The following is a 56,488-nucleotide window of genomic DNA, read 5'->3' as shown; positions in this document are numbered from 1 at the left end:
CGAGGAGGCGTAGGTGCCGACCACCTCGAGCTCCCGGAACCAGGCCGCGCTCAGGTCCGCCGCCGCCGGCATCCCGGAGAGCACCACACGGCCGCCGGCGCGGGTCGCGTTGAGCGCGGTCTCCAGCGACTGCTTGCTGCCGACGGCGTCGACCGCGACGTCCACGCCGCCGAGCAGGTACGGCGCGGAGAACTCGGGCTTGAGCTGGAACGCACCGGTGGTGCGGCGCACCCGGCGCAGCACCTCGTCCGGCAGCACGACCTCGGTGGCGCCGAACTCCAGGGCCAGCTCCCGCTGGTGACCGTGCTTGGCCACGACGACGATCTCGCCGGCGGGGGTGAGCTGGCGGAGCGCCAGCGTGGCGAAGAGCCCGACCGAGCCGGCGCCGGACACCAGCACCCGGCCGTTGGGCTTGACCCCGGCCCGCAGCGCCGTGTGCACCGCACAGGACAGCGGCTCCAGCAGCAGCGCCTGATCGTCGGACCAGCCCTCGGGGACCACGTGCATCTGGCTGCGGTGCGCGGTCAGCTGCTGGCCCCAGCCGCCGCCGGTGTCCCTGCAGAAGCCGGTCTGCAGCCCCGGTGACAGGTGGCCCACGGTGATCCGGGAGCAGCGGTTGGTGTGGCCGGCCACGCAGCTCTCGCAGGGCTCGACGCCGCGAGCGGCGCAGGTCAGCACCGGGTCGAGCACGACGCGGGTGCCGGCCGCCAGGTCGTCGCAGTCCTCGAGCAGCTCGGCCACCACCTCGTGGCCGGGCACGAACGGCAGCGAGACCACCGCCGAGAAGTAGAGCGAGGTCTGCCCGGACAGCGCGCCGAGATCGGAGCCGCAGATGCCGGACAGCCGCGACTTGAGCCTGGCCCAGCCGGGCCGGTCGACCACCGGCGCATCGAGGGTGACCAGCCGCAGCGGCGCGGCGAAGCCCGACAGGATGCCGGGCATGCGGGCGCCGACCGCCTTCCCGGCCACGGTGCGCGGCAGGGAGCGGAACATCTCCAGCGCGAGCATCATCGGGGGCTCACCTCACACTCCCGGCCGGGTCGAGGGTGCGCACCGAGCCGCTCGGGCTGGCCCAGTCGACGACATCCCAGTGCGAGCGGCGGGCGTGCCGATAGAGCGGCACGTCCGGGCGTACGGCGACCGGGTTGCCGACCGCCTCGAGCAGCGGCAGGTCCGAGTGGCTGTCGGCGTAGCCGTAGGACGCCGTCATGTCGAGGCCGTTCTCGGTGGCGTAGGAACGCATCCACGCCGCCCGCGACTCCCCCACCAGCGGCGACGAGGCGAGGAACCCGGTGCAGACGCCGCGGTCGTCGACGGCCAGGTCGGCGGCCTCGATGTGGTCGAACAGTGGGATCAGCGGCCGGGTCAGGGGCCGGATCGCGCCGGTGATCAGGACCGTGTGGTGACCGGCGGAGCGGTGCTCGCGGATCCGGCGTACGGCGTCCGGCGAGAGCCGGGACAGCACGTGGCTGGTCAGGTGTTCGTCGACCACCGCGTCGAGGTCGGCGAGGCGGGCGCCTTCGTACTCGCGATAGATCCCGCGCAGGAACTCGCTGCGCGAGCGCCGCTCGGCCTGGACCAGGTTGGGCACCTTCGACGCGATCCGGCCCAGCTCGGCCAGCCGTCCGCCGCTGTCGAGCTCCCGCAGCCGGACCCACAGGTAGGTCTCGATGACGTTGGAGGAGAGCAGCGTCCCGTCCATGTCGAAGAACGCCGCCACGCCGTTGCCGGACGAGCCGACGCTGCGCAGGCCGCCGGCGGCGGGCTTCTTGCGCAGCGCCCGGAGCTCGTCGAGGCGGCGCACGGGGGCGGTGACCGCGGGGCAGTGGACCTCGGCGAGGTAGTGGTTCCAGTCGATCACCGAGGTGTCGAAGGCGAAGGTCTCACGGTCCTCCGGCGACAGGGACTCGAAGAGCGCCATCGTCTGCTTGTCGGAGAAGCGGAGCTCGGCGGTGGCGTACTCCATGTAGAGGTCGAGGTAGCGGCGCAGGAACTCCAGCCGCCGGCCCTGCTGGTGCAGCTTGCGGGCCAGGTCCCGGGTCCGGTCGCTGCGCGGCGCATGGCCCACGACGTAGTCGGCGACCTTCCACGCCTTCTCGCTGGTCGAAAGCAGCCGCTCCACGGAGCGCGCTCCGGGGAACCGCCAGTCCGGCAGCCGGGCCGCTCCGCGGTCCCCGGCGGTGAACGGGTGCTCGTCGAAGTAGCTGCGGACCGTGTCGTAGAGGAACCGGAAGGTCAGCGGGTTGCGGTCGCCGGAGGAGACGTGGAAGTACTGCACGTCGCCCGGCTCCGGCGGGTTGGCCAGCACGGCGACGATCGCGCTGACCACGTGGTCGACCGGGACGATGTCGATGGTGGTGTCCCCGGCGGCCGGGAACTCCGGCAGCTCACCGCGGCCGTAGGCCAGGATCAGCGGCTCGGCCATCTTGAAGCCCTCGATCCAGCCCGGGTGCGGACGCTCCAGGGCGGACTCGATGATGCTGGGCCGCACGATCGACGCGCGGTGCGGCTGCGCCGAATCCTGGGGGCGCGCCCAGCGCTCCACGACGCGCTCGCCCATCGCCTTGGTGAAGGTGTAGCAGTCGGTCCAGCCGAGGCTGCGGGCCCGCTCGGTGCCGATCCGGACCAGCTCGTCCTTCACCCACTGCTTGCGCGCGGCCTCGGTCGCGCGGGCGGCGGTGAGCAGCCCGGCCCGGCCGTGCTCCTTCTCCGCCTTCTTCCGCTCCTTGCCCAGGATGTCGACGTCGCGCGAGCGGGCCTCGACCAGACGCCGCTGCCCCAGCCCCCACGCGAGCTCGGCGTCGAGGTCCACCTCGTGGTCGACCGGGCCCTCGAAGATGTGGCCCCGGCGCCTACCGGCGACGTACGCAGTGGAGATGTGGACGTAGTGGACGTCCCGCCCCGTCTCCGCCGTGACCTGGTCGATCCGGTCCAGCAGGTCCCGGGCGCCCACGACGTTGGTGGTGAAGCCCTCGTCGACCGGCGGGTCGAAGGACACGTCGCCGGCGCAGTGCACGACCGCGTCGACGTCCGACGGCAGCGCGGGCACGGCGGCGAGGTCGCCCTCGAGCACGCCCACCCGGTCCGCCATCAACGCCTCGACGCCGCCCGCGGCCTCGACGACCTCGGTGAAGACCGGTTTCTCGAGCAGCTTCGCGATGCGGTCGGCGCCGGTGATCGAGCCCTTGGGCCGGACCAGCACGGTGGTGCGGACGCCCGGCACCTCGCTCAGCATCAGGTGCAGCAGCGCCTCGCCCACGAAGCCGGTCACGCCGGTGAGCAGGACGTGCTGACCTGCCAGCCGGTCTGCGACCGATCCCTCCGCCGTCACGGTTGCGATCGTGCCATGTGCCTCGCGCCGCGGACGAGAGGGGTCGACCGGCTCGCCGGCGACGCCGGGCTCCTCAGGCCCGTCGCTCCTCGGCCTTCTTCTTCAGGAAGATCAACGGCAGCACGAAGACGCCGAGCAGGGACACGATCCAGACGATCACGGTGGCGGCGATCCACGTCACCCCGCCCTTGATGTCGAGTCCGTCGGAGACGAGCGAGGTGATGATCAGCCCGACCAGCGTGGCCACCAGCGCGACGCCACCGCGCAGCGCAGGGACGTTGACCGCCCACATCGTGAAGACCGGCTGGGCGATCGCGTAGACGACGGTGAAGATCACCACGGCAACCACGAACGCCGTGCCCGAGATCGTCACGTCGTCGAGGATCCAGGAGGCCACGATCAGGCCGAGCGCGTTGGACACCAGCTGGACGACGAAGCCGATCAGCATCCGGACCATGTCGGCACGCTATCGGATCGGGAGGTGCTTGAGCGCCTCCCGCCGCGACAGGCCGGAGAGCCGGTGGCCCAGCCGGGCCACCTCGGCGCTCACCCAGTCGGGGTCGGTGCGGGCGTGCTGGCGCAGCGCCCAGCCGATCGCCTTGCGGAGCCAGAACGAGCTGTCGTCGACGTTCGCCTCGATGGCGTGGCGGAGCAGGTCGAGGTCGGTCCGGTCCTTGTGGTTGAGCTGGCAGATCACCGCCGTACGCCGCAGCCAGAGGTCCGGGTCGGTGGACCAGGCCCGGATCGTCGGCGTCGCCTCGGCGCGATGACCGGCCAGCACGCCTCCCACCAGGTGGGAGGCCACCTCGTCGACGACGTCCCACCAGGCGCCGGTGACCACGAGGTGCCGCCACACTCTCAAGGAGTCGACGTCGAGCCAGGAGCGGGCGCGCCGGTGCCGGGCCACGCTGATCGCGGCGTACCACTCCTCACGGTGCCCGGCCTCGTCCCAGAGCACCCGGACCGTGCTCTCCCACACCTCGCGCGAGGCGGGGCGCCACTCGCCCAGCAGCGGCCGAAGCTCGGCCCGCAGCCGCGGCGCGGGCAGCCCGAAGTAGGGCATCGCCGACTTCATGTACGCCTGCTGCTGGGCCGCGACGCTGGGGTCGCCGGCCGCCGCGAGCGCCCCGCGGATGCCGCTGATCAGCTCCCGGTCCGCCACGACCGTCACCCTAGGCAGGCCCTGCGGTGGCCCGGCAGGCCATCCCGCTGGCTGAGGTGCGAGGCGCCCCAGCGCCGAGCCGTCACGGTGGCTGAGGTGCGAGGCGCCCCAGCGCCGAGCCTCGAAGCCCGGTGACCCGGTGCGGGGACCTACGCGGGTGCCATCGCCGTGGCGGTCTCGACAGGCTCGACCGGCGACGGGCCAGCACGGTGGCTGAGGTGCGAGGCGCCCCAGCGCCGAGCCTCGAAGCCCGGTGACCCGGTGCTGGGACTTCCGTCGGTGCCCTCGCTGCGGAGGTCTCGACAGGCTCGACCAGCGACGATCCAGCCGGTGCCTTCCCTGCGGAGGTCTCGACAGGCTCGACCAGCGACGATCCAGCCGGTGCCTTCCCTGCGGGGATCTCGACAGGCTCGACCAGCGACGGTCGAGCGGGTGCCTTCCCCTGCGGAGGTCTCGACAGGCTCGACCGGCGACGGGCCAGCGGGTGCCATCGCCGCGGAGGTCTCGACAGGCTCGACCAGCGGCATGGCCACCACGGTGGCTGAGGTGCGAGGCGCCCCAGCGCCGAGCCTCGAAGCCCTGGTGAGCTGGGGCTGGGACGTGCGCCGGTGCCTTCCCTGCGGAGGTCTCGACAGGCTCGACCAGCGACGATCCAGCGGGTGCCTTCCCTGCGGAGGTCTCGACAGGCTCGACCAGCGACGATCGAGCCGGTGCCTTCCCTGCGGGGGTCGCGACAAGCTCCACCGGCGACGGACCAGCAGGTGTCAGGCCTTGACGACCCGCACCACGTGGTCGACGACCTCGGCCACCGGCACGTCCTCGCGGACACCGGAGGCCCGGTCGCGCACCTCGATCGTGCCCTCGGCCAGGTTGCGTCCGACGACCACGATGGTCGGCACGCCGATCATCTCGGCGTCCTTGAACTTCACCCCGGGGCTGACCTTGGGCCGGTCGTCGTAGATCACCTCGACACCCGCCGACGAGAGCTCGGTGGCGATCCGGTCGGCGGCGGCGAAGACCTCCTCGTCCTTGCCGGTGGCGACCAGGTGCACGTCGGCGGGGGCGACGTCGCGCGGCCAGCACAGACCGAGCTCGTCGAGGGTCCCCTCCGCGATCGCGGCCACGGCACGCGACGGGCCGATGCCGTAGGAGCCCATGGTCACCGTGACCAGCTTGCCGTTCTCGTCGAGGACCTGGAGACCGAGTGCGTCGGCGTACTTGCGGCCGAGCTGGAAGATGTGGCCCATCTCGATGCCGCGGGCCGACTCGAGCACGCCGTCGCGGCCCTCGACCGCGCACACCGGGCAGGGGTCGCCGTCTCGGACCTCGGCGACCTCGATCGTGCCGTCGGGGTTGAAGTCACGGCCGGCCACGAGGTCGAGCACGTGCGAGCCCGTCACGTCCGCACCGGTGACCCAGCGGGTGCCCTCGACCACGCGCGGGTCGACCAGGTAGCGCACGCCCGCGGGCTTCTTCTCACCGAGCGCGCCCGGGCCGATGTAGCCCTTGGCCAGAGTCGGCCGGGCCGCGAAGTCGGCCTCGCCGAAGGGCTCGAAGACCACCCCTTCGCCAAGCTGCGCCTCGAGCCGCTTGGCGTCGACCTCCCGGTCGCCGGGCAGCCCGACCGCCAGCGCCTCGACGGCGCCGTCCGGGTGGCGGACCGAGAACACGACGTTCTTGAGCGTGTCCGCGGCCCCCCAGGGCCGGTCGTCGCGCGGGAACTTCTCGTTCAGATGGTCGACCAGGGTCTCGATCGTCGGCGTGTCCGGAGTCTGCTCCGCGTGCGCGGCGGGCGCATCGTCGTAGGGCACCGGCGCGGGCCGGGGCACCTCGACCGCCTCGACGTTGGCGGCGTAGTCGCACACGGTGCAGCGCACGTAGGTGTCCTCGCCGACCGCGGCCTTCGCCAGGAACTCCTCGGACTTCGAGCCGCCCATGGCCCCGCTCATCGCCTTGACGATGACGTACTCGAACCCGAGCCGGTCGAAGATCCGGATGTAGGCGTCCCGGTGCCGCTGGTAGGAGGCGTCGAGGCCGGCGTCGTCGACGTCGAAGGAGTAGCTGTCCTTCATCACGAACTCGCGGCCGCGGAGCAGCCCGGCGCGGGGCCGCGCCTCGTCGCGGTACTTGGTCTGGATCTGGTAGATCGAGAGCGGCAGGTCCTTGTACGACGAGTAGAGGTCCTTCACCACCAGGGTGAACATCTCCTCGTGGGTGGGGCCGAGCAGGTAGTCGGCATCCTTGCGGTCCTTCAGCCGGAAGATGCCGTCGCCGTACTCGGTCCAGCGGCCGCTGGCCTCATAGGGCTCGCGGGGCAGCAGCGCCGGGAACAGCAGCTCCTGGGCGCCGATCGCGTCCATCTCCTCGCGCACGATGTTCTCGATCTTGCGCAGCACCCGCAGCCCCAGCGGCAGCCAGGTGTAGATGCCCGGCGCCGCCCGGCGGATGTAGCCGGCGCGGACCAGGAGCTTGTGGCTCGGGACCTCGGCGTCCGCAGGGTCGTCACGCAGGGTGCGCACGAACAGGCTGGACATCCGCAATATCACTGTGGGGTCCCCACGTGAATGCGAGCGCAGCGAGCAGTCTCGTGGGGTTTGATCATGCCGAGAAGGGTACGGGCGGGCAGACGACCAGCTCGACGTGGATCTCGCCTGCAACTTATCTGCCAGCATGTGCGTCTTCCACGGTGACCGCACTAGAACCCGAAAGGACGCACCCATGCGCGCCCTCCTGCGACCACTCGTCGCCGTTGCCGCCGGCACCCTCACCGCCACGCTCGTCGCCGCTCCTGCCACCGCGAAGCCCACCGTCGTCCTGACCCCGGGCAGCCTGTCCCGCGGGCCGGACATCGCGGGGCCCCACCTCGACGGCAAGACCGTCGTCGACGGCACGGTCCGCGTGCGGATCAAGGCGCCGCAGGTGCGGCTGCTCGGCAAGTCCGGGTCGTCCTACGTCGTCGGCACCGCCAGCAAGCAGGGCGGCCACGGCCGGATCTACCGGGTCGCCACCGACGGCACCAGGACGCTCCTGACCAAGGCGCACCCGTACGAGACACTCCTCTCCGGCGACGGCGCCACCATCGTCAGCACCCGGCTCGACCGGCGGGCCCACGCCACGATCTCCGTCGTCGACGTCACGACCGCGACCCCGGTGGCCACCAAGAGGTTCAAGGGCTACTTCGGCGCGCTGGACGCCCAGGCCGATCGGGTCCTCATCGGCAGCGACACCAAGACGCTGATCTGGACGACCAGCACCGGCTCGGTCGTCACCGTCGTCAACGACGCCGGCTACACCGGTGACCTGTCCGCGGACGTGGTCGCCACCTTCACCAAGGACCCCTATGACGGCGGCTGCACCGTCGTGCGCCGGATCAGCACGGGCGCGCGGCTGTGGCGCTCGTGCACCGAAGCGGTGACGGCGTTCAGCACCGACGGCAGCCGGATCGCGACGACCGCGATCCTCTCCGACGGCCCCGGCCCGGGCCGGGTCGACGCCCGCACGATCAGCGGCAAGCACCTGGGCCGCTACCAGGTGCGCTCCGGCTGGTTCGGCGAGATCCGGTTCGAGACCCCGACCGCGCTGCTCCTGGACGTCAACGGCGCCCGCAAGGCGTTCACCGCGCGCTGTACCGGCACTGCCTGCGAGCGCGCCAGCGACCTCCGGCCGGCCGAGACGCTCAGGAGCTCCTGACCCGGGTCAGAACCCGTTCTCCAGCCCGCGACGCAGGACCTCGAGATTCTCGGCCACGGCCGCTTTGAGCCTCGATCCGGCCAGACCGGCCGCCAGGCCGAGGACACCGTGGGGTGAGAGCCGGACGTGGTTGACCAGGGTGGTGCCGCCGGTCACGGCTTCGAGCTCGTAGCTCAGAGTGCCGCTGAACGGGCCGAAGTCACCGGTGATCGCGAGCCGGCGCACGGGATCCCACGCCGTCACCTCGAACGACTCCTCGCTCGTGGTCGGGATCGATCGCACCTGCCGAAACTCCGATCCGAGGCCGACCGGCCCCGGCGTGACCTGCCGGGTCGACGTGATCGCGTAGTTCCACCTCGGCAGCTGGGTGAAGTCGGAGAGGAACGCGAAGACGTCGGCCGGCGTACGGCGAACCGTGACCTGGTTGGAGAACTCGACGTCGCGGCTCATCGGGAACGCCGCTGGCCGGCCGCTGCCCAGAGCCGCGCGGCAGCGGTGGGGTCGTGGGCGGGCAGGACCACGAGCCCGGGCAGGTTGCGGGCCAGCTCGCGCACCGCCTCGCTGCTGGCCGCGAGCCCGGAGCGCTCCCCCACCCCGGGCAGGACGCCGCGCTCCAGCAGCTCCGCGCCGTAGGTCAGGTCTCCGACCATCAGCAGCGGCGGCCCCGACCGGCGGCGTACGAGGAGCGAGGTGGACCCGGCCGTGTGCCCGGGCGTGGGCAGCAGCACCAGGGAACCGTCCCCGAAGATGTCGAGCGACCTGGTGAACGGCGCGACGCTCGCGTCCGCGGTCTCGTCCAGGTCGAACAGCTCCCACGCGCGGCCGGGCACGTCGATGTGCCGGCGCAGGAAGCCACGCGCCTCCGGGGCTCGGCCGGACAGCTCGGCCCACTCGCGCCGGGCCACGAGCAGGCGGGCCTGGCTCAGCGAGGACAGCCCCCCGATGTGGTCTTGGTGCAGGTGCGACACGATCGCGGTGTCCACGTCCGCGCCGGAGTAGCCGAGGGTCTCGAGCTGGGCGTCCAACGACTCCTCGGCCCCGATCCGGAACCTGGCGAGGCGGTCGTAGATCACGCCGGTCGGCCCGCTGGGGAAGTAGGCCCCGTCGGTGACCGACGCGCGGTCCTGACCGGTGTCGAACACGACCAGCCCGCGTTCGTGCTCGATCACGTAGACGTTGATGGGCCGGGGCGCCATCCACCGGCGCGAGGTCAGCAGCCACCAGTAGAGCGGCTTCCTGGTGCCCAGCGCGTGCTCGGGATGGATCTCTACCTGGCCCGTGCTCACCACCGAGACGGCACGGACCGGGTCACCGGCCTCACCGGGGTGGACGGAGGTCGCTGCGAAGTTCGTCATGCGTCCAGCCTCGACTGGACGACCGGCCGCGTCAGTGACTCAGGTAGCCGGCGGGCGTAGCAGAAGTCACACGCAACGCCCTCACCCGGCGGAGGACCAGCACTGCTCCTGGAGCGCCGCCGGGTCGAGCACCCTGATCCGCTCCGACCCCGTCGCGACCAGCCCCTCGAGCCTGAGGTCGCGCAGCACCCTGGCGACGACCTCGCGGCTCGACCCGACCGCCTCCGACAGCTCCTGCTGGGTGACCCGGGCGACGAGCTCCGCCCCCGGACGCTGCTGCGCGGAGGCCAGGTCGAGCAGGTGGGTGGCCACCCGCTGCCGCACCGACCCGAAGGCGTTGACCGCGGTCTGCTGCAGGGTCTCGTAGAGACGCCGGTTCAGCTCCTCGGCCAGCGCCCACGACACGCGCGCATCCCGCTTGGCGGCTGCCGTCAGGATCCGCCGGTCGATGCGGAACAGGCTGACGTCGTCGAGTGTCTGGACGCTGACGTCGGCCGGCCCGCCCACGACGGCGGCGATGCCGAGCACGTCGCCGGGGCGGGCGTACCGCACCGTCACCTGTCGGCCCTCGGGTGAGGTCATGTAGACCCGGAGCAGCCCGCGCAGCACCAGCATGGCCCTGGGCGCGTCACCGTCGCGGTAGATCGTGGTCCCGAGCGGGTAGTCGGCCCGGTCCCCACCGGCCAGCAGCTCGTCGAGCAGCTCCCGCGGCAACCCACCCAGGAAGCTGCGGTCCAGGACCTGCGCTGCCTCCTGGTCGGCCACGTGCTCATGATCCCAGTCGAAGCGTGCTCCTGACTGGTCCAGACGAGGGGCTGGACCAGAGAAGTCTGGGGTAACGCTTCGACCACCACGTCGGTGAGGATGGCTGTCTGTCCTGGACGTGGGGGGAACGCCATGACGACCGACTCGCAGCACCCGCACCTTGCGCAGCAGCATCCCGCTGCCGCCTACTACGCCGCGCCCGGCGGGCCCGTGCCCGGGCAGGCCAAGGACCTGACCGCGCTCGGCGTGCTGGCGTTCGTGCCGGCCGCGGTGGCGACGCTCTGCACCTGCGTGGCGGCCGTCGTGCTCGGCCGGGCGGCCCGGCTCCGGGCTCGCGACGGGCTCGACGCCTTCGACTGGAGCCTGGCCGTCTACTACGTCGCCACCGGTCTGGCACTGCTCGCTCTCGTCTCCGGCTTCGTCACCGGCTCGCTGTGGCTGCACCGGGCCCGCAAGAACGCCGAGGCGCTCGAGCCCGGCAGCCGCCACGCGCGTCGCGGGGGCTGGGCGTGGGGCGGCTGGGTGACTCCTGTCGTCGCGCTATGGTTCCCGTTCCAGGTCGTGCGGGACGTCCGCCGCGCCCTGTCCCCGCTGCAGAGCGCGGCGCTGATCGGGTTCTGGTGGTCGCTGTTCCTGGCCACCGAGATCGGCCTGCGGGCCTCGCTCGACCTCCAGGGCGATGCGCTGGCCCGGTTCGACAACGCGGACTTCGCCCGGCAGATGTCGGTCATCACGGCGGCGGTGATGGTCGCCGCGCTGGCCGGCTGGGGCCAGGTGCTGCGGGTGATCACCCTCGAGCAGCATGCGCGGATGTACGCGGGCCGGGACCCTAGAACATGACGGTCGAGAACCGGGCCGTCTCCCGGAAGCCCACCTTGGCGTAGGCACGCCGCGCGGCGAGGTTCCACTCGTTGACGTAGAGCGACACCGTCGGCGCGATCTCGCGGCGCACCAACTCCACCACGGCGGCCATGCCGGACCCGGCCAACCCCTCGCCGCGACGTTCCGGCGGCACGAACACACCCTGGATCTGGGCGGCGTACGGCGAGGCGCACGCGACCTCGGCCTTGAACACGAGCTTGCCGGCCTCGAACCGCGCGAACGACCACCCCCGGCTGATCAGCTGCTGCACCCGTGCGCGATAGAGGTCCGCGCCACCGCCGAGCTCGGGCGAGACGCCGACCTCCTCGGTGTACATCGCCACGCACGCGGGGTAGAGCAGGTCGAGATCGGCGCGGGTGGTCCGGCGTACGTCGGGGTGCGGTTCGACCAGCGGGGCGTGGTCGATCTGCAGGTGCGGCTGGTGCCAGCGCAGCTCGCGCGGCCGGCCCCACTGGTCGGCGACGGTGTTCCAGAAGACCTCGACCGCCTCGTGCGGGCCGACGATGGTGGTGACGCTGCGGGTCCCGGTCAGCGCCCGCTCGGCGAAGGCCCGCGCGTCGTCCGGCCGGGCCTCGACCGGGACCAGGTTGGCTCCGACGTGGCAGGCCGCGACCAGCTCGCCACCGTCGAACCGGCCCCACATCTCGCCACCCAGCCAGCGCGGCTCGAGATTGGTGGTCCGGGCCCGGTGGTCGGCGAACACGTTGACCACCGGGTCACGTCCGGTGAGCGCGAGGAAGGCGTCCAGGTCGGGCGTCCCGAGAGGACGCACGCCGTGACGCGTCGTCAGCATGCGGTCAGGGTAGTGCGCCACTCCCGCATGCACAGCGCGCGAAGCTCGCCTGGGTCAGCTGAGGGTGACGGACAGCGGGCCGAAGCTCGCGGGGGTCAACGGACCGTGACGGTCGCCCCGGAGCCGTCCACGGACTCCATGCCCTCGGCGATCCGCATGGCCTCCTCGATGAGCGTCTCCACGATCTGCGACTCGGGCACGGTCTTGATGACCTCACCCTTGACGAAGATCTGGCCCTTGCCGTTGCCGGAGGCGACGCCGAGGTCGGCCTCGCGGGCCTCGCCCGGGCCGTTGACGACGCAGCCCATCACCGCAACGCGGAGCGGCACCTCGAGCCCCTCGAGCCCGGCGGTCACCCGGTCGGCCAGTGTGTAGACGTCGACCTGGGCCCGGCCACACGACGGGCAGGAGACGATCTCGAGGCGGCGGGGCCGCAGGTTGAGCGACTCGAGGATCTGGAGGCCGACCTTGACCTCCTCCACCGGCGGCGCAGAGAGCGAGACCCGGATCGTGTCGCCAATGCCCTGGGAGAGCAGCGCGCCGAAGGCCGTGGCGGACTTGATCGTGCCCTGGAACGCCGGGCCGGCCTCGGTGACCCCGAGGTGCAGCGGCCAGTCGCCGCGCTCGGCCAGCATCTCGTAGGCGCGGACCATCACGACCGGGTCGTTGTGCTTGACCGAGATCTTGAAGTCGTGGAAGTCATGCTCCTCGAACAGGCTCGCCTCCCAGACCGCCGACTCGACGAGTGCCTCGGGCGTGGCCTTTCCGTACTTCTCCAGCAGCCGCTTGTCGAGCGAGCCGGCGTTGACGCCGATCCGGATCGAGGTGCCGTGGTCCTTGGCGGCGGCGGCGATCTCCTTGACCTGGTCGTCGAACTTGCGGATGTTGCCCGGGTTGACGCGCACCGCGGCGCAGCCGGCCTCGATGGCCGCGAAGACGTACTTCGGCTGGAAGTGGATGTCGGCGATGACCGGGATCTGGGAGTGCCGGGCGATCTCCGGCAGCGCGTCGGCGTCGTCCTGCGACGGGCAGGCCACCCGGACGATGTCGCAGCCCGTGGCGGTCAGCTCGGCGATCTGCTGGAGCGTCGAGTTGACGTCGGCGGTGAGAGTGGTCGTCATCGACTGCACCGAGACCGGGAAGTCGCTGCCCACGCCCACCTTGCCCACCTTGATCTGGCGGGTCTTGCGGCGCGGCGCGAGCACCGGAGGGGGCGCCGCCGGCATCCCCAGGTTGATCTCGGTCATGACTGCCAGAGTACGGCGCGCGGCGGCGGCGGCCCCAATCCGGTGAGTGTGACCTCAGCCGGTGATGTGGATCGGCACCACCAGGTCGCCGACGATCAGCACCAGGCTCATCGCCAGCATCGCCGTGGCCATCACGTAGGCGATCGGCAGCAGCTTGGCGGCGTCCACGAACCCGGGGTCGGGCCTGCCGCGCAGCCGGGCCGCGATGCGTCGCATCTCCTCCCACAGCGCGCTGGCGATGTGGCCACCGTCGAGCGGCAGCAGCGGGATGAAGTTGAACGCGCCGATGAAGAAGTTGAAGCCGGCGATCAGCATCAGCAGGAAGGTGACCTTGGCGTCGGTGGGGAGCCACGACACGGAGACGGTCTCACCGGCGATCCGGCTGCCGCCGACGATCGACACCGGGCTCTCCGGGTCGCGGTCCTGCATGCCGAGGATCGCCTCGCCCACGCCCCAGACGCGCTGGGGCAGCCGGATCATCGCCTCGACGGTCTGCTCGGCGGTGTCGCCCATCTGCACGACGGTGTAGAGCGGGCCGCCGGTGACGTAGTGGCTGGAGGGCGTGATGCCCATGAAGCCCACGTCGACCATCTTGGTCGAGTCGGGGTCGTCGGTCGCGGGCCGCGAGTCGATGACCGTGTGGACGGTCGCGCTGTGGGCGACGCCGTCGCGCAGGAACTCGACGACGGCCTCGTTGTCGTCGTTGGCGCGGATCAGCGCCTGGAGCTGGGGGTAGCTGGTGATCGCGGTCCCGTTGAACGAGGTGATCTCGTCGCCCCGCTGGAGCCCGGCCAGCGCCGCCGGGGACGGGGTGTCGCCCGGCTGGCAGGTGGTGCGGTGCTCCGTGGCCGGGATGATGCAGTCCTGCACCGAGCTGACGACCGGACGCCCGGAGTCGACGGCCGGGTCGTTGACGTTGCCGTAGGTCGAGAAGACGACCCAGAACAGGAAGAACGCGATCGCGATGTTCATCGACGGGCCGCCGGCCATCACGATGACCTTCTTCCACCACGCCATCCGGTAGAAGAGCCGCGGCTCGTCCTCGGGCTTGATCAGCTCCCACTCCGCTGCCCGGGCGTCGGAGATCAGCTGGGTGAACAGGCCGGTGTTGGACTTGCGGATCTTGGTGACGCGGTTGCCGTCCTCGTCGACGGTCACCGTCCCGAGCTGCTCGGCATCCGGCGGCAGCATCCCGACGATCTTGACGTAGCCGCCGAGCGGGATCGCCTTGACGCCGTACTCGGTCTCGCCGAGCCGGCGGCTCCAGACCGTGGGACCGAAGCCGATGAAGTACTGCGTGACCTTCCCGCCGAAGGCCTTGGCCGGGATCATGTGGCCGAGCTCGTGCAGACCGATCGAGACAAGGATCGCCACGAAGAAGATCACGATCCCGAAAATGTAGAGAAGGCTGCTCACCCTCTGTTCCCCCCTCGCTCCCCCACGATCGCACCGCCCTGAACGGCCTGATGCCGGGCCCACGCGTCCGCGGCGAGGACGTCCTCGACCGCCAACGACGCCCCAGGGGTCAAAGGTACGTCGTCGCGCGAAAGCACGGCTGCAACCGTCGGCACGATCTGCGTGAACGACAGCCTGCCCTCTCGGAAGGCCTGAACACATACCTCATTTGCGGCGTTGTAGATCGCGGGCGCGGTGCCACCCATGGTCGCGGCCCGCTTGGCCAGTGACACCGCGGGAAACGCCTCGTCGTCGAGGGGGAAGAACTCCCACGTCTCTGGTCTGGTCCAGTCGACCGGCGGGGCCGTGTCGGGCACCCGGTCGGGCCAGTTCAGCCCCAGCGAGATCGGGATCAGCATGGTCGGCGGGCTGGCCTGCACGAGCGTCGCACCGTCGACGAACTCCACCATCGAGTGCACCACCGAGGTCGGGTGGACGACGACCTCGATCCGGTCGATCGGTACGCCGAAGAGCAGGTGCGCCTCGATCACCTCGAGCCCCTTGTTGACCAGCGTGGCCGAGTTGATGGTCACCACCGGCCCCATGTCCCAGGTCGGGTGGGCGAGCGCCTCCGCGACGGTGACGTCGTGCAGCTCGTCGACCGTCCGGCCCCGGAACGGCCCGCCGCTGGCGGTCAGCACCAGTCGGCGCACCTCGTCCGGCCTACCGCTGCGCAGGCACTGGGCCAGCGCACTGTGCTCGGAGTCGACCGGGACGATCTGGCCGGGTTTGGCGCGCTCCACGACCAGCGGCCCCCCGACGATGAGGCTCTCCTTGTTGGCGAGCGCCAGGGTGTTGCCGGCGTCGAGCGCGGCCAGCGTGGGCCGGAGCCCGACCGCACCGGTGATGGCGTTGAGGACGACGTCGCAGGGCCGGCCGGCGGCCTCGGTCGAGGCGTCCTCGCCGAGGCCTGCGTAGAAGTCAGGGCATGCCGGCGCGAACTCCGCCACCTGCCGGTCGAACAGCTCGGGGTTGCTCCCGCCCGCGGTGAGCCCGACGACGCGGAACCGGTCGGGGTTGGCGCGCACGATGTCCAGCGCCTGGGTGCCGACCGAACCGGTCGACCCCAGCACGGTCACGGTGCGGGGTGAGCTCACCGGTCCAGTGTCTCAAGGCCACCGCGGGCAGGTGAGTTGACGCCGCTGGGCGTCGCGCCGACACTCGTCGCAAAGGACACTTGACGAGGGGCCGGGGATGCGGGCTGTCAGCGACGGGCAGGTCAGGACCGTGACCGGCATCAGCTCGGCGATCGGCGGCGTGGCATGGGTCGTTGCGTGTTTCGTCCACAACTCGCTCCCCCAAGGCTGCATCGATGAGCAGTGCGCCGACCGGACCATGCGGGGCTCCTCACCCGTGGCCACCACGCTGTTCGTCATGGCCGGGCTGATGCTCGCGATCAGCGGGATCGGTCTGCTGCTCCTCACCCACCAGCGCAGACCGGTCGGGCGGCTGGGTGCACTGGCCGCGACCACGGCAGCGCTCGGGCTGCTGCTGCTCGGCGCCGCTGCGGTCATGTCCGCCGTCGACAACGACTGGAACGGGATGCCCGGACTGGTCATCCCCGGCATCTTCCTGCTGGCCGTCGGCCTGGTCCTCGTCGCCTGGGTGGTGCTCCGGGCACGCGTCGTGCCCACGTCGCTGGCCGCTCTCCTGGTGGTCACCGCGCTGCTGCTGCCGTTCGCGAACGAGCAGACCTCCAGGATCCTGCTCGCGGTCCCCTTCGGGATCACGTGGCTGGTCCTTGGCCTCGTGCTCTTGCGCGACCCGGGTCGCCGCCGCAGCCGCCCACCCTCGCTCGCGATCGGAGAGTGACGAGCCACCCAGGTCACCGTCCCGGTGCGCGCCGACGAGGTGGCCGAGGGCACGGAGCGGTTCGAGGCCCGGATCGCCGACGGCGTGGGCCTGCGCCCGCGACGTGGGAAGACGACCATCGTCATCGAGGACGACGACGGCTAGTTTGGCGCCATGAACGGTGGCCCCTCACTTCCCCAGCAGCGCAACCTCGTCACCGAGATCCCGGGGCCGGAGTCCCGGGCCCGGCTCGACCGCAAGAAGGCGCACGTCGCCGACGGCGTGGGCACCACGCTGCCGATCTTCGTCGTCGCTGCGGGCGGCGGCGTGATGGTCGACGCGGACGGCAACTCGCTGATCGACCTGGGCTCCGGCATCGCCGTCACCGGCGTCGGCAACGCCGCGCCCGGCGTCGTCTCCAGAGTGCAGGAGCAGGTGGCGGCGTTCACCCACACCTGCTTCATGGTCACGCCCTACGACGGCTACGTGGACGTCTGCGAGCAAGTCGCCGAGCTGACGCCTGGTGACCACGCCAAGAAGTCGGCGCTGTTCAACTCCGGTGCCGAGGCGGTCGAGAACGCAGTGAAGATCGCACGCGTGGCGACAGGACGCGACGCGGTGGCCGTCTTCGACCACGCCTACCACGGACGCACCAACCTCACGATGGCGATGACGGCGAAGAACATGCCCTACAAGAACGGCTTCGGCCCGTTCGCCGGCGAGGTCTACCGGGTGCCGATGTCCTACCCGTTCCGCGACGGGCTGTCGGGCGAGAACGCCGCGGACCGCGCCATCGACGTGATGGAGAAGCAGATCGGCGCCGACAACCTGGCCTGCGTCGCGATCGAGCCGATCCAGGGCGAGGGCGGCTTCGTCGTGCCCGCACCCGGCTTCCTGCCCGCGCTGTCCGCGTGGGCCCAGGACAAAGGCGTGCTGTTCTTCGCCGACGAGATCCAGACCGGCTTCTGCCGCACCGGCGACTGGTTCGCCTGCGACGACGAGGGAGTCGTGCCGGACCTCATGTCGCTGGCCAAGGGCATCGCCGGCGGCCTGCCGCTGGCCGGGGTGACCGGCCGCGCCGAGGTCATGGACGCGGTGCACGTGGGCGGGCTCGGCGGCACCTACGGCGGCAACCCGGTGGCCTGTGCGGCCGGTCTCGGTGCGATCGAGGAGATGCGCACCCACGACCTGGCGACCCGAGCGCGCGAGCTCGGCGACAAGATCTCCGAGCGGCTGCACAAGCTCCAGGCCGACCACCCGGTGATCGGCGACGTCCGTGGCCGCGGTGCCATGCAGGCGATCGAGCTGACCACCCCCGGCACGGTCACGCCCGACGCGGCGCGGACCGGGGCGGTGTCGGCGTACTGCCACCAGCACGGCGTCGTCACCCTGACCTGCGGCACCTGGGGCAACGTGATCCGCTTCCTGCCGCCGCTAGCGATCTCCGACGAGCTGCTCGACGAGGCGTTCGACGTGCTCGCGGAGGCGTTCGCCGCCACCGCCTGAGCGAGGAGCTCGCCATGCCGCACCAACGTGCATCTCGTCGTGTGCTCGGCGTGGCGCTCGGGCTCGCACTCGTGGTGGCCACGGTGCTGTCACCAGGCTCGGCGTCAGCGGCGTCGGCCGGGGCAGCGGCGCAACCACAGGCGGCCGGCCTCCGCATCTCGGTGATGAGCCTCAACATCTTCTACGGCGGCGACGACCTCGACCTGGCCTCCGGCGACTGGTGCCCGGTGGCAGACGACTGTCCTGCCACGCTGCACAAGATCGTCCGCCTGATCAGGGCCAGCGGTGCCGACGTCGTCGGCGTGCAGGAGGCGGAGCGGAACACCGCGCGGCTGGCCAGGCTCCTCGGCTGGCACGCCGACCCCCGCGCCCACGTGGTCTCGCGGTTCCCGATCCTCCGGCCCGTCGGTGGTCAGGGCCTCTACACGTTCGTGGAGCCGGTGCCCGGCCGGATCGTGGCCGTGGCGAACACCCACCTGCCCTCGACGCCGTACGGCCCCTACAAGGTGCAGCGTGGCGCCTCGAGGGCCAAGGTGCTGGCTCTGGAGGAGCGGCTGCGGGTCGCAGCGCTGACCCAGGTGCTGCGCGTGCTGCCGAAGCTGGCCGCGCGCGGGATCCCGGTCTTCCTGACCGGCGACTTCAACAGCCCGTCGCACCTCGACTGGACGCCCGCGGTCGCCGCGGCTCGTCCGGACGTGCCGTACGCCGTGCGCTGGCCGGCCAGCGCGGCTCTGGCGGCCGCCGGCTTCGCGGACTCCTACCGCGTCGTCCACCCGGACCCACTGGCCGACCCGGGGTTCACCTGGACCCCGGGTAGCCCGGAGGGCCGCAGCCACGACGTCTTCGACCGGATCGACTGGGTGCTCGCCGCCGGTCCCGCCACCGCGGTGTCGAGCCTGCTCGTCGGCGAGAAGGGCAACCCCCAGGTGGACGTGGCGCTGCCGGGGAGGTACCCGAGCGACCACCGCGGCGTGGTCTCCACCTTCGAGATCACGCCGGCCGAAGCACCGCCGGCCGTCTCCCCCGCGGGCCGTCGCGTCGTGACCGGCGACGGGAGCCGGCTCCGGGTGCGGTTCCACGGCACGGGCGCCGCCGGCGAGGTGGTCGGGGTCGTCGCCCGGTCGCGGGGCGACCAGCTGCTGGTCGCACGGTCGACGGGCGGGCGTAGGTCCGGTGGGGTGTCGCTGTCCACCTCGCGGCTGGCCGCGGGCCGCTACGACGTCGTGTTGCGCGACACCCTCACGGGGCAGACCTTCGCCACCTCGCCCATCTGGGTCTACGGCAGCGACAGCCGGTCCCGGATGAAGACCGACGCCCGCTCCTACCGCGCCGGCCAGCCGATCCGGGTGTCCTGGGACCGGGCGCCGGGCGAGCACCTCGACTGGATCGGGCTCTACCGCTGCCGGCGTACCTGCGACGACCCCGGTGGCTACCTGGCCTACCGCTACACGCACACCCGGGTCGAGGGGGCGCTGACCCTCAGCGAGACCGCCGACCCCGGCGAGCAGGCGCCGGAGTGGCCGCTGCCCCCGGGGCAGTACGTCGCCCGGCTGCTGGTCGATGACAGCTACCGCGTGGTCGGGGAGACTCCCCGGTTCCGGGTGCTACCGGCCGGCTGACCGCCGCGTCGTCCGGTCGGCGAGACTGGCCCGCATGGCTGCCGACCGCGAGACCGTCGTGGTGGGTGGTGGCGCGATGGGCTCGGCCACCGCGTGGCACCTTGCGCGCCGTGGCCGCCAGGTCACGCTGGTCGAGCGGTTCGGCGCGCGGCACCGGATGGGGGCCTCGCACGGCAGGTCGCGCAACTTCAACATCACCTACGCCGACGCGACGTACCAGACGATGCTGCGGGAGGCGGCCGAGCTCTGGGCCGAGCTCGAGGACGAGAGTGGCGTCTCTGTCCTCGACGTCGTCGGCATCGTGAACCACGGAGCCGGGGTCGCCCCCGACCTCGCCGACCAGCTCGGCGCGCTCGGGGTCCGGGCCGCACTGCTGACCCCCGCCGAGGCGCAGGAGCGGTGGGCGGGGATCCGCTTCGACACCCGCGTGGTGCACTGCCCCGACGGGGGCCGGCTCGACGCGGAGGAGGCGGTCGCGACCCTGCAGTCCGAGGCGGCCCGCCACGGTGGCGAGGTCGTCCTCGACACCCGGGTCGAGTCGATCGAGGTCCGTCCGGACGGCCGTGTCGAGGTGGTGACCGGCCCCGAGACGTTCGTCGCGGACACCGTGGTCGTCACCGCCGGTGCGTGGACCGAGAAACTGCTCGGCGCCCGCGTCGCGCTCCCGCGGCTCGTTGTCACCCAGGAGCAGCCGGCCCACTTCGCCGTCTCGGACCCCGCCGCCGACTGGCCGAGCTACAACCACCTGCCCGAGCCACGGGACCCTCGCTACGGCTACTGGTACTCCCAGACCTACGGCACGCTCACCCCGGGCGAGGGCGTGAAGGCCGGATGGCACGCCGTCGGCCCGGTCACCGACCCGGACGCCCGCACCTTCGAGCCCGAGCCGGTGCAGCTCGCCGCGCTGCAGCGGTACGCCCGCGAGTGGCTCCCGGGCGTCGACGCAGACGCGATGACCCCGATCAGCTGCACCTACACCTCGACCTCCGACACTGACTTCGTCCTCGACCGGGTCGGTCCGATCGTGGTCGGGGCCGGCTTCTCGGGTCACGGGTTCAAGTTCGTCCCGACGGTGGGCCGCATCCTCGCCGACCTCGTCGCGGGCTCGGCACCGGCTCATGCGAGGTTCTCCGCCGCGCGGTCATGAGCCCTGCTGGCCGGCGACCCCTGCCGGCGAGGCCAGCGCGACCAGTGCGGGTGCGTCGAAGCTGACTCGGCCCTCGGCGTCACAGAACTCGTGGAGCCGCACCCGCGCGGCGACGCGAAGCTCCTCGAACTGCTGGTCGCCGATGAGTTCCCGGAGCGTCCAGGCCCGCACGTCCGTGGCCACCCAGTCGTCGATCGACGCGAACCGCGCCCGGCCCTCGAGCCGCCGGACCTCGACCTGGTCGAACGCCGCGCACATCTCGGTTCGGAGCTCGGACTCGGTTCCGATGCTGAAGGGCGCGGCCAGCGCTTCGGCCGGCTCCCGGCCGAGGAGGTCGGCGAGCAGCTCCGACAGGGCCGCGTAACCAGGGGTCTCGGACAACGCGGCCCAGGTCGCCACGCACACCCGGCCACCGGGGCGGGTCACGCGGGCCATCTCGCGCAGCGCGGTCTTCCGGTCGGCGAAGAACATCAACCCGAACTGGCAGAGCACCTTGTCGAAGCTCGCGTCGCTCATCGGCAGCGACTCCGCAGGGGCAGGCACCCACGTGACGTGGGGTTCTTCCCCGGCGGCGACCGCCAGCATCGCTTCGTTGAGGTCGAGGCCGGTCACGCTCCCGGTCGGCCCCACCCGGGCAGTCGCCGCGCGGGCCAGGACGCCGGTGCCACAGGCCACGTCGAGCACCCGGTCTCCGACACCGACACCCGCGAGCTCGAGGAGCTGTCCGGGCCACTGGTCGAAGAGTGCCGGTACGAAGAACCGCTCGTACAGCGCGGCCGCCTCGGCCGATATCTGACCCTTCGCTGCGTCGTTCACGAGGTCGTTCATGACGTCACTCTCGGCCCTTCCGCAGGTGCGCTGAAGTCCTGAATTCGAACTCGACGGACAGGTCGAGCCGCGGCATGGTGAGGGGGTGCGCACCTACGGTCAGTACTGTCCGATCGCGCGGGCGTCGGAGCTCCTGGCGGAGCGCTGGACACCACTGGTCATCCGGAACCTCATGTTCGGCGCGGACACGTTCTCCTCGATCGCGCGCGGCGTTCCCCAGATGTCCCGGTCGATGCTGGTGACGAGGCTCGACGAGCTGGCGCGGGCGGGGGTTGTCCGCGCCACCCTCAAGGACCACGGTCGCGGGCACCGCTACGCCCTCACCCCGGCGGGCCGGGATCTGGGCGCTGTCCTCTCCGCGTTCGCCGATTGGGGTGAGCGCTGGGTCGAGGTCTCCCCCGAGCACACCGACCCGGGGTTCGCCCTCTGGGCCTGGTGCCAGGTCCAGCTCGACCGCACCACGCTGCCGCCGGGCCGGGTGGTGGTCGCGTTCGTCTTCCCGGACCAGCCGCGTGGGAACCAGCGCTACTGGCTCCTGGTCGAGGACGGAGAGGCCGAGGTGTGCTACTCCGATCCGGGCGACGAGCCCGCGGTCACGGTCCGGGCGGAGTCGGCTGCCTTCGTGGAGTGGCACCGAGGCAGGCTCGCGTGGAGCCGAGCGCTGAGGACCGGGCGGGTCGAGGTGCTGGGCGACCGGGTCGTCGCCAGGCAGCTGCCGACGTGGAACCTTCGAGAACCTCGCCTCGAGATCCCGGCCTGATGCCCTTGGGCAGCCACCCCGGCGTCGCCGCCAACAGGTTCAGTCCACAGCTTTCCAGCACCTCTGGCATTCGAACACGTGTTCGAATAGACTCGGCCCACGATGACGTCCACGGCCGACCCGGTGACCAGCGCCGACCTGCTCGACGAGGTCCGCGCCACACACGCTGCGCGCGAGGCGGCCGACGCGCTCGTCCTGCAGCTCGCCGTGGAGTGGGCCGATGCGCACCCGGACCTCGAACACCCGGTCGACGATGATCCCGAGTCCGACTGGTGCGGGCTTCCTGGGATGCGGTGGGACGCCGGCGCGTCGTTCGCGGCGGCCAACCACCTCAGCACCACCGCCGGTGTCGCACTCATCCGCGATGCCCTGACGTTGCAGCACCGGCTCCCAACGGGTCTGGGCCCGGGTCGTCGCCGGTGAGGTCCCCGCCTGGCGCGCCCGCCGGATCGCCCAGGCCGTGGTCCACCAACCCCAGGATGTGGCCGCCTACCTCGACGAGGAGATCGCCCGCCGGGCCGAGACGGTCGGCCTGGTCACGCTCGACCGGATCCTCGACGAGGCCAAGCTCCGCCTCCATGCAGAGGAGCGCGAGCTCGAGCAGCTCGAGGCCCTCGACGCCCGCCACGTGCTGCTCGACGAGCGCTCGATGAACCACACCGGGATCGCCGACCTGGTCATCCGCGGCGACTGGGCCGACCTCAAGGCGTTCGAGGAGAAGGTCGCCGAGGTCGCGGCTGCCCTGGCCGACAACGGCTGCCCGGACTCCGTCGACGCGCGACGGTCGATGGCGGTCGGCGTCCTCGCAGACCCCGAGCGCGCTCTGGCCCTGGTCGCGGGTCGCCCCGCACCGAGTCCGAAGCGTCGCGTCGTACTCACCTACCATCTGACCGACGCCGCCCTCGTGGGCCTGGACCCCGTCGGCTTCGACGTCGACGGCCGGCCGCTGCTCGACCAGCTGGTCCGGCAGGGGTGTGCCCGCGACGACGTCAGCCTGGTCGTGCAGCCACTCCGCACCCTCGGCGCGTGCCGGGGCGGCGCCGAGCCGCACGAGGGCCACGCCGTCGAGGACTACCGCCCAAACGCGGCCGACCTGCTGGAGGTCGAGCTCCGCGACCGCACCTGTGTCCACCCCTACTGCACGCGTCCCGCTCGCCACTGCGACTGCGACCACGTCGTGCCCTTCGAACCCGACAGTCCCGAGCGCGGCCCGACCTGCCCGTGCAACCTCGCCCCGTTGTGCCGACATCACCATCGGCTCAAGACCCTGAGCGGCTGGCGCTACACCATCATCGAGCCGGGCATCTACCTCTGGTGCGACCCTCACGGCCAGCGGTTCCTGCGCACCCCCGACGGCACCCACGACGTCACCGACCGGTTGGCCTAGCACTGCAGCCTGCCCCGTGGCGCTCGAGGCCTCCATGGGCAACGCCATGAGGGGTCCACCTGACGAGACGCGTCGTGACCGAGCGCCTCGCCGGCTGCCCAGTCAACCGATGGACTGCCCCACGATCAGGGCCAGGACAAGGGTCGACACCCCGATGGTCACCGCTCGCAGAACCGTGCGGGCCGGCTGGGTGTAGCCGATCCGGGCGCCGACGTAGGACGTGATGACGAGTGCCACGGTGACCGCCACCAGGGTCGTGAGCACCCGCGTCTGCGAGGGGACCACCAGGCTGATCAGGATGGGCAGGGCCGCTCCGGCGGCGTACGCCAACCCGACGCCGATGGCCACCTGCACCGGCGGAAGCAGGTCCATTGTGGGGTCGCGAGCGACCGGCCCGGGCCGCCGTCGGCCGGTTGACCACTCGGCTCAGGTCAGCCGGACGCGTGGGTCCAGGTAGGCGTAGCAGAGGTCGACGAGGATGTTCGCGACCACGACGGCGGTCGAGGCGACCAGCACGATGCCGATGATCACCGGCAGGTCCTGCTGGGTGATCGCGGTGACCGCGGTCTTGCCGAGCCCCGGCAGGCTGAAGATCTGCTCGGTGATCACCACCCCGCCGACGAGCTGTCCGAGGTCGATGCCGAACTGCGTGACCACCGGGGTGAGCGCGCTGCGCAGGGCGTGGCGGTAGACGACCCGCCGCTCGCCGAGCCCCTTCGCCTCCGCGGTACGGATGTAGTCCTCGCCGAGCACGTCGAGCATGGACGCGCGCGAGAGCCGGGTGTACGTCGCCGCCGAGACCAGGGCGATCGTCAGCCACGGCAGGATCAGGTGCTGCACCCAAGGACCGACGCCCGCCGAGAGCGGCACGTAGCCGCCGGCCGGGAACCACGCGTGTCCGCTGAGGGTGAGCCGGTAGTAGAGGAAGTACAGCGCGCCGAGGCCGAGCACGAACGACGGCATCGAGTAGAAGATCAGGGAAGTGATCGTCAGCGAGCGGTCGCGGAGGCTGCGGGGGTGGGTAGCGGAGACGACGCCGTTGTAGACACCGAGCAGGAGCCAGATGATCGCGGCGCCGACCGCGAGTGAGAACGTGATCGGGAACGCCTCGCGGATGATCGTGGTCACCGGCTGCTGGTGGTAGTAGTCGTAGCCGAGGTTGCCGTGCAGTGCGTTGGTGAGGAAGTCGACGTACTGCCGCCACAGCGGCCGGTCCAGCCCCAGCCGGTGGTTGATCAGCGCGATCGTCTGCGGCGTCGCCTGTCGGCCGGCGAGGGTGCGGGCCACGTTGCTCGGAGCGACGAAGAACAGGACGAACACGGCCACGGTGATCAGCCACAGCACGAAGATCCCGCTGGCGATGCGCAGCGCGAGGAAGCGGATCACGGCCGGGCTCCCTGTCGGGTCCGGACCAGTCGGTCGATGCGCGGGTCGACGGCATCGCGGACGCCGTCACCGAGCAGGTTGAAGGCGATCGTCGTGATGAGGAGCGCGAGGCTGGGGAACAGCACGAACCACCAGGCGACGGTGTAGTAGTTCTGCGCCTCGCTGATCATCCCTCCCCAGTCGGCGGCCGGAGCGGGGAGGCCGAGCCCAAGGAAGGACAGCGTCGCCTGGACGACGATGACGACCGGGATGAGCAGCGTGGTGTAGACGATCACCGGTGCGAGCACGTTGGGCAGCACGTCGACGACCATGATCCGCAGGTCGCTCGCGCCGAGCGAGCGGGCGGCCTCGACGAACTCCCGCTCCTTGAGGAACAGCACCTGGCCGCGCACGATGCGGGCCATCGAGGCCCAGCTGAACATGCCGATCACCAGGACCGTGATGACCAGGCTGGGGCCGGCGACCGAGACCAGCGCGATCGCCACCAGCAGGAACGGGATCGAGAGCACGACGTCGACGAGCCGGGCGATGACCAGGTCGACGGCACCGCCGAGGAACCCCGCCAGCAGGCCCAGGGCCACGCCGACCACGACCGTGAGCATCGTCGCGAGGACGCCGACCCCGAGCGAGATCCGGGCGCCGTACGCGATCCGCACCAGGATGTCGCGACCGAGGTCGTCGGTGCCGAGCAGGAACGTCGAGCTCGGCGCCTTCGGCAGGCCGTCGGGGGTCAGCCCCTCCTGGTGGTACTGCATGTTCGGCGGGTGCCCGGTGACGTGAGCGACGAGCGGGGCGCACACCGCGAACAGCACCATCAGCACGATCACGACGAACGAGGAGATCGCCACCTTGTCCGAGCGCAGCCGTCGCCACGCGAGCGACCACGGCCCACGACCCACGACGTCACGAGGCCGCGGCTCGGCATGGGTCCGCGGGCTCTCCGTCAGCTCGATGCTCATGTCGTGCTCATGGCCCGTCGTTCTCGCTCACCGGGTGCAGGCACGCCGTGAGGTGGCCGGGCCCGTCGTCGAAGGCAGCCACGAGCGGAGGCGTGGTGACCTCGCAGTCCGTCTGCCGCCGGGGGCAGCGCGGGTGGAACGGACAGCCCGAGGGCGGGTTGACCGGCGAGGGCAGGTCGCCGGTGAGCACCACGGGGTCGCGGCTGTCGGCAGCGTCGGGGTCGGCGGGCGGTACGGCGGAGAGCAGGGCTCGGGTGTAGGGGTGGCGGCCGGCGGCGAACAGCTCCTCGACCGTGCCGGTCTCGACGATCCGCCCGAGGTACATGACCGCGATCCGGGTGCTGACGTGACGGACGACCGAGAGGTCGTGGCTGATGAAGAGGTAGGTCAGCCGGAACTCGCGCTGCAGGTCGAGGAGCAGGTTGATGACCTGGGCCTGGATCGACACGTCGAGGGCGGAGACCGGCTCGTCGCAGATGATGAGCTTCGGCCGCAGCGCGAGTGCGCGGGCGACCCCGATGCGCTGCCGCTGGCCGCCGCTGAAGTCGGCGGGGAACCTGTTGAAGTGCTCGGGGTTGAGCCCGACGACCTCCATCAGCTCCTGGACCTGCGCCCGCCGTGCCGCGCGGCCGGCCGCGTGGTGGATGGCCAGGCCGTCGCCGATGATCGAGCCGACGCGCCGGCGGGGGTTCAGCGAGCCGTAGGGGTCCTGGAAGATCACCTGCATGTCGCGCCGGAGCGGACGGAGCTGCCGCCCGGACAGGGTGCTGATGTCGTGGCCGTCGAACCTCACGGTCCCGCCCGTCAGGGGCTGCAGGCGTGCCACGCACCGCGCGAGCGTCGACTTGCCGCAGCCGGTTTCGCCGACGAGGCCCAGCGTCTCCCCCGGCTCGATCGAGAGCGAGACGTCGTCGACCGCGCGTACGGTCTGCGGGCTGCCCGTCCACCCGACCCGGCGTGCGTCGTAGGTCTTCGTCAGGTGCTCGGCCGCCAGCAGGGGCTCGCTCACGACGCCCTCGGCGCCTTCAGCTCATCGCGCAGCCGGCGCCGCTGCACGGTGTCGTGCGGTAGCCAGCAGGCGGAGAGGTGGCTCGGGTCGCTGTCCACCGGCTCCAGCTCGGGGACGTCGGTCCGGCAGGCGTCGAACGCGTAGCGGCACCGCGGGTGGAACGGGCAGCCGGCCGGGGGGTTGATCAGGCTCGGCGGCGTGCCGTTGATCGGCGTGAGGCGCCGCCCGCTCTGGGTGGGCAGCGAGTCGAAGAGCCCCTCGGTGTACGGGTGGTGCGGGCGGTAGAACACCTCGCGCCGGGCCGCCCGCTCCATCAGCCGGCCGGCGTACATCACCGCCACCCGGTCGGCCATCTCCGCGACGACGCCGAGGTCGTGGGTGATGAGGACGATGGCGGTGCCGAACTCGCGTTGGAGCCGCTTCATCACCTGCAGCACCTGGGCCTGCACGGTGACGTCGAGGGCGGTCGTCGGCTCGTCGGCGATCAGCAGGGTGGGGTTCAGTGCCATCGCCATCGCGATCATCACCCGTTGCCGCATGCCGCCGGAGAACTGGTGCGGGTAGTCGTCGACCCGCTCGGCGGGGCGGGGTATCCCGACCAGACCCAGCATCTCGACCGCCCGGCGGCGTGCTTGCGCCCGGGAGAGGGCCTGGTGGGCCCGGATCATCTCCTCGATCTGCCAGCCGACCCGGTAGGCCGGATGGAGGCTGGTCAGGGGGTCCTGGAAGATCATCCCGATCCCCGGCCCGCGCACCCGGCGCAGCTCCTCCCGGGTCGCCCGCAACAGGTCGCTGCCGTCGAAGACGGCCCGGCCGTGCACCTCGGCGCCGCGGGTGAGCCCGGTGATCGTCTGGGTGGCGACGCTCTTGCCGCTGCCGGACTCACCCACCAGCCCGAGGGTCTCGCCCCGGTCCACGTCGAAGGAGACCCCGCGCACCGCCTGGACGACGCCGTCGTCGGTCCGGAAGGAGACCCGGAGGTCCTCCACCGCGAGGAGTGCCATGGCCGCCCACTCAGCCGCCGTTGGTGCCGGGCGAGAGCCAGACGTTGGCCGGGTCGAAGTTCTGGATGGCCGGCACGTAGATCGCGTTGTGCACCTGGCTGGCGTGGTAGCTCGCCTGCTGCGGGTTGGTGATGGGGAAGATCGCCGCATCCTGCATGACCTGGCGGTCGGCCTGGCCCCACAGCGCGCCGGACTGGGTCGGGTCGGTGGCCGTCGACGCCTGCTGGATCAGGGCGTTGGTCTTCGCGCTGTCGTAGAACCCGTAGTTGCTGCCCGTCGGCGGGTAGGACGGCGGCCCGGAGAACAGCGGTGCGAAGAACGACAGCGCCGCGTCGCCGTACCAGTCCGCTCCCCAGCCGGCCAGCGAGAGGTCCCAGACCCCCGTGCGAGCGGCACTGGGCACCTGCAGGTACTTGGTGTAGAAGTCCGCGTCGGGCGAGGGCACACCCACCACGTGCACGCCGATCTTCGCCAGCTGCTGCTGAACGGTCTGGAAGACCTTGCTGCTCCCCTCGCTCGCGTTGCGGTAGAGGAACTTCAGGGTCAGCCCGTTGGGATAGCCGGCGTCGGCGAGCATCTGCTTCGCCTTGGCCTGGTCGGTCTGGTAGAGGTCGAAGTTGGTCGAGCCCTTGATGTCCGAGGGGAGGATGTGGGTCAGCGGCGGGTTCACCGTGGGGCCTCCGAGGACCTGGGTCATCTCGTCGCGGTTCAGCGCGTACTCGAGCGCCTGCCGGACCTCCACCTTCCCCAGCGCGCCGTTGTTGTTGGGCGAGACGGTGTTGAACACGATGTAGGGGTTGCTCGAGGCGGTCTCCCCGAGGTTGAAGTTCGGGTCCTTCCGGGCGATCAGCCCGGGCAGCTGGCTGGGCGGTGGCGCCTGGTCGAACTCCATGTCCGCGCTCGCGGTCCCGGTCTCCAGCTGCTGCTGGATCGAGTCCTGGCTGACGGTCTCGTCGACCACGACCTTGTCGACGTACGCCTTGCGGATCGGGTCGGTGGACGGGTTCCACGCGTTGTTGCGGGTGAAGACGATCTCCTTGGTCGGCTTCCACGACTCGACCTGGTAGGGGCCGTCGGAGATCTCGTGCTGACCGAGCGCCTGGCTGGCGGGCAGGTACTTGAGCACCTCCTCGGGGGCCGGGGAGAACGCCGGCAGGGTCAGCATGTCGACGAAGTACGTCGCGGGGTGGGTCAGGTGGAAGACCACCGTGGTGTCGTTCTTCGCCACGACGCCGGGCAGCGAGGTCTTGTTGATGTAGTCGGCGATCGCGCTCGGGGTCTGCGCAACCTTCGCGAACCCGTCGCAGAAGCTCTGGTAGCCCTGGATGAGGGTGGCGAAGTCCGGCGTGCCGCCGAACGGCTGCACCGGGTTGCAGGTGCGCTTGACGCCGCGCACTACGTCGGCGGCGGTCACCTGCCGCGCCGGTGTGGTGTTCCACATCGCGCCCTTGCGGATCGTGATGGTGTAGGTCATGCCGTCGGCGCTGACTCCGCCGTTCGAGGTCGTGGGCAGCCCGGTGGCGAGGTCCGGGACCGCGGTCGTGGTCTGGCCATCCACTGCGGGGAAGGTGAACAGCTGCCGGCTCCACAGCCGCAGCGCGAGGTAGCCGACGCTGTAGTAGGAGATGTTCGGGTCCATGTAGTCGACGTCGCCGGCGCCGAGCATGTTCAGCGTCCCGCCGCGGACGGGGGTCTCGCCGCTGGAGCCAGAGGTCCCGCTGTTGTTCGAGCTGCCACAGGCAGCGATCGCCATCATCAGTGCACACACGCCGACGAGCGACGCTCGACGGCCTCCGAATGTCCTCACGTCCGGCTCCCTCCACCGCGGTCCGGTCGACCGCGGCGCAGGCGAACCTAGGCACGGCGTGCAGCCCACCTCAACGGCTCGGGGCCAGTCGCCCGGCGACTGTCACACGACTGCAAGACGGGCCCGCCTGAACATGACGGAGAGGTGACGGATCGTCATGTGGGAGTGGGTCCGGACCGAGCAATACTGGACGTCGTGAGCAGGTCGGTGCTCCTGGTCGAGGACGACCCGCGAGTCCGCCGGGCGCTGCAGCTGGCGCTGCGCGACGAGGGGTACGTCGTCTCGCTCGCGGCCTCGGGGAACGAGGGGCTGGCGGCGCTCGGATCGGCGAGACCGGACGTGGTGCTGCTGGACCTGATGCTCCCCGACCTCGACGGCTTCGACGTCTGCCGCAGGATCCGGCACGTGAGCGAGGTCCCGGTGATCATGGTGACGGCGCGCACCGACACCCACGACGTCGTCGGCGGGCTCGAGGCCGGGGCCGACGACTACGTCACCAAGCCGCTGGTCGCCAAGGAGCTCTCGGCGCGCATCCGCGCGCTCCTGCGGCGCATCGACCCGGCCCGCACCCCCCGCCGCCTGCAGGCCGGCGACCTCGACATCCGGGTCGACGAGGGCGTCGTCCTGCGCGACGGTGTACCCGTGCACCTGACCCGCACGGAGTTCCGGTTGCTCGCCGAGCTCGCGCTCGCGCCGGGCGTCCGGTCCCGTGAGGAGCTGCTGGAGCGGGTGTGGGGCTACGGCTACTTCGGCGACGCGCGGCTGGTGGACGTGCACATCCGGCGGCTGCGCACGAAGGTCGAGCGCGACCCGGCCAACCCCACGCTGGTGGTGACCGCACGCGGGCTCGGCTACCGGCTTGCCCGATGACGCGCCGGCGCCGCCGGTCGTGGCGCCCGCAGCTGAGGCTGCGCAACCGGCTGGCGCTCGGCTTCGGCCTGATGGCGCTGCTGCTGTCCACGGTCATCGCGCTGTCGGTGTGGTCCCTCGCCGACCACTACATCCACCGCGACCACGTGCTCACCGCCCGCGCCGAGGCCGCCGACAACGCGGAGCTGATCGCGACCGAGATCGGCACCGGCGTCCATCCGAGCGACGCGCTGCTGGACCGGCTGCGCTACGCGCCGGGCACCGCGGCCGTGCTCCTCGACCGAGGACGCTGGTACCGCAACCACGAGGCCAGGGCCCTGCCCCTGCCACCCGATCTCGAGCAGGACGCCGGAGCCCACCCGCACAGCGCGCGCACCGTGACCGTGGCGGGCAGGCCGTACCTCGAGGTCGTCTCGGCTGCCCACTATCCCGGCCGGGTCTATGTCGAGCTGGAGCCACTCGAGGACCTGCAGAGCACCCTGACGCGGACCTGGCGGCTGCTGGTCGGGGCCACCATGGCGGCCACGGTGCTCGGCGCGGCGTTCGGGCTGTTCGCAAGCCGGCGGGTGCTGCGGCCACTGACCGACGTCACCGAGGCCGCGTCGGCCATCGCGCACGGGGACCTCACGGCTCGCCTCGACATGCGCGGTGACCCCGATCTCGACGACCTCGCCCGGTCCTTCAACCGGACGGCGAGCGAGCTCGAGGGGCGCGTGGTCGCCGACGCCAGGTTCGCCGGAGACGTGAGCCACGAGCTGCGGACCCCGCTCACGACCATGCTCAACTCGCTCGCCCTGCTCGAGAACCGCCGTGCGACGTTGCCGAGCGACGTGCGTGAGCCGCTCGACCTGCTCAGCGAGGACCTGCACCGGTTCCGGTCGCTGGTCACCGACCTGCTGGAGATCTCCCGCTTCGACGACGGGGCCGCCATGCTCGAGTCCGAACCGGTGCTCGTCGGCGAGCTCGTCGCCCGGGCCGCCGACTCCGCCGCCGGTCGTGGCGTCACCGCCGTTCTCCCGAGCGCCGAGGGGCTCGTTGCGCAGGTGGACAAGCGTCGTCTCCGTCTCGTCGTCACCAACCTCGTGCGCAACGCCGAGACGCACGGCCTCGGCTGCCGAGCGGTGACGGTCGGCGCCGAAGGGAGCACGGTGCGGATCGCGGTCGACGACGCGGGGCCGGGGGTGCCGCCGGACCGGCGGGAGCGGGTCTTCGACCGCTTCGCGCGCGACACCAGCGAGCGCAGCGGCACTGGGCTCGGGCTCGCCATCGCCTCACGCAACGTCCGGCTGCACGGCGGCACGATCACCGTCGGGGACTCACCGGACGGCGGTGCCAGGTTCGTCGTCGAGCTGCCCGTCGACGTCCGGCGTGCGGCGCAGCGACCGGTGCCGGCCTGAACGAGTTGCCGTGGGGGCTCTCACCGCGCCCCGGTCATCGCCTCCGTCGCGTTGCCCGAGAGCCGCTGGGCCAGGTAGATCGGGATCGCCGAGAACAGCACCAGCGCCGCCGCCACACAGTTGACGATCGGCGCCTGGTTGGGGCGGAAGAGGTTCTGGAAGATCCAGATCGGCAGCGTCTTGTCGGTCGCCGAGGCGGTGAACGTGGTCACCACGATCTCGTCGAAGGACAGCCCGAACGACAGCAGGGCGCCGGCGAGCAGGGCCGACCTGAGCATCGGCAGGGTGATCAGCCGGAAGGTGGTGAACGGCCCCGCGCCGAGGTCCATCGAGGCCTGCTCGAAGTTGCCGCCCAGCCGCGAGAACCGCGCCTGGACGTTGTTGAAGACCGTGACGATGCAGAACGTCGCGTGCGCGATCACGATCGTCCAGAGCGACAGCTCGATGCCGAGGATCGTGCGGAAGCCGTTCTGGAACGCGAGGCCGGTGACGATGCCGGGCAGTGCGATCGGCAGGATGATCAGCAACGAGACGACGTGGCGGCCGAAGAAGCGAGTACGCCGCAGCGCCATGCCAGCCAGGGTGCCGAGGACGAGCGCGACGACGGTGGCGGCCAGGGCGACGCGCACCGAGGTCCACAGGGCGTCGCGGGCGCCCTGAGAGTGCCAGGCCAGCTGCCACCAGTGCATGGTGTAGCCGGCCGGCGGCCACGCGTAGGTGCGGCTGGTGTTGAACGAGTTGAGCAGCACCAGCAGCAGCGGCACGTAGATGAAGACCAGCACGATCGCGGACGTCACCCACAACGCGGCCCGCAGGCCGGTCGGCAGCTTCATCGGCAGCACCCCGTCACAGCTGCTCCAGTGCGCCGGTGCGCCGAGCCGCGGCCAGGTAGATCAGCATGACCACGATCGGGATGGTGGCCACCGCGCACGCGAACGGCAGGTTGTTGGCCGCCCCCTGGTTGTCATAGACGACGTTGCCCAGCAGCTGGGTGGTGCCGCCGACGATCTTGACCGCGATGTAGTCGCCCATTGTCAGCGAGAAGGTGAAGATCGAGCCGGCCACGAACGCCGGGAACACCATGGGCAGCACGACCCGGCGCAGCGTGGTCCAGGAGCCCGCCCCCAGGTCGGCCGACGCCTCGAACAGCGAGTCCGGCACCCGCTCGAGGCCGGCGTACAGCGGCAGGATCATGTACGGCAGCCAGAGGTAGGCCAGCGTCATCGCGGTGGCGGGCAGTCCGTAGCCCGGCGTGCCGAGCCCGAACGGCGCCGCGATCGACTCCACGAGGCCGTTGGAGGAGAGCATGCCGCGCCAGGCGTAGGCCTTGACGAGGTAGGAAGCCCACAGCGGCATCAGGACTGCGATGACGAGCACGCGCTGCCAGCGCGGGGTGGCGACCTTCGCCATGAACAGCGCGATCGGGAACGCCAGCAGGGCGTCGACGACGGTGACCAGAGCGGCCAGGCCGATCGTGCGGAAGGTGATGGTCCGGTAGACCGGGATCGTGAACAGGTCGTGGAAGTTCTCCGTCGTCCAGACCCGCTCGATGTTGCCGGTGAAGTCGTTCTGGGTCCACAGCGAGGTGATGAGCAGCGCCGCCAGGGCCGCCAGGTAGGCCACCCCGAGCCACAGCATCGGTGGCGTCAGGAGGAGGCCCACCCGGAGACCCGGACGGCGCGTGAACACGGACAGGTGTCTGGTCCCTTCTAGTCCTTGATCGCTAGTCCTTGATCGCTAGCCCTTGATCTCGGTCCACGCCTGGGTCCAGTCGCCGTAGTCGGCGCACTTCACGTCGGTGCGGCCGTCCAGGCACTGCTCGATCGGCGTGGTCCAGTAGTGGATCTGCGCGGCGTAGGCCGCGTCGGTGGCGTGGTAGGTGTCGCAGAACGTCTTGTCCGACGTCAGGTCGCACGCCTTGGGGTTGGCCGGCGCCTCACCGAAGTACTCCGCCACCGCGGCCTGCGCCTCGGGGCTGGCGATGTAGTCCATCCACGCGTAGCCGCAGTTGGGGTTCTTCGCCTTGGAGCTGATCATCCAGGTGTCGGACCAGCCGGTGGAGCCCTCGTCGGGCAGGAAGGCCTCGACGTGCGCCCCGTCGCTCTGCGCCAGCGACGCGATGACCTGCCAGGTCGTGCCGATCACCGAGTCGCCCTTCTCGAAGGCCTCGGTCTCCTTGAGGTAGTCCGACCAGTACTCCGACACGTTCTCCTTCTGCTTCTTCAGCACGTCCACGGCGGCGGCCAGCTGGTCGTCGTCGAGCGCGTAGGGGTCCTTGATGCCGAGGTCGGGCTGGGTGTTCATCAGGTAGAGCGCCGCGTCCGCGATGTAGATCGGCGAGTCGTAGGCCGTCACCTTGCCCTTGTACGTCGACGCGTCGTCGAACACCGCTGACCACGAGGTCGGCGCCGGGCTCACGACGTCGGTGTTGTACATCAGCAGGTTGGCGCCCCAGCCGTGCGGGATGCCGTACATCTGCCCGTCCACCGAGTTGAAGGCCTGGTCCTTGAGGAACGAGGACTCGTCGGCGTAGTTCTTCACCAGGTCGGTGTTGACCGGGGCCACGTCGCCGGCGGCGATGAGCCGGAGCGTCGCGTCACCGGAGGCCGAGACCACGTCGTACTCGCCGGTCTTCATCAGCTGGACGGCCTCGTCAGAGGTGCCGAAGTACTTCACGTTCGCCTGGCAGCCGCTCTGCTGCTCGAACGGCGTGACCCAGTCGACCGACGCGTCCGTCGAGCCGTCCTCGGCGTACCCCGGCCAGGCCAGGATGTTGACCTGGCCCTCCATCTCGCCCAGCGTCTGCTGCATCGGGATGTCCGGCGGGGTGAAGCCCTCCGAGCCCGGGGCAGCATCGCTCCCGTTGTCGCCACCGTCCGAGTCGGTGCCACAGGCGGCCACTCCCAGCAGCAGTACGGCGCTGGCCAGGCCCAGGAGGCCTGTGCTGGTCCGTCTCTTCATGATTCCTCCTCATCAGGTGGTGGCCCGGCCTTGTCAGGAGCGGCCAGTGCCACCAGGTGGTCGCGTCGCCACGACAGCGCGACACGTTGCTGGCGCCGCTCGAGGGCGGCGTCGATGGAGACATCGGAGTTCTGGTGCGAGACGGTCAGCGTCGCGCCGGCGTCGAGGTCGACGATCGAGTGCGTGCTGGCGCCGAGGTAGACGACCTCCCGGACCACGCCGGGCGCCACACAGGTCGACCCGTCCGCGGGCGGGGCGGCCGACTCCGCATGCATGTGCAGCTTCTCGGGCCGGACCACGAAGGTGCCCTCCTGCCCGAGGAGCCGGCGGGCGACCTCCCCGTCGATCAGGTTCGAGGTGCCGACGAAGCCGGCGACGAACGTTGAGGCCGGCTTCTCGTAGAGCTCGACCGGCGTCGCCAGCTGCTGGATGCGGCCCTCGTTGAAGACCGCGATGCGGTCGCTCATCGTGAGCGCTTCCTCCTGGTCGTGGGTGACGAAGACGAAGGTGATGCCGACCTCGCGCTGGATCTCCTTCAGCTCGACCTGCATCTCGCGGCGCAGCTTGAGGTCCAGCGCGCCGAGCGGCTCGTCGAGGAGCAGCACCTTCGGGCGGTTGACCAGCGCCCTGGCCAGGGCCACGCGTTGCCGCTGCCCGCCGGAGAGCTGGTGCGGCCGCCGGCCGGCGTACCCCTCCAGCCGGACGGTCGCCAGCGCCTGCTCGGCCCGCTGCCGCCGCTCCGACCTCGCCACCTTCTTGACCCGCAGGCCGTACTCGACGTTCTCCTGCACGCTCATGTGCGGGAAGATCGCGTAGTCCTGGAAGACCGTGTTGACGTCCCGGTCGTAGGGCGCCTTGGTCGTCACGTCCTCGCCGCCGAGCCGGATGGTGCCCTCGGTGGGTGGCTCGAAGCCGGCGATCAGGCGCAGCACCGTGGTCTTGCCCGAACCCGACGGACCGAGCATCGAGAAGAACTCGCCGTCCTCGATGTCGAGGTCGAGCCCGTCGACAGCGCGCACCTGGTCGTAGTGCTTGCTCAGCCCCCGCACCGAGATCGCAGGCGTTCCGCCATCCGCCATGCAGGGAAAACTAGTGAACCGGGCACCACCAGTTCCAGCATCGGATCGCCACAACCACAACGATTTCGCAACACCGGGAGGGTCGAAGGTGCGGGATCCGTGCCCATAGTGGCCGCCGGCGGCGGCCCCTACGGGGCCAGCTCCTTGGTCCCCCAGGGGCTGCCGTACTCCGTCAGCAGCTCCAGGAACGGCACCGCGTCGAAGGCCTCCGGGCCGAGCACGCCGGCGCCCGACCACGTGCCGTTCGCCAGCAGCTCGAGCGCGACCACCGGGTTGATCGCGGTCTGCCAGACCACGCACTGATGGCCGTACTCGCGCATGGTCCACTCGTTGTCGACGACGTGGTAGAGGTAGGTCGACCGCGGGCCGGTCGGGGTCCCGTCGGCGTCCTTCCCCGTGCCGGTCACCCACAGGCCGGCGCAGGTCCTGCCCTTCATCCGCGGACCGACCGTGGCCGGGTCGGGCAGCACGGCGGCGACCACGTCCCTCGGCGCCACCTCACAGAACCCTTCGCTGGCCTTGACCCGCACCTTCTCGGTCGAGTCGAGGCCGAGGGTGTGCAGCACCTTGAGGATGTTGATCATCTCGTCGCCGAGGCCGTACTTGAACGTCGCGCGCCGGCACTCCACCCAGCGCGGCATGAGGAGGACCTCCTCGTGCTCGACGTTGACGCACTCGACGGGGCCGATCCCCTCGGGGAAGTCGAAGACCTCGGGCTCGCTGAACGGCGCGGTGGTGTGCCAGGCACCGTCCTCCCAGACGACCGGTGGGTTGAGGCACTCCTCGATCGTGGTCCACATCGAGAACGACGGCGCGAAGATCTCGTTGCCGTCGTCGTCGGTCACGACCAGGTTGGCGCCGTCGCGGGTGCCGAGCTCGTCGATCTCGGAGAACAGGTGGTCGGCGGCGTACCGCGCGAAGACGTCGGACAGCCCGGGCTCGACGCCGATGCCGACCAGCGCCAGGCGACCCGCCTGCTCCCACTCGCCGGCGACCGCGAACTGGTCGTCGCCGAGCTTGACGCCGGTCTTCTCGTACGGCGCCTCAGGGTGCGGCTTCGAGAGCGACATCGCCATGTCGAGGTAGTCCGCTCCGGCCGCGAACGCGCCGTTGAAGATCGGCATGTTGAAGACGGGGTCGACGGCGTTCATCACGTGGGTGATGCCGTGCTCGCGGCACAGCGCGGTGACCGCGTCCGCGGACGAGGCGTCGACCTGCGCCGCGAGGTACCGGCTGTCCGCGGCCGCGCCCTTCTCGGCCCGCGCGAGGTCGTAGTCGGCGACCACGATCGTCTCGAAGAAGTCGCGCCGGGCCGCGATGGCCGTGAACGCCCCGCCGACGCCGCCGGCGCCGACCAGCAGGATCCTCATTCAGCTTCCTTCCTTCTGCACCGACGCTGGGACTCCCGCACCCGCCCATCGAGCTTGTCGAGATGACCGCAGGGTCGGCTCCCAGGCCACGCGGCGGGGGTCTCGACAGGCTCGACCGGCGGTACTCAGGTTCGCGCCCGAGCAGTCACTCCCCGATGTAGGACATCACGTGCTTGATGCGCGTGTAGTCCTCGAGGCCGTACATCGAGAGGTCCTTGCCGTAGCCCGAGTGCTTGAAGCCGCCGTGCGGCATCTCGGAGACGAACGGGATGTGGGTGTTGATCCACACGACGCCGAAGTCGAGCTTGCGGCTCATCCGCAGCGCCCGGGCATGGTCCTTGGTCCAGACGCTGGAGGCCAGGCCGTACTCGACGCCGTTCGCCCAGCGGAGGGCCTCGCCCTCGTCGGTGAACCTCTGCACGGTCATCACCGGCCCGAAGATCTCGGTCTGGATCTGCTCGTCGTCCTGCTGAAGGCCGGAGAGGACGGTCGGCTCGTAGAAGTAGCCGACCGAGCCGTGCCGGGTGCCGCCGGTCTCCACGGTGGCGTGGTCGGGCAGCCGGTCGACCATGCCGGAGACCCGGTCGTACTGGCTCTGGTTGTTGAGCGGTCCGTAGTAGGTGTCCTCGCTGTCCGGCGCACCCGTCGGCATGCCCTTCGCGGCCTCGGTGAGCGCGGCTACGAACTCGTCGTGTACGCCCGGCCCGGCGAGCACCCGCGTGGCCGCGGTGCAGTCCTGGCCGGCGTTGAAGAGCCCGGCACCGGCGATCCCCTCGGCCGCCTTCTCGATGTCGGCGTCGTCGAAGACGATCACCGGCGCCTTGCCGCCGAGCTCGAGGTGGACCCGTTTGAGGTCGTGGGAGGCCGACTCGGCGACCTCCATGCCGGCCCGGACCGATCCGGTGATCGCGACCATCTGCGGGGTCTTGTGGGAGACCAGCGCGCGGCCGGTGTCGCGGTCACCGGTGACGACGTTGAGCACGCCCGGCGGCAGGAACTCCTGGCAGATCTCGGCCAGCAGGGTCGAGCTCGCGGGTGTGGTGTCGCTGGGCTTGAGGACGATCGCGTTGCCGCCGGCCAGCGCCGGGGCGATCTTCCAGATCATCATCATCAGCGGGTAGTTCCAGGGCGTCACCTGGCCGACGACGCCGACCGGCTCGCGCCGGATCCACGAGGTGTGGTCGGCCATGTACTCACCGGCGGAGCGGCCCTCGAGCACCCGCGCGGCGCCGGCGAAGAAGCGGAAGTGGTCGGAGGCGTAGGGCATCTCCTCCGACATGGTCAGGTGCAGCGGCTTGCCGGTGTCCTTGCACTCGACCTCGTTGATCTCGTCCTTGCGGGCGTCGATCGCCTCGGCGATCCTCAGCATCGCGGTGGCGCGGTCCTGCGGTGTGGAGTCGCGCCACGACTCGAACGCCGCGGCCGCGGCGGCGTACGCGCGGTCGACGTCCTCGGCGCCCGACATCGGCGCGGTGGCATACACCTCCCCCGTGGTCGGGTCGATCACGTCGTAGGTCTCCCCCGATGCGGAGTCCACGAGCTTGCCGTTGATGACGTTCTGGAAGCGCTGGTCGGCCATGGACGCAAGGCTAGGGAGCCGACGACGGAATCGGTAGGGGCGGGTTCCATCCAGTGCGGAATCAGTCGTGGACGGCCCCCGCTGCCCCGGCCCCGCCCTCGGCGGCGGTGCTCTGGCAACCACTGTCCACGGGGACAGGCGTTGCCAGTCCACCGCCACCCGGGCGGGCGGCCGGGCTCACCCGTGGACGACGGCCCCGTCGATCCAGGTGGACACGACCCGCGCAGCTCCGATCTCCTCGGCCGGGCCCGCGAACGGGTCCCGGTCGAGCACCACCAGGTCGGCGACCGCGCCCTCCCGGAGGACGCCGGCCCCGTCATGGAGGTCGCGCTGGTTGGCCCAGGCGCTGCCGGAGGTGTACGCCGCGAACGCGGTCTCGAGGTCGAGGGCCTGCTCGGGCAGGAACGGCTCGGTGCCCGCGCGGCCGGTGTCGCCGTACGCCGTCCGGGTGACCGCGGTGTGGATCGCGGCCAGCGGGTCGGGCGTGGAGACCGGCCAGTCGCTCCCCGCCACCAGCCGGCCGCCGGCGCGGTGGATGGCACCGAAGGGGTACTGCCAGCCGGTCCGCTCCTCGCCGAGGAACGGGATGGTCAGCTCGACCATCTGCTCGTCGTAGCACGCCCAGAGCGCCTGCATGTTCGCCGCGACGCCGAGCTCCGCGAACCGCGGGACGTCGTCGGGGTGGACCAGCTGCAGGTGGGCGATCTGGTGGCGCCGTCCGGGGTCCGTGCCCACCATCGCGTCGAGGGTCTCACGCACCGCGCGGTCGCCGATGTTGTGCACGTGCACCTGGAAGCCGGCCGCGTCGAGCGCCCGGACCGCGTCCTTGAGCGCATCCGCGTCGACGAACGAGTGGCCGCGGTTGTCGGTGGCGTGACCGCAGCGGTCGAGATAGGGCTCGAGCAGGGCGGCGGTGCCGTTCTCGGCCACTCCGTCCTGCATCACCTTGACCGTGGTGGCGTGGAACCGCCCGCGGGTCAGCGCGGCGCGGCGGCCGACCAGGTCGTCGACCTGCTCGACGCCCTGGCGGCGGTCCCACCAGAGCGCTCCGACGACGTGGGACCGGAGCTCGCCGGACTCGGCCGCGGCCACGTAGGTCGAGGCCGGGTCGTCCATCCCGGAGTAGGAGCCGACGATCGCGTCCTGCCAGCTGGTGACCCCGAGCGAGTGCAGGTAGGCCTGCCCCGCCAGCAGCGCGGCGCGGTAGTCGGCGCCGGTGGTCCGGGGCAGGTGCCGGCTCACGAGCGCGGTGGCGCCCTCGTGCAGCGTGCCGGTGGGGTTCCCGTCCGCGTCTCGCTCGATCCGGCCGTCGGGCGGGTCGGGGGTGTCCCGCGTGACCCCGGCGATCTCGAGCGCCCGGGAGCTGACCCAGGCGCCGTGGTGGTCGCGGTTGGGCAGGAACACCGGGCGGTCCGGCACCACGGAGTCGAGGTCGGCGGCCAGCGGCGTGCCGCCGGGGAACGCCGGCATCGACCAGCCGCCGCCCAGGACCCACTCGACGTCGGGACGGCTGTCGGCGTACGCCCGGATCGCGGCGAGGTACTCCTCCCTGGTGTCCAGCTCGGCCAGGTCGCAGCGCAGCCGCTCCAACCCGCCCTGGATCGGGTGCACGTGGGCGTCGGTGAACCCGGGCGACACGAAGGCCGCGTCGACGACCTCGTCGCCGCTCAGGTCGCTGCCGACCGCGACCACCCGGCCACGGTCGACGAGCACGTCGGCGCGGCCGAGGTAGCGGTACCCGTCGAAGACGGTGCCGCCGCGGAAGAGGACGCTCACCTGCCCTCCAGCAGCGGACCCGCCGGGTCGTGGGTGATGCCGACCTTCGTCGCGGCCAGCCCGGAGAGCGCCTCGAGGCAGACCCGGTTGGCCAGGAACGCGGTGATCTCCGCGTGGTCGTAGGGCGGCGAGACCTCGACCACGTCGACGCCGGCGACGGGCAGCTCGCGGCAGATCCGGCGCACCGCGTCGAGCAGCTCGCGCGCGGACAGGCCACCGGGCTCCGGGGTGCCGGTGCCGGGCGCATGGCCAGGGTCGCAGACATCGATGTCGACGGAGAGGAACACCGCGTCGCAGTCGTCGAGCGCGATCTCGAACGCCTCGTCGAGGCAGGCGGTCAGGCCGCGCTTGACGATCTCGGTCATCTCGAAGGAGCGCATGTCCTGCTCGGCCATCCAGCCGAGCGTCTCGGGCTCGGGCCAGTAGCCGCGCAGCCCGATCTGCAGGAACCGGTCGCCCCGCAGCGCCCCGGACTCGATCAGCCGGCGCATCGGCTGGCCGTGGCCCCACAGCGAGCCGAAGGTGATGTCGCCGGTGTCGGCGTGCGCGTCGAAGTGGATCATCGACACCCGGCCGAAGCCGAGGTGCCGGGCCACGCCGGTCGCGTCCGGGTAGGCGATCGAGTGGTCGCCACCCAGCACCAGTGGGATCGTGCCCTGGCTGGCCACCGCGTAGACGGCGTCCTCGAGCGCCTTCAGCGACCGCTCGATCTCGCCCGGCGGCATCTCGACGTCGCCGGCGTCGACCACCCTGAGGTCCTGCAGCGCGTCGACCCGGAGCGCGAGGTGCGGCCGCGACCCGTCGTGCGGGAGGTAGTCGGTCTGCCGGATCGCCTGCGGGCCGAACCGGGTGCCGGGCCGGTGCGAGGTGCCGCCGTCGAACGGCGCCCCGACGACCACGACGTCGGCCGCCGCGAGCGCGTCGGTGTCGGCCAGGTCGACCGCGTCGACGCCGAGGAAGGTGAAGTCGGGGCCGAACTGCTGGCCGTAGCGGGTCATGGGAGTAGGTGTACCAGTCCCGGGAGCGACGCCAGCCGCCTGCGCTGGACGCCACCCACCGCTCGTCGAGCCTGTCGAGCCGCGCTGGACGCCGCCCACCGCTCGTCGAGCCTGTCGAGACGCCCGCAGCCCGCGCTCGGAGCCGCACACCGCTCGTCGAGCCTGTCGAGACGCCCGCAGCCCGCGCTCGGAGCCGCCCACCGCTCGTCGAACCTGTCGAGACGCCCGCAGCCCGCGCTCGGACCGCACACCGCTCATCGAGCCTGTCGAGACGCCCGCAGCCCGCGCTCGGACCGCACCACCGACAGGCTCGATCAACCAGACGCCAGCCGGTGCCGACGTCGACCGGCGACCTCGACAGGTTGGACAAGTGCCGGCCTCGACGCGGGACAGCCCCTCGATTTCGTGGCGGTTGTCCATATCGGCGACGGAATCAGTCGTTTCGAAGTGGAGTTTCGTCGCACGCCGGAGCATCATGGGCACATGGCCATGGACCCCGCCCAGCTGCAGCGCGCAGCCAAGGACCACCTCTGGATGCACTTCACCCGGCACTCGTCCTACGCCGACGCGGACGTCCCCGTGATCGTGCGCGGCGAGGGCCCCTACATCTATGACTCCAACGGCAAGCGGTACCTCGACGCGCTGGCCGGGTTGTTCGTGAGCCAGCTCGGCCACGGCCGCACGGAGCTGGCCGAAGCCGCCGCCAAGCAGGCGCAGGAGCTGGCCTTCATGCCGCTCTGGTCCTACGCCCACCCGCCGGCCATCGAGCTGGCCGAGCGCGTCGCCGGCTACGCCCCCGGCAACCTCAACCGGGTCTTCTTCACCAGCGGCGGCGGTGAGGCGGTCGAGACCGCTTGGAAGCTCGCCAAGAACTACTTCAAGCTCATCGGCAAGCCGATGAAGCACAAGGTGCTCTCCCGCACGATCGCCTACCACGGCACCACCCAGGGCGCCCTGTCGATCACCGGGCTGCCGCTGCTCAAGCAGCAGTTCGAGCCGTTGGTGCCCTCGACGTTCCGGGTGCCCAACACCAACTACTACCGCGCCGAGGAGCACGGTGCGCCCAAGGGGCTGAGCCTGGAGGAGTTCGGCCGCTGGGCCGCCGACCAGGTCGCGGTCCAGATCGAGAACGAAGGCCCCGACACCGTGGCCGCGGTCTTCATGGAGCCGGTGCAGAACGCCGGCGGCTGCTTCCCGCCGCCTCCCGGCTACTTCCAGCGGGTCCGCGAGATCTGCGACGAGTACGACGTGCTGATGGTCTCCGACGAGGTGATCTGCGCCTTCGGCCGGCTCGGCCACATGTTCGGCGCCGAGCGCTACGGCTACGAACCCGACATGATCACCTGCGCCAAGGGCATCACCTCCGGCTACGCGCCGCTCGGCGCGATGATCGCCAGCGACAAGCTGATGGAGCCGTTCCTGCACCAGACGCAGTGGAAGTCCTCCGCGCACATCGAGCCGGGCACGCGCGCCGAGCACGGCGCTGGCGCGATGTTCGCGCACGGCTACACCTTCGGCGGCCACCCGGTCTCGACCGCGGTCGCGCTGGCCAACCTCGACATCTTCGAGAACGAGAAGGTGCTCGACAACGTCCGGGGCAACCAGGACGCGTTCCGGGCCACCCTCGAGCGGCTCACCGACCTGCCGATCGTCGGCGACGTTCGCGGCGACGGGTACTTCTACGGCATCGAGCTGGTCAAGGACAAGGCGACCAAGGAGACCTTCACCGACGAGGAGTGCGAGCGACTGCTCTACGGCTTCGTCTCCAAGCAGCTCTACGCCGAGGGCCTCTACTGCCGCGCCGACGACCGGGGCGACCCGGTCGTCCAGATCTCGCCGCCCCTGATCTGCACCCAGGAGCACTTCGACGAGATCGAGCACATCCTGCGGATCGTGCTCGACAAGGCCGGCACGCTGCTCTGACCGAGCGTCGGGAGGCCCTACGGTGTCCCGCGTGAGCAGCCCCGTCGTCCTGCGCTGGACCCCCGAGTTCCACGAGCTGGTGGACGCCTTCGAGGCGCGTCGCTACGCCCTGGGGTTCCGGCGCCGCGCGTGGCTGGTGGCGTGGCTGTGTCTGGTCGTGGCCGTCGTGCTGATGCTCTACACGCTGCTGATCCCGGCGATGGTGCTGGTCCTCGGCGGCCTGGTCGTCGCCATGCCGGCCACCGGGCGGGTGCTGGCCCGGCGCACCCTGCTCGGGCGGTGGCGGGCCGACCCCTCCCTCGCCGCGCCCGCCGAGGCCTCCGTCTCCGGCACCGGGCTCACCCGCCGCACGCAGGACGACGAGACCAGCTGGGAGTGGTCGGCGTTCCCGGTGTGGATCGAGACCCCGGAGCTGTTCGTGCTGAGCCAGAGCGCGCAGCGCTACGGCGCGTTCATCACCCTGCCCAAGCGCGGGGCCGAGGACAGCGAGGACCTGGCGGCGGTGCGCGACCTGATGCTCGCGGGCATGGGCGTCGGGCTGCGGTGGCCCCGCAGCGACCGCTGGGACGAGTGAGCAGCAGACTCCTAGAGCACCTTGGTGCCGTACATCTCCCCCAGCGGGTCGGCCAGCAGCTCCAGCCGGGCACCGTCAGGGTCGCGGAAGTAGATCGACTTCTCGCTCTCGACGAGGTACTCCACACCCGCGTCGTCCAGCTTCGCGCGCAGGTGGTCCCACTTCTCCTTGGTCACCGAGATGGCCAAGTGGTGCAGGCCGCCGAGGACCTCGGCGTAGGGGCCGAGGTCCAGCCCGGGCAGGTCGAAGAACGCGAGCAGGTTGCCTTCCCCGATGTCGAAGAAGAAGTGGTTGGACCCCTTGTAGTCGCGGTTCTCGAAGATCTCGGTCAGCGGGAACTCCAGGAGGCCCTGATAGAACTCGACCGTCCGGCGCACGTCGGAGCAGATGAGCGCGAAGTGGTGCAGTCCGCGCGCGCTGCTCTCCGGCCGGTCCGGGGCCTCCTGCAGGAAGTCCTCCTTGATCCGCTCCCGCTCGGCGTTGATTGCCTCGAGGTCGATCGACGTCATGGATGCCCTCTCGTCAGATCCGGAAGAAACCGTCGAGGAAAGCGTGCCCCAGGTCGCGGTCGCCGTGCACGGTGCCCGCGTTCGTCCGTCCGTACGCCGTCAGCACGAAGCTCGCCGGGTCGAACTCGATCACCGTTGGTACGTCCGCGATGCTGCCGAGCTCACCGGCGCTGGTCACCAGGCCATCCGGCCCGACGGTGATGTGGGTGTCGCCGGCGTTCTCGCCGGAGGTGATCCGCACTCCGAGCTCCATCGGCCTGGTGTCCGGCGCGACCTTGGCCGTGGCCGTCCAGAGCACGAAGCACAGCGGTACGAGCAGGTCTGCCGAGCGGCCCTCCAGCGCGTGCGGCTTGCCGCTCCCCTCGCGGATGTCCCAGCTGTGCACGGCGTAGTCGACGAGCTGGAAGACCGGGTAGAAGAACGCCGGGAGCGGGCCCATGTACTTGTGCGGCACCGGGAGGCTCCAGTCCTCCTCGGTCAATGCGTCCTCGATGCCCAGCATCTTGTCGAGGGCCACGTGCAGCCGCTCGAGCGCCGCCTCGCGGTCCAGCGAGCGGAACGCCTGCGCACCCCGGTCGACGTGGACGGCCATGTCGACCAGTGGCACCAGCGGCGGCGGGTCGCCGTCACCCCGGGCAGCGTCGAAGCCGACGAAGTAGGTCTCGGTGGTGTCGATGAGGTGTCCGACGACGTCGCGCACCTGCCAGTGGCCGGCGCCGGTCGGCGCCATCCACACCTCGGGGTCGGCGGTCAGCTCGACCATCCCCGCCGACTCCCGGCGGACCGCCTCCAGCAGGTTGTCCTTGCTCTCGTAGCTCATGAAGTTCCAGGCAGCACCCATGTCACCCCTCCTGTCGACAGGTAGTTGCCGCGACAACCACATTCCTCCGCGTCCGGGAGGGTGTCAACGCCCTTCCTAGACTCACCGGCGTGACCGACGACGTGCGCTGGCTGACCGCCGACGAGCAGCGGGCCTGGCGGGCCTGGCTGGACGCGCACGCCTGGCTCTCGGCCCGGCTCAACCGCGAGCTGCAGACCGGATCGGGGCTGTCCCTCTCCGACTACGACGTGCTGGTGCACCTCACCGACGTCCCCGAGGGCCGGCTGCGCGCCTTCGAGCTGGGCCAGGGGCTGCAGTGGGAGAAGAGCCGGGTCTCCCGGCAGGTCTCGCGGATGGCCGAGCGTGGCCTCGTCGCCCGGGAGGCCGCGCCCGAGGACGGCCGCGGCGCCTACGTCGTCCTCACCGAGTCCGGCCGCCGGGCCATCGAGGAGGCGGCCCCGGCGCACGTCGAGCTGGTGCGCCGGCTGCTGTTCGACGGGCTCACCCCCGCGCAGGTGCAGACGCTCGAGGAGGTCGCCGGCTCCGTCGTCCGCCGGCTCGGCAAGTCCTGACCGCTTGCGATGGCCGGCGGTGCTCTCCGGCCCGACGTCCCGCGCCGGCGGTCAGGACCCGGTGCGCGCATAGACGTGCACGCCGTCCGGCAGGACGTAGACGAGCATCGGCGTCGACGAGCCGGGCGCCACGACGAGGTGCGCCGGTGAGCCCGGGTCGGCCTCGCTGAACGGGTTCGGCAGCCGGTCGACCGCGGAGGCGACACCGGCCAGGGTCACCGAGACACCTCCGACCAGCTGCACGGACTCGTGGTCGTCCCCGTAGCCGAGCAGGAACAGGTGGAGGACGTCGTCGGCGCCCACCCGCGCCTCGAGCCCGACGTGCGCGACCGCGCCCGAGGTGGTCCGGGTCGGGAGGACGGTCGAGCCGACACGGATGGAGCCATGGTCGAAGTCGTCCTCGAGCGTGAAGTGGCTCCCGGACGGGGTCCGGTACGCCGCGACCGCCTTCATCGCACCGCTCCGGGGGTTGACCGACACCAGCCGGTGCTTCCCGACGTAGCCGTAGAGCCGCTTGCCGTCGTCATAGGTGAGCGAGGCGGGGCGACGACCCGCGACGCGGATCTCGTCGAGCCGGTCGTCGCGCAGCCGGAGCAAGGAGGTGCCCGACGGCGTCAGCCGCTGTGCCACCAGCCACCCGTTGGCGAGCACGTGTGGGAGCTGCCACTGGAAGTACCGTCCGCCGACGAGGAGCCGCTGCGGGATCCGGACCTGACCCAGGTAGCGGCCCGTGCGCGAGTAGTGCGCCAGCCGCTGCTTGGCGGCGTCGAGGAACCACCAGGAGCCGTCGGGTCCCGGCGCGCCGTACTCCGGGCCGATCCGGAGGGTCCCCGAGTCCCCGCCACGCGAGGTGCCGAGCAGCCGCTTCTTGCGTCCGTACCCGACATGGAACACCTCGTGCCAGGTCGCGGGCAGCGACGACGAAGCCGCCGGCACCACGAGCGTCTGCACAGCCGCCGGTGCGGGGGCCGGAGCGAGCCCGGCCAGCCCGGCCACGAGGACCCCGACCAGCCCGGCGCGCATCAGGCGAGCGCCCGGGCCCGTCGCCTGGAGTTCAGCTCGCCGCCGACCACGATCACCACCGCGATCACGAACATCACCGTGCCGACCACGTTGACCTGCATCGGCACGCCGCGCTGGGCAACGCCCCAGACGTACATGGGGAACGTCGTCGTCTGGCCGGCGTTGAGGTTGGTGACGATGAAGTCGTCGAACGACAGCGAGAACGACAGCAGCGCGGCGCCGAGGATGCCCGGGAAGACCAGCGGGAAGGTGACCCGCCAGAACGTCTGCTGCGGTGTGGCGTAGAGGTCCATCGCGGCCTGCTCGAGGTTGTCGTCCATGCCGGCCAGCCGGGACCGGACGGTGACGATCACGAACGACAGGCAGAACATGATGTGCGCGATCAGGATGGTCCCGAAGCCGAGCTGGCCGCCGAAGCCGGCGCCCACGAACAGTGCCAGCAGAGAGGCGCCCATGACGATCTCGGGGGCCGCCATCGGCAGGAAGATGACCACGTTCATCGACGACCGGCCACGGAAGTCGTGGCGGACCAGGGCGAAGGCGGCCAGGGTCCCGAGCACGGTGGCGCCGAGCGTCGCGAGCAGCCCGATCCCGATGCTGAGCCTCACCGCCGAGCACATGTCGGGGTCCTCGCACGGGTTGAGCCAGTTGTGCAGCGTGAACCCGTCGAACTGGTAGATGAGCCGGCTGTTCGGGTCGTTGAAGCTCATCAGGATCACCACGAAGATCGGGATGAACGTGTAGACGAGCACCAGGATCCCGAGGATCAGGATCAGGTTCTTGCGGACCCAGGTCACAAGAGCTCCTCCGTCCCGGCCCGGCGCACGTAGAAGAGCACCATCGCGACGATGAGGAGCATCAGGATCATCGAGAGCGCCCCGGCGATCGGGTAGTTGTTGGCGTCGGTGAACAGGCTCTGGATGACCGACCCGACCATCCGCTGGTTCGGGCTGCCGAGGAGCTGGGCGTTGATGTAGTCACCGGCCGCCGGGATGAAGGTCAGCAGGGTCCCCGAGACCACGCCCGGCAGCGAGAGTGGCCAGGTGACCTTGCGGAAGCCCGTGATCGGGTTGGCGTAGAGGTCGCTCGCGGCCTCGATGAGCCGGTGGTCGATCTTGTCGATGCTGGCGAACAGCGGGAGCACCATGAACGGAAGGAAGTTGTAGGTCAGCCCCGCGATCACCGCGACCGGGGTGGCCAGCAGCCGGCCGTCCGGGCCGAGGATGTGGACCGCCTGGAGGGAGTTCACGATGAACCCGTTGTCGCCGAGGATCAGCTTCCACGCGAGGGTGCGCACCAGGAAGCTGGTGAAGAACGGCGCGATGACGAGCACCAGCATCAGGTTCTTCCACCGGCCCGCCTTGAACGCGATCGCGTAGGCCAGCACGTAGCCGAGCACCAGGCAGAACAACGTCGCGATGCCGGCGTACACCAGCGAGCGCACCAGCGGCTGCCAGTAGTCCTGCAGCGCGTGCCAGTAGTTCGCGAAGTGGTAGGTCATGTCGTACCCCTTGGCGTCGGAGCCGCTGGGGTCGAACAGGCTGGTGGCGACCAGCGAGTAGAACGGGATGACGAAGAAGACGCCGAGCCAGATGGCCGCCGGGAGCAGCAGGATGTAGCCGGTCCACCCGCGGCGCCTGCCGGTGTCGGGGTCCATCACGGCAAGCGGCGCGACGGCCGCCGAGCTAGCCATCCGAGTCGATCTTCTGGGCGCCGGCGGAGGCGTCCTGGGAGGCGTCGAGGAGGAAGGCGTACTCCGGCCGCCACGAGAGCTCGACGCGCTCACCTTCCTCGAAGAGGCGGTGCCGGCCGGTGTTCTGCGAGAACACCTGCAGCTCCTGCCCCCAGGGCATCCGCACGAGGTACTGGGTGCTGACGCCCACGAAGCTGACGTCGGTGACCACGCCGCCGGGCACGGTGTTGCCCGGGGCGTCGAGCGACTCGCCCTCCTCGCCGATCAGCACCTTCTCGGGCCGGATGCCGATCCAGCCCTTGTCGCCCTGCGTGTGCGTGCGGTCAGCGCGGACCGACACGTCGATCCCGTGCATGTCGACGGTGACCACGTCGGCGGCACGGCTCTTGATGGTCCCGTCGATGAGGTTGGACTGGCCCAGGAAGTTGGCCACGAAGGTCGACCGCGGGTTCTCGTAGAGCTCGGCCGGTGCACCCATCTGCTCGATCAGGCCGGCGTTCATGACCGCGACCGTGTCGGCCATGGTCATGGCCTCCTCCTGGTCGTGGGTGACGTGGATGAAGGTGAGCCCGACCTCGTCCTGGATCCGCTTCAGCTCGATCTGCATCGACCGCCTCAGCTTGAGGTCCAGGGCGCCCAGGGGCTCGTCGAGGAGGAGCACCTCGGGCCGGTTGATCAGAGCCCGGGCCAGCGCGACGCGCTGCTGCTGGCCGCCGGAGAGCTGGACCGGCTTCTTGCGGACCTGGCTGCCCAGCTCGACGAGGTCGAGCATCTCGCGGACCTGCGCGTCGACGTCGCCCTTCTTGCGGCGGCGCAGGCCGAAGGCGACGTTCTCGTAGATGTCGAGGTGCGGGAAGAGCGCGTAGCTCTGGAACACGGTGTTGACCGGCCGCTGGTAGGGCTTGGCGTAGGTGATGTCCTGGCCGGCCAGCGTGATCGTGCCGGAGGTCGGCGACTCCAGGCCGGCGACCATCCTCAGCGTCGTGGTCTTGCCGCAGCCGGACGGGCCGAGCAGCGCGAAGAAGGAGCCGCGGGGAACGTCGAGGTCGAGCGAGCGCACCGCACGGAACGCCCCGAAGTCCTTCTCGAGCTGTCGCAGCGCCAGCCCGTCGTAGGTCGACGCGTCGGCCGGCGCGTCGCTGTCGGAGGACCCCGATGACGGAGCCTCAGCCACCTGTGACATCCGCGAAATCTCCTTCGTACTGGGTGATCTGCTTCTCGTCGAGCGCCATGAACGACATGGTCTTCGCGAGCGTCTCCTCGTCGGGGAAGATCAGCGGGTTCTCGACGAGGTCGGGGTCGATCTTCTCCATCTCCTCGCGGGCTCCCTCGACGGGACAGATGTAGTTGACCCACGCGGCGAGCTTCGCGGCGACGTCCGGCTGGTAGTAGTAGTTCATCCAGGCCTCGGCGTTCGCCTGGTGCTCGGCGAGGTTCGGCACCATCATGTTGTCGCTCCAGAGCATCAGCCCCTCCTCCGGAGTGACGAACTTGATGTCCGGGTTGTCGACCTGGGCCTGGATGACGTCGCCGGACCAGGCCTCGCAGGCCGCGATGTTGCCGGCCGCGAGGTCCTGGATGTACTCGTTGCCGGTGAAGGCACGCACCTGGCCGGCGCTCACCACCGACTGCAGCTTGTCGATCGCGTTGTGCCACTCGTCGTCGGTGAACTTCTCCGGGTCGGCGCCGACGACCTTGAGCATGAACCCCATCGTGTCGCGCATCTCGGTGAGCAGGGTGATCCGGCCCTTGAGGTCGGGACGGGTGATCAGCTCCTCGAAGCTCTTCACCTCGCCCGTCTCCTTGGCGTTGTAGGCGATGGCGGTCATGCCGCTCTGCCAAGGCACGTGGCGCTCGAGGTCCGGATCCCAGGGCCGGTTCTGCAGCGGCTTGATCAGGTTCGCGTGGCAGTTGGGGATCTTGCTGGCGTCGAGCTTCTGGATCCAGCCCAGGTCGATCATCCGGGCTGCCATCCAGTCGGTCATGATGATCATGTCCCGGTTGATCGGCTGGCAGGCGCCGAGCTGGTTCTTGACCTTGGCGTAGAACTCGGAGTTGTCGTTGATGTCCGGGGTGTAGTCGACGCTGATCCCGGTGGTCTGCTGGAAGACCGTCGCCGTCGATGTGTTCTTGCGCCGGGGGTCGATGTAGGCCGGCCAGTTGCTGATGACGACCTTCTTGTCCTTGGCCGAGATGTCGGTGCCGACACACTCGGCCGAGTCGACGGTCGCGCCGTCCACACCGAAGAACGGCAGCTTCAGCGCGGCCAGGCTCACGCCGACGAAGGCCACCGCACCCCCGCCCCTGATCACGCCGCGACGGGTCAGTCCGCGCGCCACGGGCTCCGGCACCAGCCGGTCCGGAGGCGGGCCGGATGTCATGCGCTCACTCCCCACACTCCGCGGATCGTGTCACGCCGAAGGCCTGCCAACAAGGGATCCAGTGCCGATGAAACTTTCCTGCAACGAAATCCCTCGTGCCGGGCCCGTCAGAACGCGGTGGGACGATAGGTTGGCGCGCCATGAGGAGTAAGGGCACGCGACCCCACCAGCCCCTCGACGACGTCTCCAAGGCGATCATCAGCCAGCTCCAACAGGATGGTCGGAGATCCTACGCCGCGATCGGCAAGGTCGTGGGGCTCTCCGAGGCCGCGGTCCGCCAGCGGGTCCAGCGGCTCACCGACTCCGGGGTGATGCAGGTGGTGGCCGTCACCGACCCCATGGAGCTCGGCTTCGCGCGCCAGGCCATGGTCGGCGTCCGGGTGACCGGCTCGATCGAGCCGGTGGCCGACGCGATCGCCGCCCTCGACGAGGTCGACTACGTGGTCGTGACCGCCGGCTCCTACGACCTGCTCGCAGAGGTGGTGGCCGAGAGCGACGAGCACCTGCTCGAGATCATCAGCGACCACATCCGCTCGATCGACGGCGTGCTGTCGACCGAGACCTTCATGTACCTCCACCTCCGCAAGCAGACGTATTCCTGGGGAGTGCGTTGACCGGGCTGGGACGCAATGGACTACCAGCACCTCTCCCTCTGGCACGAGACCACACCGACCGACTGGGCGGCTCGGCCGGCCCTTGAGGGCGAGCTGGATGCCGACGTGGCGATCGTCGGCGCGGGGTTCACCGGGCTGTGGACGGCCTACTACCTCACGCAGGCCGAGCCGTCGCTCCGCGTGGTCGTGGTCGAGGCCGAGGTGGCCGGCTTCGGTGCGTCCGGACGCAACGGCGGCTGGTGCTCGGCGCTGTTCCCGGCGGCGCTCGGGGAGGCGCAGGACGCCGCCATGCGGGCCAGCGTCGACGAGGTCCGGCGGGTGAGCGCGGCCGAGGGCATCGACTGCCACTTCGCCAAGGGCGGGACGATCGTGCTGGCCCGCAGCGCCGCGCAGCTCGCGCGGGCCAGGAGGGAGTACGGCGACGCGGTGCTCTCGCCCGCCGAGGCGGCCCAGCGGCTCCGGGCCACCCGGACCCTCGGCGCGACCTTCACCCCCGACTGCGCGGCCATCCACCCGGGCCGGCTCGTCCGCGGCCTGGCCGACGTGGTCGTCGCCCGCGGGGTGGTCCTCCACGAGCGGACCCCCGCCACGTCGATCGAGCTGGGACTGGTCCGGACGGCCCGGGGCGCCGTGCGGGCGCCGTACGTCGTGCGCGCCACGGAGGGGTTCACGCCTCGCCTCCCGAGGCTGGCCCGGGCGGTGGTGCCGGTCTACTCGCTGATCATCGCCTCCGAGCCGCTCCCCCCTTCGGTGTGGGACGAGATCGGGCTGGCGCAGCGCGAGACGTTCTCCGACCATCGACACCTGATCATCTACGGGCAGCGGACCGCGGACGACCGGCTGGTCTTCGGTGGCCGCGGGGCGCCCTACCACCTCGGCTCCCGCATCGCGCCCGCCTTCGACCGGGACCCGCGGGTGTTCGCCGCGCTGCACGCGACGCTGCTGGACCTGTTCCCGGTACTCGCCGGGACCCGGTTCACCCATGCGTGGGGCGGCCCGCTGGGGATCCCGCGCGACTGGTGCGCGTCGGTCGGGCTGGACCGGTCCACCGGGCTGGCCTGGGCGGGCGGCTACGTCGGCGACGGCGTCTCCACCACCAACCTTGCCGGCCGCACGCTCGCGGACCTGGTCCTCGAGCGCGACTCGGAGCTGACGGGCCTGCCCTGGGTCGGGCACGAGTCCCCGCGCTGGGAGCCCGAGCCGCTCCGCTGGCTGGGCATCAACGCGGGGCTGCGGGCCATGACGCTCGCCGACGCCGAGGAGCGGCTGACCCGGAGGCCGTCGGTGATCGGGAAGGTGATGGCACCACTGGTCGGCGGACACTCGGCGTAGGAGCATGGGCGGGTGGAGAAGAGAGCCCTCGTCCGCCGGCCCGGCCCCCGCCTCGAGGAGGGGCTGCTGACCCACCTCGAGCGCGTGCCGGTCGACGTCGAGAAGGCCCGGCACCAGTGGCTCGGGTACGTCGCGGCGTTCCAGGCCGAGGGGTGGGAGCTCTTCGAGGTCGACCAGGCCGACGACTGCCCGGACGCGGTCTTCGTGGAGGACACCGCGGTCGTCTACGGCGACCTCGCGGTCATCACCCGGCCCGGCGCCCACGAGCGCAGGCCCGAGACCGACGGCACCGAGAAGGCGCTGTCCGGCCTCGGCTACCGGATCGCCCGCATCGAGGAGCCCGGCACGCTCGACGGCGGCGACGTGCTCAAGCACGGCGGCACCGTCTGGGTCGGCCTCGGCGGCCGCACCAACCGGGCCGGCCTCGACCAGCTCTCGGCCCACCTCACCCCGCTCGGCGCCAGCGTGGTCGGCGTCCCGGTCACCAGGGTGCTGCACCTCAAGTCCGCCGTCACCGCGCTGCCCGACGGGACGGTCATCGGCTTCGACCCGCTCGTCGACGACCCGACGGTCTTCCCGGCCTACCTCTCGGTCCCCGAGGAGCCCGGCGCCCATGTCGTCCTGCTCGACGGCAACACCCTGCTGATGTCGACCTCGGCGCCACGCACCCAGGAGGTCTTCGAGTCCCACGGCCTGCGGGTGGTGGCCGTGGACATGAGCGAGTTCGAGAAGCTCGAGGGCTGCGTGACCTGTCTTTCCATCCGGATGCGCGGATAGGTCAAACGATGCGCGCGCGAAGGCCTCTGTACAGGTGTGAACGACCGCGACGGTGACTTCACCAGGGCGTCACCGCAACGACACGTGAGCCCGCGGCTGGCGGGCCACTGCGCCACAAGTCGTCAGGACTACGAAGTTCTGTGTGGTTCCAGGACCCCGAGGCTGCGGACGTTGGTGACGGGCAAGGTCGTGGATCCTGCGGAGCAGTCAGAAGGGCATGGCGATGAACGGCGAGGCGTACTCGCTGTCACTCGCCAGCTGTTCCTCTGCGGTGCTCACCGAAGTCCGAGTCTGCTCGGCGTGGATCATCATGCCCAGGAGGCCGACGTCTCCGGCGGTGGCGATGCCCGTTACCTCGCGATGGGACAGGACCCACGACACAGCCGCGGTGATACGTGGCTGGTCGTGGTACGGCTCGTACCACGTGGCGTGTGAATGCGCGGCACGTTCGGGCCAGTTGCGACGGGAGACGGTCTTGATGGTCATCAGCCCGGCGTCCTGGCGCTGGACCTCGTCGACGAGCGTCTCGTAGGCGGCCCGGTATGACTCGTCGCGCCACAACACGGGGTTCAGCGGCGTGAGAACCGTTGCGAACGGGTAGCGCCGCAGCGCCTGGAGGTGGGTTGCCGGGGCCTGATGGCCGTGGCCTGTGATGCCCACCGCCCCGACGAGGCCCTCTTCCTGCGCGCGTACCGCGGCCGCGAGCGCGCCGTCGGGGCGGGTCGCTGTCTCGAGCTCGTCCATGTCACCGATCGCGTGGAGCTGCAACAGGTCGACGTGGTCGGTCTGCAGGCGCTGCAACGACTCATTGATCTGCTGCCAGGCCGACTCACTGTCCCGGTGGCCCGTCTTCGTCGCGAGGAAGATCCGGTCGCGGATCTGCGACATCCACGGTCCCAGCCGGAGCTCGGCGTCCCCGTAACCGGCCGCCACGTCGAAGTGGTTGATGCCGGCAGCGAGGGCCTCTTCAACAGAGCGGTCCGCCTCGTCCTGTGACACGGCGGCCAAGGCCGCCGCACCGTAGATGAGAACCGAACTGTGGTGCTCGAGGCGTCCCAGTCGTCGCTTCTCCACATAGACCACCTTCGGCCTGAACCCAGCGGCAAGCAAGCCTGACCGCACCCCCGATCGCAGGTCGGGGCGACCCATCACATCGAGGTCACCTGCGCGGCAGTCAGGCGCGAGTGCCCAACGATCGGATCGCGGCAGATCCGGGCACATTGACCGCCCCGTCTCACTCAGCAAGCCCGGGCTGCCGCCTTGCTCTGGCATGCACGAACGTGGTCGTCTGCGCCGGCCGCGACAGTTGCGTAGCAGGTGGGGACCGAGGGACCCCGGCCTAGCCCTTGGCGGAGAAGTCCCCACCGAAGAACCCGCACTGGTTGGTGGTGATGCTGCCGGTGGCCCGGTGCTCGGTCCAGAACTTGCCCTCGATGCTCACATACCTGCCGCCGGAGACACTGAACCGGCCGTTGTCCTTGATCGTCACGTTGCGGCGGGTGAACCTCTCCTTCTCCCCGTCGCAGTCAACGACGATGACGATCTTGGCGATCTTGTGGGTGTTGGAGCCAACCTTGATCGTGATCGTGCCCGAATCGCTTCCGGCGTCGATGCTCGAGTCCTTGTACGTGGTCCACTTGGTCGGCAGCGCGGCGGCGGCCGGACCGGATGGCAGGGCGAGTGTCACCGGCAAGGCGACCGCGGCGGCGAGAGCGGACAGCGCAACTCGTGGTCGGGACATTCGATGGGTCCTTCCTCGGTGCGAACGGCGGTTATGAGTCATTCCGGTGCAGCGCCCGGATCCTGCCGGGCCGATTCTCCCCGAAGGGGACCGACGAGCCTAAGGACTGGCTCCCCGCCGAACACAGGCGAGGCTGGTGGCCGCGCGGTCATCGGTCGAAGGGGACGGATCTCGGCTGATCCGGATGTCCGACAGGCGGCGAAAGGACGCTGCCTGCGACCGCTGACCGCGCACAGTGACAGGAGCGGCGCAGCGTTTGAGAGCATCAGTCATGGATTCGGACAGTTGGACGATTGTCGAACTCCTCGACGAGTTGGAGCGCTTCGAACGAGCTGCCACTGCTGCGGGACTGGCGGAGTCCTCGGTCCGCACCTACGTCGACAGATCGCGAATCTTCGTGAGATGGCTGGCCGGCGAATATCAGTTTCAAGGTCCGCGGTAGCCCTTAGAGTCTTGGCGTGCCCGGCAACGGAGCGGACCCGCTGAAGCGATGCGAACTTCATGACATGCAGAACTGCGGTATCTGCAACCCTCTGCTGGAGCAGTACGCGCGTGGTCGACGGCTAGCTGTGCCTAACGGCACCTATGTCAGCGTGCGCGGCGGAAAGGGCGTCTA

At 70.8% G+C, this 56,488-nt stretch carries 53 protein-coding genes (1 of these 53 cut by a window edge); 17 read left to right on the top strand and 36 right to left on the bottom strand.

Annotated elements, in window-relative coordinates; translation table 11 throughout:
* From VFV89_RS12865 to VFV89_RS12845, 5 genes are all read right to left on the bottom strand, one after another.
* Window positions 1-1,008, bottom strand: partial view of a zinc-dependent alcohol dehydrogenase gene (locus tag VFV89_RS12865; RefSeq protein WP_414690381.1) — the 5' portion only. It extends 207 nt beyond the left edge of the window; 1,008 of the gene's 1,215 nt are visible here — the first part of the coding sequence; it begins with the start codon at window positions 1,006-1,008; the stop codon falls past the left edge of the window.
* A 10-nt stretch (window positions 1,009-1,018) separates the two neighbouring features.
* Window positions 1,019-3,331, bottom strand: a complete 2,313-nt coding sequence (locus VFV89_RS12860) for an HAD-IB family hydrolase (RefSeq protein WP_329706345.1) — start codon at window positions 3,329-3,331, stop codon at window positions 1,019-1,021.
* A 73-nt stretch (window positions 3,332-3,404) separates the two neighbouring features.
* On the bottom strand, window positions 3,405-3,788 hold the full coding sequence (locus VFV89_RS12855) for a phage holin family protein (RefSeq protein ID WP_329706344.1): 384 nt from the start codon (window positions 3,786-3,788) through the stop codon (window positions 3,405-3,407).
* Between the two features lie 9 nt (window positions 3,789-3,797).
* Window positions 3,798-4,493 carry a DNA alkylation repair protein gene (locus VFV89_RS12850; protein WP_329706343.1) on the bottom strand — a complete coding sequence of 232 codons (696 nt, stop codon included), beginning with the start codon at window positions 4,491-4,493 and terminating at the stop codon, window positions 3,798-3,800.
* 764 nt (window positions 4,494-5,257) lie between these two features.
* Entirely contained in the window at window positions 5,258-7,027 is a 1,770-nt protein-coding gene (locus VFV89_RS12845; RefSeq protein ID WP_329706342.1) for a proline--tRNA ligase, read from the bottom strand.
* Window positions 7,028-7,211: 184 nt separating this feature from the next.
* Here VFV89_RS12845 and VFV89_RS12840 point away from each other — a divergent pair, with 184 nt between their 5' ends.
* Entirely contained in the window at window positions 7,212-8,183 is a 972-nt protein-coding gene (locus tag VFV89_RS12840; RefSeq protein WP_329706341.1) for a hypothetical protein, read from the top strand.
* Window positions 8,184-8,189: 6 nt separating this feature from the next.
* On the opposite strand, the gene VFV89_RS12835 is transcribed toward VFV89_RS12840, so the two are convergent.
* The 3 genes from VFV89_RS12835 to VFV89_RS12825 all read right to left on the bottom strand — a co-directional run bounded on the left by VFV89_RS12835 (window position 8,190) and on the right by VFV89_RS12825 (window position 10,303).
* Window positions 8,190-8,633, bottom strand: a complete 444-nt coding sequence (locus VFV89_RS12835) for an SRPBCC family protein (protein WP_329706340.1) — start codon at window positions 8,631-8,633, stop codon at window positions 8,190-8,192.
* On the bottom strand, window positions 8,630-9,538 hold the full coding sequence (locus VFV89_RS12830; RefSeq protein WP_329706339.1) for an N-acyl homoserine lactonase family protein: 909 nt from the start codon (window positions 9,536-9,538) through the stop codon (window positions 8,630-8,632). The genes VFV89_RS12835 and VFV89_RS12830 overlap by 4 nt, the downstream gene beginning before the upstream one ends.
* A gap of 81 nt (window positions 9,539-9,619) precedes the next feature.
* Window positions 9,620-10,303 (bottom strand): Crp/Fnr family transcriptional regulator, encoded by a 684-nt coding sequence (locus VFV89_RS12825; RefSeq protein WP_329706338.1) that lies wholly within the window; start codon window positions 10,301-10,303, stop codon window positions 9,620-9,622.
* A gap of 132 nt (window positions 10,304-10,435) precedes the next feature.
* Here VFV89_RS12825 and VFV89_RS12820 point away from each other — a divergent pair, with 132 nt between their 5' ends.
* On the top strand, window positions 10,436-11,143 hold the full coding sequence (locus VFV89_RS12820) for a DUF4328 domain-containing protein (protein WP_329706337.1): 708 nt from the start codon (window positions 10,436-10,438) through the stop codon (window positions 11,141-11,143).
* Here VFV89_RS12820 and VFV89_RS12815 read toward each other — a convergent pair.
* From VFV89_RS12815 to VFV89_RS12800, 4 genes are all read right to left on the bottom strand, one after another.
* The gene (locus tag VFV89_RS12815) at window positions 11,133-11,978 is read right to left on the bottom strand and encodes a GNAT family N-acetyltransferase (RefSeq protein ID WP_329706336.1); all 846 of its coding nucleotides are present in this window, start codon (window positions 11,976-11,978) and stop codon (window positions 11,133-11,135) included. The genes VFV89_RS12820 and VFV89_RS12815 overlap by 11 nt on opposite strands.
* A gap of 95 nt (window positions 11,979-12,073) precedes the next feature.
* On the bottom strand, window positions 12,074-13,225 hold the full coding sequence (gene ispG / locus VFV89_RS12810; protein ID WP_329706335.1) for a flavodoxin-dependent (E)-4-hydroxy-3-methylbut-2-enyl-diphosphate synthase: 1,152 nt from the start codon (window positions 13,223-13,225) through the stop codon (window positions 12,074-12,076).
* A gap of 54 nt (window positions 13,226-13,279) precedes the next feature.
* Window positions 13,280-14,641 carry a site-2 protease family protein gene (locus VFV89_RS12805; protein WP_329706334.1) on the bottom strand — a complete coding sequence of 454 codons (1,362 nt, stop codon included), beginning with the start codon at window positions 14,639-14,641 and terminating at the stop codon, window positions 13,280-13,282.
* Window positions 14,638-15,777: a 1-deoxy-D-xylulose-5-phosphate reductoisomerase gene (locus tag VFV89_RS12800; protein ID WP_329706333.1), complete on the bottom strand. Its 1,140-nt coding sequence runs from the start codon at window positions 15,775-15,777 to the stop codon at window positions 14,638-14,640. The genes VFV89_RS12805 and VFV89_RS12800 overlap by 4 nt, the downstream gene beginning before the upstream one ends.
* 97 nt (window positions 15,778-15,874) lie before the next feature.
* Here VFV89_RS12800 and VFV89_RS12795 point away from each other — a divergent pair, with 97 nt between their 5' ends.
* From VFV89_RS12795 to VFV89_RS12780, 4 genes are all read left to right on the top strand, one after another.
* Complete coding sequence (locus VFV89_RS12795; RefSeq protein WP_329706332.1) at window positions 15,875-16,492, top strand: hypothetical protein; 618 nt, start codon at window positions 15,875-15,877, stop codon at window positions 16,490-16,492.
* Window positions 16,493-16,645: 153 nt separating this feature from the next.
* Complete coding sequence (gabT, locus tag VFV89_RS12790; RefSeq protein ID WP_329706331.1) at window positions 16,646-17,977, top strand: 4-aminobutyrate--2-oxoglutarate transaminase; 1,332 nt, start codon at window positions 16,646-16,648, stop codon at window positions 17,975-17,977.
* 14 nt (window positions 17,978-17,991) lie between these two features.
* Entirely contained in the window at window positions 17,992-19,596 is a 1,605-nt protein-coding gene (locus tag VFV89_RS12785; protein ID WP_329706330.1) for an endonuclease/exonuclease/phosphatase family protein, read from the top strand.
* A 34-nt stretch (window positions 19,597-19,630) separates the two neighbouring features.
* A complete protein-coding gene (locus tag VFV89_RS12780) occupies window positions 19,631-20,743 on the top strand; it encodes an FAD-dependent oxidoreductase (RefSeq protein WP_329706329.1) in 1,113 nt (370 codons plus the stop codon).
* Here VFV89_RS12780 and VFV89_RS12775 read toward each other — a convergent pair.
* On the bottom strand, window positions 20,738-21,571 hold the full coding sequence (locus tag VFV89_RS12775; protein ID WP_329706328.1) for a methyltransferase domain-containing protein: 834 nt from the start codon (window positions 21,569-21,571) through the stop codon (window positions 20,738-20,740). The genes VFV89_RS12780 and VFV89_RS12775 overlap by 6 nt on opposite strands.
* Before the next feature lie 85 nt (window positions 21,572-21,656).
* On the opposite strand from VFV89_RS12775, the gene VFV89_RS12770 reads away from it, so the two are divergent.
* From VFV89_RS12770 to VFV89_RS12760, 3 genes are all read left to right on the top strand, one after another.
* Window positions 21,657-22,331: a winged helix-turn-helix transcriptional regulator gene (locus VFV89_RS12770; protein WP_329706327.1), complete on the top strand. Its 675-nt coding sequence runs from the start codon at window positions 21,657-21,659 to the stop codon at window positions 22,329-22,331.
* 102 nt (window positions 22,332-22,433) lie between these two features.
* Window positions 22,434-22,754 (top strand): hypothetical protein, encoded by a 321-nt coding sequence (locus VFV89_RS12765; protein WP_329706326.1) that lies wholly within the window; start codon window positions 22,434-22,436, stop codon window positions 22,752-22,754.
* 58 nt (window positions 22,755-22,812) lie between these two features.
* Window positions 22,813-23,718: an HNH endonuclease signature motif containing protein gene (locus VFV89_RS12760; protein ID WP_329706325.1), complete on the top strand. Its 906-nt coding sequence runs from the start codon at window positions 22,813-22,815 to the stop codon at window positions 23,716-23,718.
* A gap of 102 nt (window positions 23,719-23,820) precedes the next feature.
* Here VFV89_RS12760 and VFV89_RS12755 read toward each other — a convergent pair whose 3' ends face one another.
* The 6 genes from VFV89_RS12755 to VFV89_RS12730 are packed head-to-tail and all read right to left on the bottom strand — an operon-like array spanning window position 23,821 to window position 29,883.
* Window positions 23,821-24,090, bottom strand: a complete 270-nt coding sequence (locus tag VFV89_RS12755) for a VIT1/CCC1 transporter family protein (RefSeq protein WP_329706324.1) — start codon at window positions 24,088-24,090, stop codon at window positions 23,821-23,823.
* A gap of 54 nt (window positions 24,091-24,144) precedes the next feature.
* The gene (locus tag VFV89_RS12750) at window positions 24,145-25,104 is read right to left on the bottom strand and encodes an ABC transporter permease (protein WP_329706323.1); all 960 of its coding nucleotides are present in this window, start codon (window positions 25,102-25,104) and stop codon (window positions 24,145-24,147) included.
* Window positions 25,101-26,063 (bottom strand): ABC transporter permease, encoded by a 963-nt coding sequence (locus VFV89_RS12745; protein WP_329706322.1) that lies wholly within the window; start codon window positions 26,061-26,063, stop codon window positions 25,101-25,103. Before VFV89_RS12745 ends, VFV89_RS12750 begins: the two co-directional genes overlap by 4 nt.
* Window positions 26,064-26,070: 7 nt before the next feature.
* The gene (locus tag VFV89_RS12740; RefSeq protein WP_329706321.1) at window positions 26,071-27,072 is read right to left on the bottom strand and encodes an oligopeptide/dipeptide ABC transporter ATP-binding protein; all 1,002 of its coding nucleotides are present in this window, start codon (window positions 27,070-27,072) and stop codon (window positions 26,071-26,073) included.
* Window positions 27,069-28,076, bottom strand: a complete 1,008-nt coding sequence (locus VFV89_RS12735; RefSeq protein ID WP_329706320.1) for an ABC transporter ATP-binding protein — start codon at window positions 28,074-28,076, stop codon at window positions 27,069-27,071. Before VFV89_RS12735 ends, VFV89_RS12740 begins: the two co-directional genes overlap by 4 nt.
* Window positions 28,077-28,086: 10 nt before the next feature.
* Complete coding sequence (locus VFV89_RS12730) at window positions 28,087-29,883, bottom strand: ABC transporter substrate-binding protein (RefSeq protein ID WP_329706319.1); 1,797 nt, start codon at window positions 29,881-29,883, stop codon at window positions 28,087-28,089.
* A gap of 195 nt (window positions 29,884-30,078) precedes the next feature.
* Here VFV89_RS12730 and VFV89_RS12725 point away from each other — a divergent pair, with 195 nt between their 5' ends.
* Both VFV89_RS12725 and VFV89_RS12720 read left to right on the top strand, forming a co-directional pair.
* Entirely contained in the window at window positions 30,079-30,753 is a 675-nt protein-coding gene (locus VFV89_RS12725) for a response regulator transcription factor (protein WP_329706318.1), read from the top strand.
* On the top strand, window positions 30,750-32,150 hold the full coding sequence (locus VFV89_RS12720) for a HAMP domain-containing sensor histidine kinase (protein WP_329706317.1): 1,401 nt from the start codon (window positions 30,750-30,752) through the stop codon (window positions 32,148-32,150). The genes VFV89_RS12725 and VFV89_RS12720 overlap by 4 nt, the downstream gene beginning before the upstream one ends.
* 20 nt (window positions 32,151-32,170) lie before the next feature.
* Here VFV89_RS12720 and VFV89_RS12715 read toward each other — a convergent pair whose 3' ends face one another.
* The 8 genes from VFV89_RS12715 to speB all read right to left on the bottom strand — a co-directional run bounded on the left by VFV89_RS12715 (window position 32,171) and on the right by speB (window position 41,913).
* Window positions 32,171-32,983: an ABC transporter permease gene (locus VFV89_RS12715; protein ID WP_329706316.1), complete on the bottom strand. Its 813-nt coding sequence runs from the start codon at window positions 32,981-32,983 to the stop codon at window positions 32,171-32,173.
* 13 nt (window positions 32,984-32,996) lie between these two features.
* The gene (locus tag VFV89_RS12710) at window positions 32,997-33,812 is read right to left on the bottom strand and encodes an ABC transporter permease (protein WP_329706315.1); all 816 of its coding nucleotides are present in this window, start codon (window positions 33,810-33,812) and stop codon (window positions 32,997-32,999) included.
* A 75-nt stretch (window positions 33,813-33,887) separates the two neighbouring features.
* The gene (locus tag VFV89_RS12705; RefSeq protein ID WP_329706314.1) at window positions 33,888-35,111 is read right to left on the bottom strand and encodes an ABC transporter substrate-binding protein; all 1,224 of its coding nucleotides are present in this window, start codon (window positions 35,109-35,111) and stop codon (window positions 33,888-33,890) included.
* Entirely contained in the window at window positions 35,108-36,190 is a 1,083-nt protein-coding gene (locus tag VFV89_RS12700) for an ABC transporter ATP-binding protein (protein ID WP_329706313.1), read from the bottom strand. Before VFV89_RS12700 ends, VFV89_RS12705 begins: the two co-directional genes overlap by 4 nt.
* A gap of 128 nt (window positions 36,191-36,318) precedes the next feature.
* The gene (locus tag VFV89_RS12695; RefSeq protein WP_329706312.1) at window positions 36,319-37,560 is read right to left on the bottom strand and encodes a saccharopine dehydrogenase family protein; all 1,242 of its coding nucleotides are present in this window, start codon (window positions 37,558-37,560) and stop codon (window positions 36,319-36,321) included.
* A 145-nt stretch (window positions 37,561-37,705) separates the two neighbouring features.
* Window positions 37,706-39,139 carry a gamma-aminobutyraldehyde dehydrogenase gene (locus VFV89_RS12690; RefSeq protein ID WP_329706311.1) on the bottom strand — a complete coding sequence of 478 codons (1,434 nt, stop codon included), beginning with the start codon at window positions 39,137-39,139 and terminating at the stop codon, window positions 37,706-37,708.
* 177 nt (window positions 39,140-39,316) lie between these two features.
* A complete protein-coding gene (locus VFV89_RS12685; protein WP_329706310.1) occupies window positions 39,317-40,915 on the bottom strand; it encodes an amidohydrolase in 1,599 nt (532 codons plus the stop codon).
* Entirely contained in the window at window positions 40,912-41,913 is a 1,002-nt protein-coding gene (speB, locus tag VFV89_RS12680; protein ID WP_329706309.1) for an agmatinase, read from the bottom strand. The genes VFV89_RS12685 and speB overlap by 4 nt, the downstream gene beginning before the upstream one ends.
* Before the next feature lie 483 nt (window positions 41,914-42,396).
* On the opposite strand from speB, the gene VFV89_RS12675 reads away from it, so the two are divergent.
* Window positions 42,397-43,836 carry an aspartate aminotransferase family protein gene (locus VFV89_RS12675; protein WP_329706308.1) on the top strand — a complete coding sequence of 480 codons (1,440 nt, stop codon included), beginning with the start codon at window positions 42,397-42,399 and terminating at the stop codon, window positions 43,834-43,836.
* 31 nt (window positions 43,837-43,867) lie between these two features.
* The gene (locus VFV89_RS12670) at window positions 43,868-44,410 is read left to right on the top strand and encodes a YcxB family protein (RefSeq protein ID WP_329706307.1); all 543 of its coding nucleotides are present in this window, start codon (window positions 43,868-43,870) and stop codon (window positions 44,408-44,410) included.
* Window positions 44,411-44,421: 11 nt separating this feature from the next.
* Here VFV89_RS12670 and VFV89_RS12665 read toward each other — a convergent pair whose 3' ends face one another.
* Both VFV89_RS12665 and VFV89_RS12660 read right to left on the bottom strand, forming a co-directional pair.
* Window positions 44,422-44,919, bottom strand: coding sequence for a VOC family protein (locus VFV89_RS12665; RefSeq protein WP_329706306.1), 498 nt, complete (start codon window positions 44,917-44,919; stop codon window positions 44,422-44,424).
* 13 nt (window positions 44,920-44,932) lie between these two features.
* Window positions 44,933-45,760: a maleylpyruvate isomerase N-terminal domain-containing protein gene (locus VFV89_RS12660; RefSeq protein ID WP_329706305.1), complete on the bottom strand. Its 828-nt coding sequence runs from the start codon at window positions 45,758-45,760 to the stop codon at window positions 44,933-44,935.
* An 89-nt stretch (window positions 45,761-45,849) separates the two neighbouring features.
* Between VFV89_RS12660 and VFV89_RS12655 the strand changes: the two genes are divergently transcribed.
* Entirely contained in the window at window positions 45,850-46,311 is a 462-nt protein-coding gene (locus tag VFV89_RS12655) for a MarR family winged helix-turn-helix transcriptional regulator (protein ID WP_329706304.1), read from the top strand.
* Between the two features lie 51 nt (window positions 46,312-46,362).
* Here VFV89_RS12655 and VFV89_RS12650 read toward each other — a convergent pair whose 3' ends face one another.
* The 5 genes from VFV89_RS12650 to VFV89_RS12630 are packed head-to-tail and all read right to left on the bottom strand — an operon-like array spanning window position 46,363 to window position 51,408.
* A complete protein-coding gene (locus VFV89_RS12650) occupies window positions 46,363-47,334 on the bottom strand; it encodes a hypothetical protein (protein WP_329706303.1) in 972 nt (323 codons plus the stop codon).
* Complete coding sequence (locus VFV89_RS12645; RefSeq protein ID WP_329706302.1) at window positions 47,334-48,131, bottom strand: ABC transporter permease; 798 nt, start codon at window positions 48,129-48,131, stop codon at window positions 47,334-47,336. The genes VFV89_RS12650 and VFV89_RS12645 overlap by 1 nt, the downstream gene beginning before the upstream one ends.
* A complete protein-coding gene (locus VFV89_RS12640) occupies window positions 48,128-49,027 on the bottom strand; it encodes an ABC transporter permease (protein WP_329706301.1) in 900 nt (299 codons plus the stop codon). Before VFV89_RS12640 ends, VFV89_RS12645 begins: the two co-directional genes overlap by 4 nt.
* Window positions 49,020-50,210: an ABC transporter ATP-binding protein gene (locus VFV89_RS12635; RefSeq protein WP_329706300.1), complete on the bottom strand. Its 1,191-nt coding sequence runs from the start codon at window positions 50,208-50,210 to the stop codon at window positions 49,020-49,022. The genes VFV89_RS12640 and VFV89_RS12635 overlap by 8 nt, the downstream gene beginning before the upstream one ends.
* Entirely contained in the window at window positions 50,194-51,408 is a 1,215-nt protein-coding gene (locus VFV89_RS12630) for a spermidine/putrescine ABC transporter substrate-binding protein (RefSeq protein ID WP_329706299.1), read from the bottom strand. Before VFV89_RS12630 ends, VFV89_RS12635 begins: the two co-directional genes overlap by 17 nt.
* 140 nt (window positions 51,409-51,548) lie before the next feature.
* Here VFV89_RS12630 and VFV89_RS12625 point away from each other — a divergent pair, with 140 nt between their 5' ends.
* Genes VFV89_RS12625 through ddaH form a run of 3 tightly spaced genes read left to right on the top strand, consistent with a single transcriptional unit; the run spans window position 51,549 to window position 54,131 of the window.
* Window positions 51,549-52,022: an Lrp/AsnC family transcriptional regulator gene (locus VFV89_RS12625; RefSeq protein ID WP_329706298.1), complete on the top strand. Its 474-nt coding sequence runs from the start codon at window positions 51,549-51,551 to the stop codon at window positions 52,020-52,022.
* A 15-nt stretch (window positions 52,023-52,037) separates the two neighbouring features.
* A complete protein-coding gene (locus VFV89_RS12620; protein ID WP_329706297.1) occupies window positions 52,038-53,354 on the top strand; it encodes an FAD-dependent oxidoreductase in 1,317 nt (438 codons plus the stop codon).
* Window positions 53,355-53,366: 12 nt separating this feature from the next.
* Window positions 53,367-54,131, top strand: coding sequence for a dimethylargininase (ddaH, locus tag VFV89_RS12615; protein ID WP_329706296.1), 765 nt, complete (start codon window positions 53,367-53,369; stop codon window positions 54,129-54,131).
* Window positions 54,132-54,338: 207 nt separating this feature from the next.
* Here the strand turns inward: ddaH and VFV89_RS12610 are convergent, their stop codons facing one another.
* Both VFV89_RS12610 and VFV89_RS12605 read right to left on the bottom strand, forming a co-directional pair.
* Window positions 54,339-55,205, bottom strand: coding sequence for an aldo/keto reductase (locus tag VFV89_RS12610; protein WP_329706295.1), 867 nt, complete (start codon window positions 55,203-55,205; stop codon window positions 54,339-54,341).
* Window positions 55,206-55,470: 265 nt separating this feature from the next.
* Window positions 55,471-55,872, bottom strand: coding sequence for a hypothetical protein (locus tag VFV89_RS12605; RefSeq protein WP_329706294.1), 402 nt, complete (start codon window positions 55,870-55,872; stop codon window positions 55,471-55,473).
* Between the last annotated feature and the right edge of the window lie 616 nt (window positions 55,873-56,488).

This window comes from Nocardioides sp. (assembly GCF_036274455.1).
GTDB lineage: Bacteria > Actinomycetota > Actinomycetes > Propionibacteriales > Nocardioidaceae > Nocardioides.
This window is presented reverse-complemented; position numbering and strand designations above follow the sequence as displayed.

Coding starts and splice junctions, on each gene's coding strand:
- VFV89_RS12855 (WP_329706344.1), bottom strand. CDS start 3,788: ATGGTCCGGATGCTGATCGGCTTCGTCGTCCAGCTGGTGTCCAACGCG.
- VFV89_RS12630 (WP_329706299.1), bottom strand. CDS start 51,408: ATGACATCCGGCCCGCCTCCGGACCGGCTGGTGCCGGAGCCCGTGGCG.
- VFV89_RS12625 (WP_329706298.1), top strand. CDS start 51,549: ATGAGGAGTAAGGGCACGCGACCCCACCAGCCCCTCGACGACGTCTCC.
- VFV89_RS12755 (WP_329706324.1), bottom strand. CDS start 24,090: ATGGACCTGCTTCCGCCGGTGCAGGTGGCCATCGGCGTCGGGTTGGCG.
- VFV89_RS12635 (WP_329706300.1), bottom strand. CDS start 50,210: ATGTCACAGGTGGCTGAGGCTCCGTCATCGGGGTCCTCCGACAGCGAC.
- VFV89_RS12765 (WP_329706326.1), top strand. CDS start 22,434: ATGACGTCCACGGCCGACCCGGTGACCAGCGCCGACCTGCTCGACGAG.
- VFV89_RS12795 (WP_329706332.1), top strand. CDS start 15,875: ATGCGGGCTGTCAGCGACGGGCAGGTCAGGACCGTGACCGGCATCAGC.
- VFV89_RS12835 (WP_329706340.1), bottom strand. CDS start 8,633: ATGAGCCGCGACGTCGAGTTCTCCAACCAGGTCACGGTTCGCCGTACG.
- VFV89_RS12705 (WP_329706314.1), bottom strand. CDS start 35,111: ATGAAGAGACGGACCAGCACAGGCCTCCTGGGCCTGGCCAGCGCCGTA.
- VFV89_RS12785 (WP_329706330.1), top strand. CDS start 17,992: ATGCCGCACCAACGTGCATCTCGTCGTGTGCTCGGCGTGGCGCTCGGG.
- ispG (WP_329706335.1), bottom strand. CDS start 13,225: ATGACCGAGATCAACCTGGGGATGCCGGCGGCGCCCCCTCCGGTGCTC.
- VFV89_RS12650 (WP_329706303.1), bottom strand. CDS start 47,334: ATGCGCGCCGGGCTGGTCGGGGTCCTCGTGGCCGGGCTGGCCGGGCTC.
- VFV89_RS12780 (WP_329706329.1), top strand. CDS start 19,631: ATGGCTGCCGACCGCGAGACCGTCGTGGTGGGTGGTGGCGCGATGGGC.
- VFV89_RS12640 (WP_329706301.1), bottom strand. CDS start 49,027: ATGGCTAGCTCGGCGGCCGTCGCGCCGCTTGCCGTGATGGACCCCGAC.
- VFV89_RS12665 (WP_329706306.1), bottom strand. CDS start 44,919: ATGACGTCGATCGACCTCGAGGCAATCAACGCCGAGCGGGAGCGGATC.
- VFV89_RS12675 (WP_329706308.1), top strand. CDS start 42,397: ATGGCCATGGACCCCGCCCAGCTGCAGCGCGCAGCCAAGGACCACCTC.
- gabT (WP_329706331.1), top strand. CDS start 16,646: ATGAACGGTGGCCCCTCACTTCCCCAGCAGCGCAACCTCGTCACCGAG.
- VFV89_RS12700 (WP_329706313.1), bottom strand. CDS start 36,190: ATGGCGGATGGCGGAACGCCTGCGATCTCGGTGCGGGGGCTGAGCAAG.
- VFV89_RS12775 (WP_329706328.1), bottom strand. CDS start 21,571: ATGAACGACCTCGTGAACGACGCAGCGAAGGGTCAGATATCGGCCGAG.
- VFV89_RS12815 (WP_329706336.1), bottom strand. CDS start 11,978: ATGCTGACGACGCGTCACGGCGTGCGTCCTCTCGGGACGCCCGACCTG.
- VFV89_RS12745 (WP_329706322.1), bottom strand. CDS start 26,063: ATGAGCATCGAGCTGACGGAGAGCCCGCGGACCCATGCCGAGCCGCGG.
- VFV89_RS12845 (WP_329706342.1), bottom strand. CDS start 7,027: ATGTCCAGCCTGTTCGTGCGCACCCTGCGTGACGACCCTGCGGACGCC.
- VFV89_RS12840 (WP_329706341.1), top strand. CDS start 7,212: ATGCGCGCCCTCCTGCGACCACTCGTCGCCGTTGCCGCCGGCACCCTC.
- VFV89_RS12690 (WP_329706311.1), bottom strand. CDS start 39,139: ATGGCCGACCAGCGCTTCCAGAACGTCATCAACGGCAAGCTCGTGGAC.
- VFV89_RS12830 (WP_329706339.1), bottom strand. CDS start 9,538: ATGACGAACTTCGCAGCGACCTCCGTCCACCCCGGTGAGGCCGGTGAC.
- VFV89_RS12620 (WP_329706297.1), top strand. CDS start 52,038: ATGGACTACCAGCACCTCTCCCTCTGGCACGAGACCACACCGACCGAC.
- VFV89_RS12660 (WP_329706305.1), bottom strand. CDS start 45,760: ATGGGTGCTGCCTGGAACTTCATGAGCTACGAGAGCAAGGACAACCTG.
- VFV89_RS12820 (WP_329706337.1), top strand. CDS start 10,436: ATGACGACCGACTCGCAGCACCCGCACCTTGCGCAGCAGCATCCCGCT.
- VFV89_RS12735 (WP_329706320.1), bottom strand. CDS start 28,076: ATGGCACTCCTCGCGGTGGAGGACCTCCGGGTCTCCTTCCGGACCGAC.
- VFV89_RS12720 (WP_329706317.1), top strand. CDS start 30,750: ATGACGCGCCGGCGCCGCCGGTCGTGGCGCCCGCAGCTGAGGCTGCGC.
- VFV89_RS12715 (WP_329706316.1), bottom strand. CDS start 32,983: ATGAAGCTGCCGACCGGCCTGCGGGCCGCGTTGTGGGTGACGTCCGCG.
- speB (WP_329706309.1), bottom strand. CDS start 41,913: ATGACCCGCTACGGCCAGCAGTTCGGCCCCGACTTCACCTTCCTCGGC.
- VFV89_RS12695 (WP_329706312.1), bottom strand. CDS start 37,560: ATGAGGATCCTGCTGGTCGGCGCCGGCGGCGTCGGCGGGGCGTTCACG.
- VFV89_RS12605 (WP_329706294.1), bottom strand. CDS start 55,872: ATGTCCCGACCACGAGTTGCGCTGTCCGCTCTCGCCGCCGCGGTCGCC.